We start from the raw sequence: 55,337 nt of genomic DNA on the forward strand, positions 1-55,337 counted from the left end.
AGCCGTCTGAAAGTTCACTCTGTAAATGTGATCACTGAGCGTGGTCAGACTGTATCTGTTCGTGAATTGACAAACATGAACATCCTGAACTCAGGGGTTACGGCGACTTCGGAAAACCTAAATCTGTCCGATAGAGTCAACGCAATTGAGATCGTGGGTGAGTCTTATTCAGCTGAAGCTGACATCCTTGTGACTGCTTTTAGCATGTATTCCAACCCTCAGTTGAATTACCGTCCAGTGGTGGTTGAAAATGGCAACGGGTCCAGCACAGGTTCCAGTTCAGCGGGAGTTTGTTCTGCCGGAACAAGTGGCGACGCTTTGATCAAGTCCCGTCTGGATGAAATCACGCTGTGGAGTCGTCGAATGGACTCCGCTCCCGGCGGAAGCACGCAAGAAAGTTTCGCGGCCAAGGAGTTGGATAGATATGTGAATGATGTCTTGTCCATTGTGCAGAACAACCACAACAACTTGTCTTTTGCTTATATGCAAGAGCTGTTTAAGTTCTATAACCAAAAATATAATGCAGCTTCGTCGGGCAGTCGTCCTGAGGCGATTTATTCGAAGCTGGCTCGCGCCTTCAGTGATGTCAGTGTGACCATCATGAATCGCGAAATTGATTGCACCATCAGCAGAATGAATGGCTCGTCCGAGCAGATCATGAACATGCTGACAGGTTACATCACAGCCTACAACAGAGCCTCATCGGGCAGCCGTGAAGAAGATAACTACCGCAAGCTTATTGTGGCCGCGAAGGCCAAGGTCATTCCGGCCTATAAAAAAGAGCTGGCAAGAAAGTACAACTTCCGCCAGATCATGACGGAGTTTGAAGGCTTCTTTGCCAAATACAATGCGGCTTCGTCCGGCAGTATCACAGAGGATTTGTATCGTCAGATGCTTATGGAGGCGCATCAGCGTGCTTTGGTTGTCCTGCAAAGTCAGGTGTCTTCGATGAATGCCGAACAGAAGTATTCTTTGATCGAGGAGTTTGAAGGTAAATACCGCCGAGCTTCATCCGGCAGCAAGGCGGAAAGCCTGGCTCGTGATGTTTTGAAGATTGTTAACAGATAAGAGGAATGGTCCAGATGAAAACAAAATTGATTCTTGGAATATTGATCGCGACAGCGACAGTACAAGCAAGTGTTCCAGCTTTGGCCCAGCAAGAAGGACGTCCAGGTCGTTACCCTCAGGCTCCCATGCCACCGCCGCCGCCGGGGCAGGGGTCTTATCTGCAGGAAGGCCGCGTTGAGATTCAGAGCGTGACCCGCAGTTCCGGTGGCGCCTGGTATCGTGTCAGTTTGCGCAGGGCTTTGCGTCTTGAGCGTGTTGAGGTGACGGTTTTGTCTCAGCGCCTGAAGCTGCATGAAGCGATTTTGCATACGGCCGATGGTCAGCGTATTTCTGTTCGTGAATTTCAGAACGTGAATGTATTGGGTGCCGGTTCCAGAGCCGTTTCTGAGATTCTGAATACTCGCTCTGGTATCGTGGCAATTGATCTGCGTGCTGAATCTTACGGGGGCTTTGCTGATATCAGTGTTTCTGCGTTGTCTTCTGAGGACCGACCACAATTGGTGGTAGGGGATTTGGCTCCACAAATGCCAAGTCAGCCGGGCAATGGTCACGGCGGCAACGGTTGTTACAACCGCAGCGATGTGACGCGCAGTTTAGAGCGTATGGGGCATGAGGTGGAAGACTGGGCTGCACGCCTGGCTCGCAGTACGTATAGTTCTGTGGAGTACAGCATGGCTAGTCGGCAGCTGCAGCAGATCTCTGCCCGCATGGTGTCCTTGGCACAAAGCCGCGAAGCGCAAGAGTCTTCTTTGACAAGGATGGAAGCTCTGGTCGAGGTCTTCCTGAAAAAGATCAACACATACACTTACGATTCTCTTCCGTATAACGCGTTCTCTCAGACTTCCACGGCGATGTTTAAGTCGATGGTGGCAGGTCTGAATAGTGCTACCCAGTGCGAAATTCGCACGACGGATGAGCTGCTAAGATTCGGCGAGAACTTCCTGGAGAAAATGGGGAAGTCCACTTATGCATCGACTTCCTACAATGGCTACAGCCTCCTGGCGCAGACCCTGTATAAAAAAGCTCCGGGGATGTATGAGCAGGAAAGCAATCGCAACGGCAAAGAGTTCCGTCAAATGGATCTGGATATGGAAATGTTCGGCAAAAAGATGAATACGTACCCATATACCTCGCTGGGATACAACTCTTACAGCGCGCTGGTGCAGAAGGCCGCTGGGATGTCTGAAGCTCAGTTCCGTCAAGTGGCTCGTCGTTTTAGTGCCGTCGAACGTTTCGAGTTGGTAAGATACTTTGAGACAAGACGTAGCGCTTACGCCTATACGTCGGCGATCTATAACCACTACGATAAGATGATGCAGATCGCAGCAGAGGTACGGTAGTTAATGAGCGAAGGGGATTTCTTTGGTCCCCTTTTGACACTGTTTTTCTTGGCACAAAGTTTGGATATAGGCTTCAACGGATTCACTAATCAGTCTTTAAGGAGACGTTTATGAAAAAGAACCTCGTTCTAGGATCACTTATTGTCGCTTCCCTTGTACAATATACAAGCCCGGCGTTCGCGGATAAAGAAACCATTGGTGGAATTATCGGTGGTATCATCGGTGGCGGTATTGGAACTCAAATCGGTAAAGGCAACGGCAATAAAGCAGCGATTATCATTGGTGCTATCGCTGGAACGATGATTGGCTCTAAAGTCGGCAAGGACTTGGATGAGGCTGATCGTCGTGCATTGGAAGAAGCGCAAAGACGTTCCCTGGAAAACCGTCTGGGCAGTCGCAGCGACTGGGATGGCCGTAACTATGGTTCCCGCACAGGTGCTCGCGGAAGCTTCACATCCACTCGTGAAGGTTACAACAACCGCACGGGCGAATACTGCCGTGAATACACAAGCGTGATCTACCTTCGTGACCGTACTGAAGAAACGCGTGGTATCGCGTGCTCTCGCAGAGACGGTTCTTGGTATGAAGTTCGTGAAACGGAAGTTCGCTTTGAAAACCGTGGTGGCTACGGTGGTGGCGGTCGCCATAACGATGGACCAGTAAGACCGACGTACCCATCTCATCCCTCTGAGCCAGTTCGTCCAACACCTCCGCCTCCTCCAGGTCAATCTGGTCGTGGCTATGAAGGTTCTGTTCAGATCAGCCAGATCACTCGTCGTTCGGGTGGTGAGTGGATTCGTGTGACTCTTCGTTACCCTGTGACTTTGGAGCGCATCGAGGTTCGTGCACTGTCTGCAGGCGTGAAAATCCATGAAGCCATGGTTTACACCGCTTCCAACCAGCCAGTTCGCATCAACTACCTGTCCAACACTCGCACAATCTATGCTGGACAATCCGAGGTTTCCGAGAATCTGAACATCCGTGAACGCATCCAGGTCATCGACCTTCGTGCGGAATCCATGGGTGGAAATGCTGATATCTTGGTGAACGCTATCTCTAACCAGGACCGTCCGTCCTTGTCTGTAGGTCGCTAGGAAGCTCATGAGGCCTGAAAACGGCCTAGGGGCCTGAAATTTTAAGGAAATTTCACTAAAAGCCAGTCTATGACAAATAGTGTCTAGACTGGCTTTTTAGCGTTCAAAAGCTGATATTGAGTGGGTTTAAAAAGGAGCTCACTCATGTCTAAGTTGCGTGTTGGTATCAACGGTTTTGGTCGTATTGGTCGTGTTCTTTTCCGCGCGGGTTTTGAAAAACTCGATATCGTCGGAATCAATTCTTTGGACAGCATCGAAGGTGATGCTCACTTGCTTAAATACGATTCTGCTCACGGTGTTTTCGGTGCTGATGTTTCCACCGAAGGCCATAACCTGATTGTGAACGATAAAAAAATCCACGTTTCTAAAACTCGCAACCCAGCTGAAGTTCCTTGGAAAGACTGGGGTGTGGATTTGGTTTTGGAGTGCACAGGCGCTTTCAAAGACAAAGCAGAATTCATGCAGCACGTTGCTGGCGGCGCAAAACGTGTTCTGGTTTCCGGCCCTGCTGAAAAAGGTGCGGATATCACGATGGTTTATGGCATTAACCACGAATCTTACGACCCTTCCAAACACATGGTTGTGTCCAACGCATCCTGCACAACAAACTGTCTGGCGCCTTTGGCGAAAGTTCTGAACGACACCTTTGGTGTTGAGCACGGAACGATGATGACAGTTCACTCTTACACAAACGATCAAAAAATTCTGGATGCTCCTCACAAAGATTTGCGTCGTGCGCGTGCGGCAGCAGTCAGCATGATCCCGACAACAACTGGCGCTGCGAAAAACGTGGGCTTGGTGTTGCCAGAGCTTAAAGGAAAAATCGACGGTATTTCTGTGCGTGTTCCGACTCCGAACGTGTCTTTGGTGGATTTCACATTCACTGCGAAAAAAGACGTGACGAAAGAATCTGTGAACGAAGCTTTGATCGCAGCTTCCAAAGGGGCTTTGAAAGGTATTTTGGCTGTTGAAGACAAAGAACTTGTCAGCGTTGATTTCAACGGCAACAAGCACTCTTCCATCGTGGATCTTGCTTCCACAATGGTTGTGGGACCTCGCATGGTGAAAGTTCTTGCCTGGTACGATAACGAAACGGGCTTCTCCAACCGCATGGTTGACGTTGCTTTGTACATGCAACAGAAAGGTCTTTAATTCATGGCTAACGGTCTTAAAGGCATCAAGACAGTTCGTGATTTCGAGTTGGAAGGAAAAGTTGTTTTCCTTCGCTTGGATTTGAACGTTCCTATGGAAGGCGGCAAGATCACGGATGAAAACCGTATCACGGCTTCCTTGCCAACCATCAAGTACTGCATGGAAAAAGGTGCGAAGCTGGTTCTGGCTTCTCACTTGGGTCGTCCTAAAACCAAAGACGACACTGAATTTTCTTTGGAGCCTGTGGCAAAACGTCTACAGGATCTTTTGGGTGCAGAAGTGATCCTGGTGGAAGAACCGGATTCAGATGCTCCAAAACACTTGCTGCAATCTTTGAAAAAGAATCAGATCATCCTTCTGGAAAACGTACGTTTTGAAGAAGGGGAGACAAAAGACTCTGTGGAGTTCGCGCAAAAGATCGCGAACTACACTGATATTTACATCAACGATGCGTTCGGAGCTTCTCACCGTGCTCACGCGACAATTCATGCTTTGCCTTCAGTGATGAAAGACAAAGGCATTGGTTTCTTGATCGAAAAAGAAATCACGATGCTGGATTCTCTTTTGCAAAATCCAAAACGTCCTTACTTCGCGGTGATGGGTGGTGCGAAGGTTTCTGACAAGATCGCGGTTATTGAACGCCTGATGGACGTTGTTGACGGTTTCATCGTGGGTGGCGCGATGGCGTACACTTTCTTGAAAGCACAAGGTCTGCCAGTAGGAAAGTCTTTGGTTGAAAACGATAAGTTGAAATACGCCAAAGAGATGATCGAGCGTATTGAAGCCCGCAACAAAACCATTTTATTGCCTGTGGATCACGTGGCGACCAAAGGCATCACAGACACAGCGCACGCGCATGTGACTAATGATGTGGCGATCGCAGAAGACGAACTGGGTGTGGACATCGGTCCTAAATCTATCAAAAACTTCTCTGCAGCTTTGCGTGAGGCCGGCACGATCTTCTGGAACGGTCCAATGGGCGTCTTTGAAAATCCAGCTTTTGCCAAAGGCACTTTCGGTGTGGCAGCCGCCATCGCTGAAAGCAACGCAGTTAAGATCGTGGGTGGCGGTGACTCTGCAGCCGCAGCGGAAGCTTCTGGCTTTGCAGACAAGATGACTCACATCTCAACGGGTGGTGGAGCTTCTTTGGAATACCTTCAAGGCGATAAATTGCCAGGTTTGGAAATCCTTAGAACAAGAGTTCGCTAAGGCCCAGCGCGTAGTGCGCTAGCCTCAAGTTTTTTGTTAAATTTGAAAGGTCCTTCGTTATGAAGGGCCTTTTTTCTTTTAAGGACCGAAACGATGAAAAAGATTTTTGCTGCTAACTGGAAGCTGTTCAAATCCCCTAAGGAAACGCGCGAGTTCTTTGCTCAGTTCAAAGAGCTGGCAGGCAAGACAACAGGGGAAGTGGTCTTTTTTCCTTCGGCGATTTCTTTGGAAGCAGCCAGTGAATCTTTGAAAGGTTCAACCATTAAGTTTGGTGCACAGAATGCTTACTTCCAGGCGCAAGGGGCTTTCACAGGTGAAAACTCGGCACAGGTGGTGAAAGATCTGGGCGGCAGCTACATCCTGATTGGTCACAGCGAAAGACGCAGTATCTTCGGTGAAGGGGATGCATGGGTGGCTGATAAAGTTGCCTTCGTACAAGGTTTGGGTTTGACGCCGATGTTGTGCATTGGCGAAACCTTGCAGGAACGCGAATCTGCTAAGACCTTCCGTGTTTTGGAAACGCAGTTGAATCTGGGGTTGGCGAAAGCCGACAAAACAAAACCTGTAGTTGTTGCTTACGAGCCGGTCTGGGCTATTGGAACGGGGAAAGTGGCGACACCGGAACAAGTGGCGGAAACGCACACTGATGTGTATTCAATTTTGAAAGCTTTGGGCTTTGAGTCTGCGCCGATCCTGTATGGTGGCAGTGTGAAGCCAGACAATGCTGCGGGTTTGATCAAGCAGCCGCATGTGAATGGTTTCCTTGTTGGGGGAGCTTCTTTGGAAGCAAAGTCCTTCAGCGAGATTGCTTCCGTTTAGCGGATTTTGGTTTCTTTCAGCCGTCGCCGATTTTTTTCTGGCGAGCGGCGTCTTTGACGGCACCTTCAACCAGTTTGGCGTCAGATGCAGGAAGCTTCTTGAGATTACTCAGGAAGCTTTTTTTATTTTTTTCATACAATGGCAGAATCACTTCACCTGCGTATTGAGTCGGGTCTTTTTTCAAAAGAACCACGGCCGCTTTGATGATTTCATCTTGCAGTTCTTCTGTGCCGGATTCTTTCGCGGCAGTCGCAACGGCCGCTTCCAAGGCTGCAAACGCCTTATCCTGCGCTTTCATGTCGTCTTCAGAAAGTTTGGTTTCTTCTGTTACTGTGATTAAAGATTCAACCTTGGCAGCCTGAAGTTTTTCGATAGCTTCACGCACATCATAAAAGGCCGCCATCGCCGGGGAGGCAAAGAAAGAACAAAGAATCAGAGTCATCATGTTTTTTTTCATTTTGCTCTCCTTCCTATGGTTTAATCATCACGCCGATCATTCGGTAAGGCTTTCCTTGGGCGGCATATCTGCGTGCTTTCGGAGAGCTTAAGAACGAATTTCCGGAATAGAAGTCGCTGACAAATCCGCCGTTACTGCCCCAATCAGTTTTGATCTGAACGTCGCCGGATTCTTTCGTATTATTATGATAGACGATGACAGCTCCTTTGGGAACGTCCGCAGGACTTTTGATCATGTCGCGGTACTTGGGATTGTCCATCAAATTGATCATACCCTGCGCTTTCAGGTCGCGAACGGCATCACGAGCATGGCCTCCGGGAGGGTAGCGGTCAATCATGTCACCACCCATTAGTGCGCGTTTGACAAAGCGATAGCAGTACTTGGTCGATCGAGGGCGTTTGTTTCTCATCCCATAGCTGATCGAGTTTTTGACTTCTTTTCCTTCGGAATAGCGCATGATCATCGGATCATCCGCCCATTTTCCAGCCGCCGCATTTTGAGGGATGGACGCATCAGAGGAGCGCTTGATTTCAGTTCCGACGTCTTTGATGTTCTGGATATTGCGCTCGGCTGAATCCGTGGTTTGTGACACGGAACAATTGATACAGATATCGCCCTCTGTTTTTTTAGGGTCCGTGTTTTTTGCTAAATTAGGATCGACAGAAGGCAGTGGCTTCTGAGTGGCTTTGACCAGCTCTTTTGTTGGCAAGGTCGGGTTGGTGACAGTTCCTTCAACGGGAAGTCCTTCTCCATCGCGGCGAGCGCGGGAGGTCAGAGCTTCTTCCGGGTCTTGGACCTCAGAGCCCTCTTTGTCTTTAAATTCCAACCAAGGATCTTTTTGCGAGAAGTACACCCAAACTTCGTCGCCCACTTTGGCCGAGTTCGTGCCTTTGGCTTCGCCCACCTTAGTAAGGCGCACTTTCAGACCGTAAGAGCCTGTGCGTTTCAACTGACGGGTTTCCAGAATAGTGGCTTCAGAATCTTTGGGGACAAGGGATTTGATGTTGCGGGCATTGGTCCGGAAGTCCACAGAGGAGCGACCGTTCAGGTCTCCGGAGAAAACCACGTCTTGAAGCTCCTGAGGAATGTCAGCTAAGGCAGAGCTTCCTACCAGAGTCAGTGCTACAAAGATGCGAAGAACGCGATTTATAGTGTTCAAAATTGATACTCCTCAAGGTCTTTTCGGACTGTTGAGGTAAATTATAAAGTGAATCATCTTTATTCAGGGCGAAGGTCCTGTTTTGTCTCAATGTGAGGTGAGTATTATGCGTGAACATCCTTTGTTTTTGGTTGGGTTTCGTCCGTTTTTCGTTTTAACCATTCTTTCCGGCGCGGCTTTGCCGTTGCTGTGGGCCCTGGCATTTGCAGGCAAGTTGAATTTGCATCTGACGGGGATTTCGGTTGTTCAATGGCATGTCCATGAGATGTTCTTTGGGTTTGGCTGGGCGATCCTTGGGGGATTCCTGCTTACGGCCAGTAAGAATTGGGTGAAAATTCGTGGCCTGCATGGCGGCTGGCTGGTCGTGGCAGTGCTCATGTGGTTGGTTGAGCGTCTGGGGATTTGGTTCTACGGTTCCCTTCCTGGGGGGCTGAGGCTTCTGGCGGTCAATGCCTTTATCTTCTATGTGGCTGCCTATATTCTCTGGTCTTTGCTTTATTACCGGAAGCAGGACAGCTTTCGTGACAACTACTTCTTTGTCATTGCGCTGCCCCTGTTTATTGTCGCGAAGAACTTGGTGCTGAGTCCGGAATACTATATTCAGGGCTGGATGATGACTTTAGGGCTTTTCCGTTTGGCGTTTGTGGTGATGTTTGAACGCACGATCACACAGTTTATGAAAAACTCTATGGAGGTCACACTGATTCGGAATCCTTATTTGGATTATGGGATCAAGTTTTTTGCGCTGATTTCAGTTTTTGCGGGCTTTATGCCAGAAGGTGTGGGGGCGGCGGTCTTGCTGATTGCCGGCTTATTGCTGGGGATTCGATTTGTACTGTGGAACCCCCATAAGGGCCTTAGTACTTTTGCCATTGGCTTGAGTTACTTCGGATATCTTGCGCTGACCGTGCATTTCTTCCTGGAATTTTTAAGAGTCCAGAATCAGCTTCCGTCGATAGGTGCCCTGTCTGTGCACGTCTTTACTTTCTTGTGTATGGGCGTTGTTATTCCGGCAATGATGATTCGCATTGCACAAGGACACACAGGCAGAAAATTATTGTTCACGGGAATGGATCGGGTGGCGATTGCTTGTATGGGAGCTGGTGCCTTCTTCCGCCTGGTCATGACCCAGATTCAGCCTCAAGGCTATTTTATGTGGATTGCATTGGCTGGAATTGGCTGGGCTCTTTGTTTTATTCTTCTTGGAATTCGTTTGATTCCGTTTCTGTGGCAACCGCGAATTGACGGGAAAGTACACTGAGGCTTGAAGAAGGCAGGGCGAAGGCGGGACAACAGAATGTTGTGGACCCGCCTGTGAACAGGGTTTTCTAGAACAAGGCGTTCTTTGGTGTTCTTGGGAACGGGATCACGTCACGGATGTTCCCCATGCCGGTGATGTACATCATCATGCGTTCAAAGCCCAGACCGTAACCTGCGTGCGGGAAGCTGCCATAGCGGCGCAGATCCGTATAGAAGGAATATTCTTCCGGATGCAAGCCGACTTGCTTCATGCGAGTTTCCAATTTTTCCAGATTGTCTTCACGCTGAGAGCCACCAATGATTTCCCCAATGCCCGGCGCCAAAAGATCCATTGCCCGAACAGTTTTTCCGTCCGCATTCATCTTCATATAGAAGGCTTTGATATCTTTCGGATAGTCGGTCACAAAGACTGGCTTTTTGAAGTGTTCTTCCGCCAGGAAACGTTCGTGTTCAGACTGCATGTCGATACCCCATTGAACAGGGTATTCGAATTTTTTGCCGGACTTTTGCAGAATCTCGATGGCCTCTGTATAGGTCACGCGTGCAAAGTCATTGTTCAGGAGATTATTCAATTTGTCGAACAGACCTTTTTCCACGAACTGGTTGAAGAACTCCATTTCTTCCGGACATTGCTCCATCACATAACGGATGATGTACTTGATCATGTCTTCCGCCAGTTCCATGTTGGCAGTCAGATCAGCAAAAGCGATCTCCGGTTCAATCATCCAGAACTCTGCCGCGTGGCGAGAGGTGTTGGAGTTTTCCGCACGGAAAGTGGGGCCAAATGTGTAGATGTTGCGGAAAGCCGCACAGAAAGTCTCACCGTTCAGTTGACCGCTCACAGTCAGGTTGGTTTCTTTGCCGAAGAAGTCCTGAGTAGTATCAATCGTTCCGTCTTCTTTGCGTGGTGGTTTATCCAGTTTCAGTGTTGTTACGCGGAACATTTCACCAGCACCTTCAGCGTCAGAGCCTGTGATGATCGGTGTGTTCACGTACACGAAGTTTTGATCGTGGAAGAACTTGTGAATCGCAAAAGCCAGAACCGAGCGCACACGGAAGACGGCCGAGAAAGTGTTCGTGCGCGGACGAAGATGGGCGATCTCGCGCAGGAATTCCATGCTGTGACGTTTGTTTTGCAGAGGATATTCCAGATCGGCTTTTTGCACGACTTCAATTTTCGAAGCCATCACTTCAAAATTCTGACCAGCGCCCTGGGACTTCACAACTTTACCTGTGACAAGGATAGAGCTGGAGATAGACAGTGCTGCGACTTCCGAGAAGTTGGAAAGACCGGTATCAAAGACAACTTGAACCCCTTTGAAGAAGGTTCCGTCATTCAATTCAATGAAGCCGAAGTTTTTTTGATCACGGATTTTGCGAACCCATCCGGTCAGATAGACATCCTTATCGAGGTGCTTTTCGGTTTCTCTAAATAGTGATTTTACCAATGTCGTTTCCATAAAGGCCCTTTCAGCAATCCAATTAACCTATCTCTCTTCGGGCTGGTGCGCAAGAATGCCCTGCGGTCTCGCTTCGAGGCGATTGCCCAAGATTCATTCGGGAAGCCTGTTTTCGGCCTCAAAATGTGTATAACGCGAAAAGTCATTAGTCGGCGATCTTCCTGATATCAATAACTTAAATTGAGACCGTGTCTTGCTGGGGTGGGAGGGGAGGCCTAAGATAAGTATGGCTTCAGGAAGGAGTCCTTATGGCAACCCGAACTCATTTTCGACTTTGTCATATCTGCGGAACTGTCAACTCGGCGGAAGCAGAGCTGGTGACGGCTTGTGAGTGCTGTGGAAAGCACCTTGCACCCTTTTACTTTTTCGACGAGAGTAGGGCCATGGGCATCACCGAATCGACTTTTTACTCCAGCATCAGTGGGGTGAAAGATACGGCGTCTGTCCTGCCTCATAAGGAGTACCCTCCGATACTGGGGTTAACTGTGTATTGGGAGCCCTGATCTAAAATGAAAGTCAGCTTTGCAGACATCCAGAAAGCCCGAGAGTTACTAAAAGACATCATTTGCCACACAGAGATGAGCCACTCTATCAGTGCCAGCAATCTTCTTAAGAGCGAAGTCTATTTTAAATTTGAAAATACTCAGCGTACCGGAAGCTTCAAGTTCCGGGGTGCCTACAATAAAATCTCCAATCTGACGGCAGAAGAAAAAGCCCGCGGTGTGGTGGCTAGCTCTGCAGGGAATCATGCCCAGGGCGTGGCGCTGTCAGCAAAGCTTGCAGGAGTGAAGTCCACGATTGTGATGCCGGAAAATGCCTCCATCAGCAAGGCATCAGCCACTCGGGAATATGGTGCGAATGTGGTGCTGAAGGGCGAGATTTATGATGAAGCCTTCGAACATGCGCAGAAGCTTGAGAAAGAACATGGTTTTACTTTCGTACATCCGTATCAGGACCCCTATGTGATTGCGGGTCAGGGGACCATCGGGATTGAAGTTCTGGAAAAAGTGCCGGACCTGGATTCGATCATCGTGCCTATTGGCGGTGGTGGTTTGATCAGTGGTGTGGCGTTGGCGATGAAGTCCATCAATCCCAAGGTGCGTGTGATCGGTGTGCAAAGCGATCGCTCGCCGGGTATGGCGCATCTGTTTAACAAGCAGCCATTGTCCCAGGCCAAACGGGCGGCGACCATTGCCGATGGTATTGCGATCAAAAACCCATCTCAGATGATGTTGGATAATTTCATTTCCAAGTACGTTGATGAAGTTGTGACTGTCAGTGATGACGAGATCGCAGAAGCGATCGTGTTCTTGATGGAAAGAGCCAAGGCCGTGGCGGAAGGCTCGGGTGCTGCAGCCATGGCCGCAGCCATGTCACGCAATCTGAATCTGGGCAAAAAGACCTGTGTGATTGTCAGCGGCGGGAATATCGATTTGAATATCGTTTCCAAGATCATTGACCGCGGGCAGATCCTGCGCGGACGCTTGTGTGAGCTGTCTGTGATTGTGGATGACCTGCCGGGCAACCTGAGTCGATTGACTCAGGCGATTGCTTCGCAAAAGGCCAACATCCTGGAAGTGCGCCACGACCGTGTTTCCAAAGGACTTTCGTTGCGTGAAACACGCATTGATTTCGTGTTAGAGACTTCGAGCATCGAGCATGTGGAGAAGATTAAGCGGGCTCTTGAGGAAACCGGAGCCAAGGTAATCCAAAGCACCTAAAGAGAAGCCCTGTTCCGGGGCCTCTTTCCAATCTTTCAAATTGTACTTCTCCAGAATTCGTTGCAGCTCTCCGCTGTGACGAAGTTCATCAATACCTCGATCTAACAGCTTGGCATATTCCTGCGACTTGGGATTGTTAGGTGAAAAAGCGATATACAGAGACGGGTCGCGACTTTCCACCCAGCCTGCCAGCTTTAAGTCTTCCAGGGCAAGGCGGGCGGTCACGGACATGTACTGCAGAACCACGGGATTTTCGATAAAACCATCCAGGCGGCCGGCCTGAATCATACGGATGATTTGCTCTAACGGGCGATCTCCGGAAAAAGGCACGAACGAGCGGTGGCGGGCGCGAATCAGGTTGTCGACGCTGTCACCATAGGCATAGCCATTGATCACGCCAAGGCGCAGCCCCTGTAAAGAGGGGCGACCGTTGTAAGACCACTTTGATTTCTTTGACACAAAATAGGCATTCTTCATCAGCCCCAAAGAGGTTTTGGGGAAAATAAAATCCGGTGCGTCCACAACACTGCAACCTATCAAGGCTTGGACTTTGTTGGAGCGGGTGTCTTTGATAGCACGAACCCAGTTGTTGAGTTTAATGTGAACTTTGTGACCCTGCTTTTCAAAGACGGCTTTGGCGATCTCAACCATATAGCCGGGATTTTCAGATTCCGGATTGCAGATATACGGACACCAGTAATCAGAGCGAAAAGAAATAGTGTCCGCAGAAGCGGGCGCCGCTATGAAGACAGTTGCTGACAGAATCAATGCGATCAATGCTTGTTGAATTCTCAGGTTCATAAGGCCCCTCTCCTTACTTACTCCTATGCAATACTGTGCTGTTCTGCAAGTTGCACGGATAAAAGGGGGACCTTTCTTAGATGTAACCTATATTACTTGAACTCAATCTTTCTTTCGAAATGACAGGTGTACCCACCGGGGTTCTTTTGTAAATAATCCTGATGATACTCTTCAGCACTCCAGAAGTCCGCAGCTTTTACGATCTGGGTGACGACAGGTTTTTTCCAGGCACCTGATTTTTCCACGCGAGCCCGCACAATTTCGGCGTCGTCTTTTTGTTGGTCTGACGTGTAGAAAATAACACTGCGATATTGCGTGCCGATATCATTGCCCTGGCGGTTGGTGGTGGTGGGATCATGAATTTTGAAGAAATAAAGCAGCAGATCCTGGTATTTTAGTTTTGTGGGATCAAAGGTGATCTTCACTGTTTCCGCATGATTGGTGGTGCCGGTTTTAACTATGTTGTAAGTGGCATTTTTGGTTTCTCCACCCATATAGCCAACTTCGGTTTGAAGGACGCCAGGCAGTTTGCGCAGCAGATCTTCCATCCCCCAAAAACATCCACCAGCCACATAGGCCACTTCTGAAGAGCTCACGCTGTTTCCTTTCTTGGTCTTGGTGGTCTGTGCAAGACAACTCAAGCTGATACCGAGTGCGATAATTAAAGTGATCAGTGCTTTCATGGAACTTATTTTAGCACTGCTGGGGCTGGCAGGCCAGTGCCTTGGGGGGATCGATGTGCCAATACACAAAGACCGGCACGGGGCCGGTCTTTGTGAGTGATCTTTATTGTTCAGAGCGGCCGTAACCACCGCCAGATCCCGAACACAATGTCAGGACGTCTTGTTTTGCGAATTTCTGTTGCCCCAGAACTGGCAGATGTTTGGCAGCGTCGCCATGTTCAACCAGAACCTCGCAAGGGTCTCCATGAGAACAGTTTTTCAACAGACGGGGACGGTGCAGAGTTAAATCTGTCAGCCAAGTGGCTTCCGCTTCCTCGCGCATTTGCAGTTTCAAAATCAAACCGCGACCGCCATTGAACTTGCCTTTGCCGCCAATGGATTGGCGTTGATCCACGCGCAGAACTTTTACCGGGAAATCCCGCTCCAACTGTTCCAAAGAAAACGGATTCAGAGTGGCGCAGGAACCATCGCGATCGGCTTGGGCCGCTTCGCCCCCTGGAAGACGCAGCAGATAGTGCTTGTCTCCCGAGCGCAGGTCAAAGTGCAAAGCACAGTGACTGCTCAAGGACGTTTCTTGTTTGTGATGGATCTGAGCCAAAGCCAGTTCAACCGCAGACTGCAAAGCTGCCACACCACAAGTCATGCCCTTGTAGATTGGTGCCGGATATTTTCCCACCAGCCAGCAGCCTGAGGGCTTGGTGATTTGCAGGATCGAGAACGATCCAGAGTTTGCCAAATCAGTAAATCCATAATGACGGCTGATCGCATGGAAGCACGTGCCGTAGGTCGCAGACTCAGTCAGGGATACGGTCTTAGCGGCGCTCGTGCCACTGAAATCCATGGATATTTTGCCGTCATGAATTTCTAAATTCAGGCGCAGTAATTCCCCGCTGTCCAGAACCACATCGACACGAGCCTCACCCGAGGCGCTTTCAGAGATTTTCTGAGTCGCTGCTTGTTTGCACAGTCCCAGATAGTCTTCGATCAGCTCGCCCGTGATAGTGAAACCTGTGAATTCAATGGCTTCGATAAGTTTCTGGGCACGCAGGCTTAAATCCTGCACTTGTTCTTTCAGCCATTCTACAAAATTTGGCGGACAAGCCGGGTGGGCCTGCATGGCGGTCAGAAACATTTCGTTGACCTGATTTTTTTGGCGTAAAGGCATGGGGGGAATACGCAGGCCTTCTTCTTCAACGGACTTCACCAAGGTGACTTTGGTATCCAGAGCACGGCGAGTGACCCAAAGAAGATCCTCGGACACCGCCATAACAAATGTCATTTCAGAAAGCAGACTGCCGCCACTGTAAGGATCATTCAAAAGGGCAATATCGCCTTCCTGCAGTTTCAAATATTTTGCGGCGGTGGTTGCTGCCGTGGTCAGGGTTCCGTAGGTCACAGGCATTTGCCCGCGCACCGCCAGAACATCCCCATCCAAAGTCATCAAAGAAGACTCGCCAACCAAAAAGTCATTCAGCAAAGAATGCAGAAGCTCAATTTGATAGTTCATTACAAGGCCCCTTTCAGGGCTTGAGCGCCCCACAATGCTGTGGATTCAGATTCGCAGAACTCCTGTTCGATGATGGTAGTGTGCGGATCTTTCTTGAAAATATTCGCAAACAAAGGAGCCAGCGGACCTGTGACTTTTAACTTCTTAGTCTGACGGCGCAGGCGGCTTTCCATCGCCAGTCGCTGCACGCTTAAGCTTTGCAGTTCTTTAGTGAGATGATGCAAATCGGTGTCGCGCAAAGAGCTGATTTTGGAAAGAGTCAAAAGTGCGTTTTTGAAGCGTTGAATACCTTGTGCGGAAACCCGGTCTTCAAGGCCAGATATCTTGGACAGCTTGTTGTTGTCGGACCAAAGATCCAGAAGGCTCATTTTCTGCCCGCGTCCCAGGAACATCGGTCCGGGCTCCCACGCTTCTTGCTGGTTTGAGAAATCAAAACGACCAAAGCTGTTGAGCTGAATGCCCAAGGTCGGTTGGATGCCCAAAGTGTGGGTTTTCAGGCGACGCACTTCAACGGGTCCCCAAGGGCTTTGCCAGGCAGATTCCCACTGGGATGGGGAGATCAGGGCAAATTGTTCCAGTCCCAGATAAAGAATATCAGCGTTATTTGAAGAATCGGCCAATCCCAGTGCCGATAGGGAAGCAAACAGACTGCCCACTTCGCGTTGAGTTTCGTCCTGGAAAAGATCCCCGGCGCTGTCCAGGAAGTGGATGTCCTTTTTGTCGATCGCGGATTCCAGTCCCGCATACAATTCGCTTTTAAGTTCTGCGAAGACGCCGGACAAAGTGGCGTTCAAAGCATTCTTGGTCCAGCGGCTGACTTCATGAGGATTGTCAGATTTTTCCGGGACAAAAACCTCCAGGCCTTTTTCCTGGAAGATTTTTTTTTGCCAGTTCCAGATGAACCGGATTCGTCGCGGAATGCAGGAAGTTCAAGCAGACTTTTTTACAATCCATCAATTGCACTTTGGCAGCGATGGCTTCAATTTCTTCCGTTTGCAGGGGCAGCTCAATTTGCCCGTCCGCCAGAATGCGTTCACGCACCGAGAATTGCAGGTCCTTATTGGTCAACGTGTGTTCCGGGGAACCACAGATATTCAACCAGTGTTCAACACCTTCAGTGCTGACATGGGCCACGGATCCGCTCAGGCGGTGATCCAGAAGTTTTTTTTGGCACACGCAGGCTGATAAAAGCCTTGGCAATTTGTTGATCTTTGCATGGGGCGACAAACTGGGTCAGTGACGCCTTAAGGTTCTCGCGAGAAAGATAAACTCTTTTCTGCGCAAGGGAATTGGAATCTGACAGGAGAGAGAATTCAGCGAAAGAATCACCGACACTCACTCCCAGCAAGAGGCTGTTTTGCATTTTAGAACGCTCTCTAATGAATTTACACTGGAATTAAGTTAGGCGATCAGGTATAGCAAAATATTCTCTCTAAGAAAAGGATTCTAAAGTGAAGATTTCTCCCGAAATTTTGAATCTGGTGCCGTATAAACCTGGTAAGCCGATTTCCGAGACGCAACGTGAGTACGGGCTCACGACCGTGTATAAGCTTGCAAGTAACGAGAATCCTTTGGGTACTAGCCCCAAAGCCATGGCGGCAGTGAAGACGGCTTTAGAGCATCAAAATCTGTATCCGGATCCTTCCCACTATGAGCTGTTGCAAACCCTGTCAAAAGAATGGGGCTTCCCGACAAAACAACTTGCTATTGGCAATGGCAGTGACGAACTGATTGATCTTCTTACCCGTATTTACTGTGAACCCAAAGACGGTGTTTTGACATCTGTGGCGGCTTTCAATGCCTATGAAGTCAGTGCTCCGGCTAATCGTGCTGTCATTCATAAAGTTCCGATGGCGGCAGGGTATCGCTTTGATCTTCCGGCCGTGGCGGATTATTTCCTGGCTCATCCGGAAAAAAACATTCGCCTGATTTTTGTCTCTAATCCCAACAATCCGACGGGCACTTATGCCACCAAGGCCGAGATCGAATCCTTCCTGGAAAAAGTCGGAAATCGCGACGATGTGATGGTGATTTTTGACGAGGCTTACAATGAGTTCGTGCGTGCGAAGGATTATGCTTCTGCACAAAATTATCTGGGCCAGTACAAGAACCTGATTGTTCTTCGCACTTTCTCCAAAATCTATGGTCTGGCGGGTTTCCGCGTCGGGGCGATGATTGCTCCAGCAGAGACTATTGAAGTTTTTAACCGGGTGCGCAAACCATTTAATGTCAACGATTTAGCGCAAGTGGCTGCAAATGCAGCTCTGCAAGATAAAGAATTTATTGAGCGTTCGCAGCAGATTTGCTGGAAAGGGCTTGATTACTTCTACAAGAAGTTAGAAGAATTAGGCCTGCCTTACATTCCATCTCAAGGGAACTTTGTCATGTTTGACACCCTCCGTGACGCCGCCAAGGTGAATGAAGCCTTGTTACGCCGCGGGATTATTATGAGACCCTTGTTAAACTACGGTTTCAAAACGCATTTGCGTTTGAGTGTAGGGCTCGAGCATGAAAACCAGGCCGCGATTAAAGCCCTGGCAGACGTGCTCAAAGAGATACCTGTGTTAGTATAGTGGAGAATTATGGGAATGGTTATTACGATTGATGGCCCTGCGGCCTCTGGTAAATCTTCAGTAAGTCGTGAGCTGGCTCGTCGTTTGGGCTGGAACTGGGTTTCTACAGGTGCCTTCTATCGTGGTTTGGCTTTTGCTGCTCTTCAACTGCAAATCGATCTTGATGATGTCAAAAATCTAGCAGATCTGACTCACAATCCAGTGTGGAGTGTGAGAATGAACGAGGACCGCACACGTGTCTTCTTCCAGGATCAAGATGTGACAGATCAAATTGCCCATGAAGATGTGGGAAATTTCGCCAGCAAAGTCAGTCATTATCCGGAAGTGCGTAAAGCCCTTTTGGATGCACAACGCGGTTGTTCTGAGGGCCCTCAAGGTTTGGTGGCTGAAGGCCGTGATTGCGGAACTGTGGTTTTCCCTCAAGCGGAAGCCAAGGTTTATCTGACTGCCAACAGTGAACACCGTGCTGCCCGTCGTGCGGCAGAGTTGGGCTTGGATCAAGAAGACATGGTCAAAGCACAGCAACAGCGCGACCTGCAGGATTCCACACGTAAAGTGGCGCCGATGGCGGTCCCAGAGGACGCATTGGTGGTGGACACGACGACTTTGAATCTGGAACAGGTCGTTGATAAAGTCGTCGATTACGTTAAAGGCAAAATCTAAATCACATTATGTAAGTTGCCAGCTGTCGGACCCGTGTTGGAAATCAGGTAGGGAGACCGCGCCGGGCGTTGTTATTATAGAGCGATGACGGCGCTGTGGATTGCAATCCTGATTTTTCTTCTGGGAGGCTCGGTTTCTGCGACTGAAAAAACGGACGCAGAAACCATTCAATGGGCGATGACGGATTTTCCTCCGTTTATTTTGCTTTCTTCTGATGGCGCCAATGTCGATATTCAAAAATCTCAGGGGCCTTTTGCCGAGATTTATCGTGAATTGGTGCGATCCCTGCCTCAGTACAAACACAAATTTGTCAGAGCTTCGTTTCTGCGCGCGGAAAGACTGTTTTTATCACGTCGGCATTTTTGCACACTGCTTTTGCAGGACACCCCCGAACGCGCCCGCTATTTGATTTTTGGAGCGGAGGTGGCGCGGGCTTTGCCCATTGGTCTTGTCATGTCCTCGGGCTCTTACAGTAAGTTTCAGCAGTACGAAACGCCACAGGGCATGGAGCTGGCCAAGCTGGTGCATGTGGGGGAGTTCAGGTTGGGCGTTGTGCAGGGGCGTTCCTATTCCAACAAAATTGATGAGGTGATTTTGAAGGCGAAAGACTCCTATCGCCATGTCAGCGATCAGGCGGTCGGTGGCTTGTTCGCAATGCTGGAAAAGAACCGCCTTGATGGAGTGCTGTCTTATTACCTTGAGGAATGGGATCATCGCAAAGGAAGGGACTCGACGTCGCTCAAGTATCTTCCGGTGAAAGAGGCCCCCGCCTATATCTCGGTTCGTGCCTCTTGCGAGAAGAGCACCTGGGGGGAGGCGACCATCAAAGAGATCTCCAAAGTGGTGGTTGAAAAGAATGTCAGGAACCGCATCTATGACTATTTTCAGAAATCCTTGCCCAAAGAGATGAGAGGAAAAGTCCGCGAGATCTATCGGGGGCTTTTGCCTTGAGACGACCCAGATCCAATAGGTTTGACCTGAGCTCTGTCAGGTCTAGGTTTTCACAAGGGGATGTGCTTGCGCATAATCCGGGAACTCTTAAATCGGCGCCAAGCCGCGTAAAACCTTTGACTTCCAGCCCCTTAGGTCGCTAAACCAGTGATTCGCCTTAAGTGCGAAGAAAGGTTACGGGTAGGGTCCATGAGATCTTACTACGTGGGAGGTTTACAAAACACGATATGACGAAACAATTAAACAAAGCCGAGTTGGAAAAACAGAAAGTTCTAGCTTTCTTGGATGCAGAGGACTCCAAAGTCCCAGCAAATCCTGGCATCTTGAATGCAAAATCTGAAAAAGGTGACTTCGACTCTCTATTCGAAGCATCCATGAAAGAGCAAGACTTCAAAGTCGGCGACGTTGTAACAGGTTCAGTAGTTGAAGTTCAATCTGACTATGTTCTAGTTGACATCAACTACAAGTCTGAAGGTTTGATCGCGATCAACGAATTCCGTATTGTTGACGGCGTTCGCGAAGTTAAAGCTGGAGACAAAGTAGAAGTTCTGATCGACCGTATCGAAAACGAAAACGGTATGATCGTTCTTTCTAAAGACAAAGCTGACATGCTTCGTGCATGGACTGATATCTCTAAAGCAGCTGAGAACGAAGAAGTTATCGAAGGTACTGTTGTTGCTAAAGTTAAAGGCGGCTTGAGCGTTGATATCGGCGTTAAAGCATTCTTGCCTGGATCTCAAATCGATCTTCGTCCAGTTCGCAACATGGACGTATACCTGGGCAAAAAGTTCAAATTCAAAGTTATCAAATTCAACAAGAAACGTGGCAACATCGTTCTTTCTCGCCGTGCGCTTCTTGAAGAAGAACGTGACAGTCTCCGTTCACAAACTTTGGACACTATGGCGGAAGGTTCAGTTGTTACTGGTGTTGTTAAAAACATCACTGACTACGGTGCGTTCATCGATCTTGGTGGCATGGACGGATTGTTGCACATCACAGATATGTCTTGGGGCCGCGTAAAACATCCTTCAGAAATGTTGAATGTTGGCGACGAAATCCAAGTTAAAGTTCTTAAGTATGACAAAGAAAAAGAACGCGTATCTTTGGGTATGAAACAGCTTCATGCAGATCCTTGGGAATCTGTTAAAGCTTCTTACCCTCCAGGCACTAAGCTTAAAGGCAAAGTTGTATCTTTGGCTGAATACGGTGCATTCGTTGAGCTTGGCGAAGGCATCGAAGGTTTGATCCACGTTTCCGAAATGTCTTGGACTAAGCGTGTAAAACACCCTTCTCAAATCGTAGCTGTTGATCAAGAAGTTGAAGTAGTGGTTCTTGAGGTAGACACTGAAAACCGCCGCATCAGCTTGGGCATGAAGCAGCTTCAAGCAAATCCTTGGGTTGAGATGAAAGAATCTTATCCTCCAGGAACAATCATCGAAGGCGAAGTGAAGTCTGTAACTGACTTCGGTATCTTCATCGGCATCGAAGAAGGCATCGACGGTCTAGTTCACATCTCTGACTTCTCTTGGACTAAACGCGTAAATCACCCAAGTGAAATGTTCGCTAAAGGTCAAAAAGTACGCGCGGTTGTTCTAGGTGTAGACATCGAGAACGAAAGATTCTCTTTGGGTATCAAACAACTTGAGTCTGATCCTTGGGCTAACATCGAATCTAAATACGCTATCGGTACACAACACGACGTTAAAGTAACTAAAACAGCTGATTTTGGTGCTTTCGTTGAGCTTGAGTCTGATATCGAAGGTTTGATCCACATTTCTGAACTTACAACTGAGAAAATCAACTCTGTTGAAGACTTCATCAAAGCGGGTCAATCTGTAAAAGCTGAAGTTATCTCTATCGACAAAGACGCTCGTAAGATCGGTTTGTCTGCAAAACTAGTTAAACTTCGCGAATCAAAAGCGGATGTTGACGATTACGTTAAAAAAGCGACTGCAACTTCCAAGTCCACTTTCGGTGACTTGTTTGCTGACCAGTTGAAAAACGTAAAAACTGACAAGCAGTAATTCGATCAAGACCAAAGGCTGACCCGCAAGGGTTCAGCCGGTCGAGGACGATTGACTGACAAGTCTTAAAAGGGGACCCTAGTAGGGTCCCTTTTTTTATTTGAAAAGGGACCTTTTTCATCCATCCGCTCGGGGGCCGATATGAAGGGCAGCTTTTTCAAAAAATTGGTAATTATCTTTTTGGTGTTTGTGGGCTTGGGCGCTTTGCTAAAAATGGGCGGCGACTTCTTCGGAAGCCCGGATAAAAAGGTCACTGCAAAAAACACCATTCTGCATCTGGAAATGAACGGCGTTATTCTTAACGGCAAAAAGTTCATCAAGAATCTTAAAAAATACCGTGATGATGACAAGGTTAAAGCGATCCTGATCAGTATCAATTCTCCGGGTGGCTCTGTTGGGCCTTCACAGGAAATCTTTGCGGAGATCAAGCGTGTTCGTGATGAAATCAAAAAGCCTGTGATCTGCGTTAGTACGGGGATTATGGCCAGCGGTGCTTATTACGCGGCAGTGGCTTGCGATAAGATCGTCGTGGCTCCGGGCTCCTTGGTGGGATCTATCGGGGTGATCATGGAATTTGCCAACCTTGAAAAACTTTATGACTGGGCGAAGATCTCTCGCTATTCCATCACGTCTGGTAAATTCAAAGACTCCGGTGCGGAATACCGCCCGATGCGTGAAGACGAAAGAACTTTGTTCCAAAGCATGATTGATGAAGTCTATGCCCAGTTCAAAGGAACTGTGGCGAAAGAACGTAAACTGCAGGAAGACGTTGTGGCAGAGTATGCCGATGGCCGTGTCTTTACGGGCGCGACGGCGGTGAAAGTGGGCTTTGCCGATCAGGAAGGCTACTATGAAGACGCCGTGAAGCTGGCGGCGGAAACTGCGAAGCTGGGTGATAATTACGAAGTCTTTGAAATTCCTAAAAAGAAAGTCAGCATCTTTGATTTGGGTGGTGGCGATACGGAAGATGACTTGAACAGCATGTCTGAGTTCGCCGATATCATGAAGGGTAAATCCTTTGGTGCGGACATGGAAGGTGCGATGAAGTACATCCTGCGTGCAAAATATTTGAACCAGCCATTGATGTTGATGCCAGGGTACTGGGAGTAGTCCATGAAAACTCTAGGGATCTTTTTGCTGACAGTGCTTTTTGCAGGTTTGGCCCAAGCCAATCCTCAGGACCCACGTCAGCCGCAACCCTGGTATGATATCCGTTGGAAGGGTTATTACTATCTGACTGCGGATCTGGAGCCGGCTCCGGGAGTGATCTTTAAGACCGGTCAGAAGTTCGAGTTTGTGGGAATCACTGGCGGAGGTGGTTATGTGCCTGTGACTGTGTTTGAGCTGAAACCCCTGGTGTGCGAGACACCGCAGCTTGAAACAGAGTTGGTTTTGTTGAATCCTGCGGGTGGAAACAAAACGGAGATCGGCTTTGAGATGCGTAAGAACTGTGTGATGGTTTTCTTTGTTGAAAATCGCCTGGTCGGTACCTCCAGCTATTTCACTGACAGCACGGAGTAAGCATGGCAGCCAAAAAGGCCCGCAAAAAAACATCCCCTAAAAAGAAGGCGCCGATCAAAAGACCGGCGGCTGCCCACGGGAAGATCCAGATCGGCAAGGATGTATGGCCGATGGAGAGGGATGTGCTTTTCCGTCCAGACCGCATGAAATACGTGCGCAAGCTGATCAAGCCGGAAGGGTGCGTGTTCTGTCGGGCTTCAGAAGAAAAAGTCAGCTTTGACACTCTTTGTGCGTTTAAAACCAAGCATTCCATGGTCGTTCTGAATAAGTTCCCTTACAACAGCGGGCACCTGCTGGTTTTACCCAAGCGCCACTGCGGGGATCTTTTAAAACTATCTGATGAAGAATACATGGATTTGCAAAACACCATCCGTTTGGTGATGAAAGCTTTGAATGAGCTATATCAACCAGGTGGCATCAACGTGGGGTTGAATCATGGGGCAGTCGCTGGGGCCGGAATCCCGGAGCACTTGCACTATCATGTCATTCCTCGCTGGACCGGGGATCTTAATTTCTTCCCTTTGATTGCTGAGACAAAGGTCTTGGTTGAAAGTCTTGAGCAGACCTACGAGAAGGTTTGGAGTATTTTAAGAAAATATGAATAGAGGCGTGACTTTTCAAACAGCCCCACTGACACCGGCGGTGAAGTGGTTGCTGATCATCAATGTAGCTATCTGGTTTGTCTTCCAAGTGATCCTGGAAGGCTTCCTGCGTATTCCTTTCACGTCGATCTTCGGTTTGTTCCCGGGGAAAGTTCTTTTTGATTTCCAGATCTGGCAACTGGGAACCTACATGTTCCTGCACTCGATGCAGGTCACACATATTTTGTTTAATATGCTGATGCTGTGGTTCTTCGGGGCCGAGCTGGAGCAGCGCTGGGGTTCGAAGTTCTTCCTGGTGTATTATTTTGTGTCCGGCATTGGCGCTGCAGTTTTGTACTGCCTGGGTGTGTGGATCTATGCTTTGACCACGGGTTCTCAAACCGGCCTGATCGTGCCGGTGGTTGGGGCCTCCGGAGCGGTCTTCGGTCTTTTGCTGGCGCAGGGGCTGATCTTTGGTGAACGTATTGTTTACTTCTTTATGCTCTTCCCGATGAAGACTAAGTTCTTCGTGGCCTTGATGGGTCTGGTGCAGTTGGCCTCTCTTATGACTTCCAGTGTCAGTGGTGGCGAAGTGGCTTATTTGGCCCATTTGGGTGGGATCGTGTCCGGCTTTATCTGCTTGAAAACCAAGGGTTGGCTGGATCGCAATGACCTTCGTAAGAAGTCCAAAAATAAAGGCCGTAACCTGCGTTTGGTCGTTAATAACGATAAAAACGAAAAGAACGATAGACCTCCCAAATATTGGAACTAGCTGGACGGGGCCCATTTTTTGAGCTATAAAAAAGGGCTCGATCGCAAAAGGGAGTTTTTATGTCTTTGGCTCAGGCTAATAAGAATTTGAAGTATGATAAGCGTATGACTGAAAACAAAATCAACGCAGGTGAAATGTCCAAAGAAGAATGGCAGAAACACCTTGAGCAGCTTCCTGATCTTTCTCACAACGTAGAAACGTTCACTATGGACGGTAAAAATACGAAGGATGAAGACTCTCACTAATTCCCGAGTGATCTGATCCGCCCCAACTGTAAACTTTCCGGGGACTAAAAAGCACAACCACTAAAATGGTTGTGCTTTTTTTATTTCCAAAAGATGGATTTTTCACTGCGGAAGGTAACAAGGATGCCCAGTGCTACTGAGTCTTATTGGAAGATGCAGTCATGGAGTTTTCACGAGCAATCGCGGCCGTGACTTCATTTTGGCTAAATGGCGCCCACTCTTCACGAATGATTTTGAAAGAGTCACCAGCCTTCACGGCATAGATCGTCTTCACACCATAATCGACGTGCTTGTCGGATTCGTAGCGCTGCAGAGTTTTGACCAAAAGCTGATCGTTGTGTTGAACGATATAAGGCTGGGACAAGTGAACCTTGATATAATCGTATTTGGATTTCAGGTTCTTTTTGTGATTCATCCAGGAATTGTAGTTAAAGCCCGGAGCTTTGAAACCGGCATCGTAATAGGACATGTATTTGTCGATGTCCTGATTTTCCCAAGCTTGTCTCCAGTTTTCAACGAAGCGACTTAGCTCTACACGGCGCTTGTCATGTTCATCTTTGCTGACATAGTTGACGTGATCGAAGATCAGAATCGGGGTTTCGCCCAGCTTGATATAGTCCGCCAGCTTTTTAATCACGTCATTGCGAACCACCACACAGCCGCGGGAGCCGCGGGTCAGAGGCACCGAGTCGGGAATCGCATGCAGCCAGATACCAGAACCAGTTTTGTTTTCGCGCTTGTCGAAAAGATTCGGGTAGTTCGTGGTGAAAGCCAAAGCGCCGTAAAGGCTGAATGGAATTTTAGGCTGGCTCAAACGCTCTTGCAGGAAGTAAATGCCTTCGGGTGTTTTATGATCATCACGTTTGGTTTTGTTGCCACCCATTTTGCCGATGTCGGCCGGGTATTCGATGATCTTTTGAATGAGTTCCCCATTACGTTCAAAAACAGAAAGCTTGCGCTGCTCTTTATCGACCAGAAAAACATAACGGGAAAACGCTTCGGTTTCTGAAATCTGCAACAAAGAAGCGGGCAGCAGTTCTTTCTCGTTTTGGGATTTGGGCGCGACAACAGGGTCCGCCATGGTCGGCAGACTCAGGAAAAGTAAAGCACAGCCCGTGAGGAAAAATCTCATGTTCTTATTATGCCTGAAAAGGTCTTATTCTTGTCAAGTGGCTGTCCTCAGGTGTCCAGAGGTTAGACGTTTTTCCAATAATATATTTGTAAATAATGAGGCCTAAGATCTTAAGACCTAAGCCTGTCTCACCGATAAAATCTATGACAAGAGGTTTATACATGGCTGAACAAAAAGAGCAATCGACCGCGAAACCACGCAATATGGCAATGATCTTTCAAGTGGCCTTTGCGGTATTGAATCTTGCCGTCATGGGAGGCGGGGCTTACATGGTTTATGCCTCGACCATGGGATGGGAAAGTCCCAAGTTGACGGAAGAGGATGCTGAGCGTGAATTGGCCTCCACGGCCAGTGAAGCCGATACGGCTCCTTTGGTCTATACCATGGATAAGTTCACCGTAAATCTGGGTGGGGAGCCAAAGCGCACCATCCGTCTTGAGATCAATTTGCAAATGCTGGGTAAAGAGGGTTTTGAAGAGGTCATGGAGCCTGAAAACCGTGCCAAAGCCCGCGATCGTATCGTCCGTCTGCTGAATGATAAACCTTTCGCGGATCTGGACAGCATTCAAGGCAAACTTTTCCTGAAAGACAAGATTGCAGGGGAAGTGAATGGCATTCTTCGTCGTGGTATCGTGAAGGATGTATTCTTCTCTGACTTCATTGTTCAATAAGAACATCTGCCAAAAGTCTTAAAAGTCCTGAAGTTCGTTGTCATCATAGCCCCACAGTTTCAAACTAGGTGCAGTGTCGTTCTGTATTAACCAACGAAAGAAGCACCTATGAAACGGATTTCAACTTTGCTTTTGGGGCTGAGTCTTGCTGTCTCTGCTCACGCCGTCGAACCGTCCCCAGCTCCTGCCAGTAAGGGCCAAGATGTTATCGGGGCCATCAAGGGATGGACTGAAAACAATCCTGATTTAAAGATCTCTTTGCCGGTAACCAAGTTTGTCCTGGATAACGGATTGACCGTGCTTCTGCTGGAAGATCATGCTGTGCCGATGGTCAGCTATCACACCTGGTACCGTGTTGGTTCCCGTGATGAATCCCCAGGGGTGACCGGGGCGGCACACATGCTTGAACACATGATGTTCAAGGGTGCTAAGAAGTATGATGGCAAGTCTTTCGACCGTATTTTCCATGAAAATGGAATCACCAACAATGCCTTCACCACGAACGACTACACGGGCTTTTATGAAAACCTGCCCAGCTCGAAGCTGGAGCTGGTGATGGACATGGAAGTGGACCGCATGAGTTCGCTTCTGATCAGCCCGGAAGATCTAAAAAGCGAAAAAGAAGTGGTGAAGGAAGAACGCCGCTGGCGTGTGGACAACAACCCGATGGGGTTGTTGCGAGAGTTGATGATGGGAACTTTGTTCAAAGTTCACCCTTACAAATGGCCGGTGATCGGCTATATGAAAGATATTGAAGCTTATGATTCCGACAAGCTTCGTTATTTCTACAACACCTTCTATGTGCCGAATAATGCCGTTTTGGTTGTGGTGGGGGATTTCAAAACATCCACAGTTAAAAGCCTGATCGAAAAGTATTATGGCAAGCTGCCATCGCGTCCTTTGCCGGAAAGAAAATATCCGACCGAACCGTTGCAGAAAGTGCAGCAGAATGCGACTTTGCGCAAAGACGTTCAAAACACGTCGTTTGTTGTGGCCTATCAAAGTCCAAAGCAGGGGGACCCGGATATGTATGCCCTGGATCTGGCCGCCAATATTCTGGGTAACGGCAGTTCCAGTCGTTTGCATAAACGCCTGGTTTATCAAAAGCAGGTGGCGACCTCCGCTTATTCCTACAACTACTCTATGAAAGATCAGGGTATGTTCGCAGTGGGCGTGAATATGAAGCCGGGCTTGGGGTCCGCAGAGGCGCTGGATCTGGTTTACAATGAGATTTGGAAATTGCGCAATCAGAAGGTGACTCCACAGGAGCTTGAAAAAGCCAAAACTCAGGTCATGAAGGATCTGGTGGACAGCCTGAAAACGATGGACGGCAAGGCGCGTGCTTTGGCCGTCAATGAAATCGTGAATGGCACTTATGAAACCCTTTTCACCGATTTGGAAAAATACCAGGCGGTGACTGCTGATGACATCAAACGCGTGGCGGATAAATTCACACAGCAGACCCAAAGATCCATTGTCACTCTTGAACCCAAAGTGAAGAAGGAACAATAGTCATGAGAATATTTACCGCAGCTTTGACACTTCCTCTTGTATGTTCTGCGCTGGTGGCTTGTTCCAGCACATCTCACAAATCCACGGTGAAACCACCGACGGATGGCTATGTGACCAAAGGCAATGGCTCATTCAAGTTGCAGCCTTATAAAGAAGTCACTTTGGAAAATGGACTGAAAATTTACTTTATCCATGATGCAACCTTGCCGCGGGTCAGTCTGACTTTGATGATCAAGACCGGCAGTATGCAGGAAGGCTCTGCGAAGCCTGGACTGAATGCCCTGACATCCTATCTTTTGGAGCAGGGGACTCAGTCCCGGGATGCCATGAAGCTTGCCGATGAATTCGGGCAATTGGGCTCTGGGGTTGATATCAGCCCTAGTGCTGATGCCACAACGGTGTATGCGGATTCTTTGACAACGGGGGCGCAAACGCTGTTGGATCTGTTTGCAGATGTGACTATGAATCCGGCGTTTAAGGACGCTGAAATTGCCCGTATTCGTTCACAGATGCTGGCGGGTTTGCAAAAGAAGGTCGATAATCCGTCCTCTTTTGCAGATGAAAAGATGGATCAATTTGTTTTTGGCAACCACCCTTACGGGCGTGACACCAACGGGACTCCGGAAGGGCTAAAAGCCATTGGCAAGCAAGATGTGATCAAACATTACCTGACCTTCTTCCGTCCGAACAATTCCATGCTGGCGGTGGTGGGAAGCTATGATGCGGCCTATGAAAATCGCGTGAGAGAAGTCTTTGGTAAGTGGACCAAGCGCACAATCCCGGAAGTTCAGGTGGAAGCGCCTCCGGTCAGTGAAAACTTGCAAGTGAAGCTGATTGTGAAAAAGGGTCTGCAGCAGACTCAGATTCGCATCGGGCAAGTGGGTATCAGTCGCGCGGATCAGGACTATTTGCGCCTGCGCTTGGCCAATGAAACCGTCGGCGGCAGTTTTGCCAGCCGTCTGAATCAGAAGGTTCGCGATGATCTGGGGCTGACCTATTCTGTCTATTCTTACTTTGATGTTCGTAAAGAGCGCGGCAGCTATGACATTGTGACCTTTACGAAGAACGAGACTGCTGGGAAAACCTTGGACGAGGCCTTGAAGGTGCTGAATGATTTTGTCGGTAACGGAGCCACTGAAGCCGAGGTGAGTGCGGGCCGCAATCAGCTGATCGGTCAGTTCCCAAGAGCTATCGAAACCGCGGATCGCCTGGCCTACAATCTTCTGGCTTTGGAGTTCTATGGAATTCCGGTGGACTACTTGACGGACTTTAATAAAAACGTCGGAGCCATCAAGCCAAAGGATGCCAACGCGGCCTTTAAGAAAGCGGTGGACCCGGCGAAATTCAAGGTTCTGGTTTACGGTGATGAAAAAATCATTCCTCAGTTTGAAAAGTACAAACCAGTCATTGAGCGAATGAAGTAAAAGACAGGCTCGGGACAAATAAAAAACCCACAACTTATCAGGTTGTGGGTTTTTTGTTTTAAGCGAAAGATCTGATTTTTATCTGCGTTTCTTACGGGCCTTCAGGAAGATGTAAGCACCCAGTGCTGCCAGCAAGATGGCCCCGGCCAGCAGAAGGGTCTTGTTATTGCCTTTGCCGCCGTCCTCTTCACCTTGCAGCATATCGGCTGGCATGGCAGAGCTGATTGGGGCCCCCAGGGTTTCCGAACCTGGACGGATCGGACCCAGTTCCGGTTTGGCAAGCAGGTTCTTGGAGGCAATCACGCGCAAGCTCATCACGGCTTTGAAGAAGTCCTGGCTGTATTTGGTGTAGTACTGTTTGTGCGCACTGAAGGTGATCAGGATCGCGATTTTATCTTTGATCGTGGCCAGATAGCGCGTGAAGTAGTTGGGAACTTCAGACCCCAAATGCAATGAGTCCACCCATGTCTGGTCGTTGATCTGCACACTTTTGGATTTGTAAACGATTTTAGACTCAGAGGCGCCGCCGCCTTTTAGCGCGACCGAGATAGGGGTGTTCAGATGAGATTCATACAGCGCGAAGGTGTCAGTCGGGCCAACTTCTTTGGCAGTCAGAATGATGATGGCCTCTTTGGCTTCCTTGGTTTGTTCACTTCGGCAGACCCATTCGGTTTGTTCCAGGTTGCACTTCCAGGTCTCTGGCATTTCAAATGCGATGTAAGCATTACGAAAGACTTTTGCATGGGCGCTAAAACTGAGTAGAATAACTGCGAGTGATGCTAACAAACGATACTTCATGCAGACCTCGGCTGGTGTGGCTGATTTTGCACTCCGGAGCACCGGAGTAAACATTGAAGTAAGTATAATAACAATTTCCTCTGGGATCAAAGAGCAAAAGGGAGATTTCTTGTGAAGAACCTTTATCAGCTGACCACATTCGTGACAGTCATCAGTGAGGGCAGTATGACTGCAGCGGCAGACAAGCTCTATTTGACTCAGCCAGCAGTGTCCCAGCAAATTCGCAACCTGGAGGAAGATCTAGGTGTGGAGCTGCTGGTAAGGGGCGTACGTTCGATTAAAGCCACCCCTCAAGGGGAGGTTCTGTACGAGTATGCCAAGAAGATCATCCATCTGACTCAGCAGGCGGAAATCGCCATCAAATCCATCGGTAATCAAATGAAGGGGCAGTTGCGAATCGGGACGCTGAACTCTTTGGGATTGCACGTGATGAGTCCCATTGTGGGACGCCTGATGCGCCATAATCCGGAACTGACCCTGAAGATTGAATATGACCGCGGGGATGAGTTGATCAAAGGATATAAGAAAGGTCAGTACGATGTGTTGATCCTTCCGGATACCAAAACCGAGTTTGCCGCCGAGCTGGAAGGCAGCGAGCAGCGCTTTCTTTTGAAAGAGGAAATGTGGCTGGTGGGTTCGAGCAAAGATGAAAAAATGCCTCAGCAGATTATGGTGAAGGATATGGGGGCTTTTCCCTTGGTGGACTTCACTGAAGAGTTCCCGGCATTTTACAGTGAACTTCATGGCAAGATCCAATCCCAAGGTGCCAAGATCAGTTCGATCTTTGAATCCTCCAATGTGGGGACATTAAAGCGGGTGATTGAGGCCGGATTGGGCTGGGGCTTTCTGCCGGCGCATTCCATTAAAAAACAAGTGCGCTCAGGTCGCTTGAATCGGGTGTACGTCAAAGACATGCACTATGAAATTGATCTGATGTTCTATTATAAAAAGAATTCCGACAGCAAGGCCTTGGTCGAGGTCTTCTATCAAACTCTGGCTCAACAGGAAAAAGGTTAGACCTTTGTAGTATTCATTTTAGGACTTTTTCTTCCGAAGAAAGACTCAGATTCTTTTCGGGAGAAAGTCTTAAATGAAGAAAAAATATTCTATACAGGTCAAGTTGGCGGTTCCTATTATTCTAATTGCCTTACTTGTTTTGGGAACGATGACCTTTTTGATGGCTCGCAATGGCCATGAAACTGCAAAGCAAGCGGCGACCGACAAGACGGTGGCGACGGCTCGAGCTTATGCGGCAGAGATGCGTTTGGAAGTCGAGCGCGGCTTGGATATCGCGCGCAATACAGCGCATATTTTGGAGTCATTTAAGAAGCGCAACAACACTGGTCGTTCGCAAGTCGCAGAAGCTTTGCGTGAAGTTCTGGAAAAAAATAAATTCCTGATTGGTACCTGGACAGGTTGGGAGCCCAATGCCTGGGATGGCAAGGACTCTGACTATGTATCGGTTCAAGGACACGATGCCACAGGTCGATTCGTGCCATATCTGAACTGGGAAGGTGGCAAGTCCTCTCTGACTCCACTTGTGGGTTATGCCAAGGCTGGAGAAGGGGACTACTATCTGGTTCCTCAGGCCCGCGGTAAAGAAACCATGGTTGAACCGTATCTTTACCCCATTGACGGCGTTCAGGTGTTGATGACATCTGCGGTTGTTCCTATCTTTGTGGATGGCAAGTTTGTTGGAAACTCGGGCGTGGATTTGCCCTTGAAGGATATTCAGAGCAAAGCCAACGGCGTAAAGCCATTTGAAACTTCTGAAGCTTATCTGGTGACGGCTCATGGTAACTATGTGTCGCATCCGGATGAAAAAATGATCACAAAGGCCGCGGAGTATCCTTTTGAATCTGAAAAGTTCAAAGCGGCCATCAGCAAAGGCGAAGAGCTGACTATTTCAGGTGTTGATCCGAAGGATCACCAGGAATATCTGTATGTGGTTTCCCCTATGAATCTTGGTAACACACAAGAACCCTGGGCTTTGATTGTCCGAACTCCCACTAAGACGGTTCTGGCTGAGGCCAATGCCATGGTGTGGACTCAGATCGTGATTGCTCTTTCCGGCATCTTTGTATTGCTGGTGGCGGTGATGGTGATTGCCCGCATGATCTCCCAATCTGTCAGTGGTTTGGCAAATAAGCTGCAAGACTCCGGTGATCTGGTGTCCTCCGCAATTCATCAGTTGTCCATTGCTGGCCAATCTTTATCTGAATCGTCCAGCTCGTCTGCGGCTTCTTTGGAAGAAACTGTGGCGGCTTTGGAAGAAATGACTTCCATGGTGAAGATGAATTCCGACAATGCAAAACAGGCGGCTGCTTTGTCTGCGCAGTCTTCTGAAACAGCGGTGCAGGGCGAAAAAGAGATGGGTGAGCTGTTGTCTTCCATGAATGAAATCTCTTCTTCATCCAAACAAATCGAAGAGATCATCAATGTGATCGACGATATCGCTTTCCAGACAAACCTGTTGGCGTTGAATGCCTCTGTTGAAGCGGCTCGTGCGGGTGAGCACGGTAAGGGCTTCGCAGTCGTGGCTGAAGCTGTGCGAACACTGGCACAGCGTTCTGCAAGTGCGGCAAAAGACATCACAGGTTTGATCAAGGAATCTGTTGAGAAGATTGATCGTGGTACACATAAGGCCGACAAGTCCGGTGAGATGTTAAAGAACATTGTGACGTCCGTGAAGAAAGTAGCGGATCTTAACAATGAGATCTCCATGGCCAGTGAAGAACAGTCCACCGGTATTCAGCAGATTTCCAAAGCGATGAATCAACTGGATCAATCTGTGCAGTCCAATGCGGCGTCCTCTGAGGAAATCGCAGGCACAGCTCAGGAGATCAATTCTCAGGCCGCTATCATGAAGAATGTGGTGGATGAGCTGAACACGGTTGTTTATGGTGACGGAAAAGAGTCAGCTCCGGGCAACGCTCCGGTGGCAAAAGCTCCAGAGGCTCCGGAAATGGACGAAGAAGGCTGGAAAGCGGCCTAATAAAATCAATTCTCCACCAGGTGGATGGATTTTCATAACTCGCAGAGTTAAGCATGACCTTGGTCATGCTTAATTTTTTTCGTCTGGGGATAGAGTGCAATCAACCCCAAGCACGGGTTCCCTGTCGATGAACGGCAGAGTTCAAGGAGTCACTATGAAAATCGTTTCTTTGATAATGGCAGCGTTGTTGAGTGTTGGTTCTGTAGCAATGGCATCACAGGAACAGGGTGTGGCCAAGGATGTACAAATTGGCATTAGCGGAGTTTATGTTCCAGGTGGATTTGACTCTGCGTCAGATGTCTATGTTGTTGTAAACGGAATCTTCCAAAATGGATGTTATAAATGGAAGAGTGCCGACATTGAGCACAAAGACACTTATTATCATAATATCAAATCCATCGCGACCGTCAGCCCGGGCATGTGTTTGATGGTTCTTATTCCTTTCCAGAAGGAAGTTCGTCTGGGTCGATTTGCCCCAGGAAAACACACTTTGCACTTTGAAAATGGGGATGGCACTTACATCGAAAAATCTGTGATGATCGAGTAAGAAATTTGCACCCAAAAGAGGGCTTGATAGAGCCCTCTTTGTTTTTGAAGGGATGCTGATATGAAAAAGATCCTGCCTTTGATGTTCCTTCTAAGTTCTGCAGCCTGTACCAAGTCCGCTTATCATGTCTATGAATGGAAAGACGGCGACAAAGAAAAAGTTGCCAGTGAACTTGCCGCCTATGAGTTCGCGGCCGCGGCCAAGAATCTTTCGCGCGGAGAATGGGTTCACTTGCAACCCCAGTCCTATAAGGGACTGTCGGTGGAGTCCTCTTATCGAAAAGAGATTCTTGCCAAAGATGGCACTTCCAAGCGTCTGCGCGCGGGGGTTGTAAATCCTGAAATTGCCTTTGCGCATTTGGATGTCGAAGCTGTGATTCAGCAAGTTCCACATATACGCCGTAAGATTCAGTCCGCTTTTCCAATTTTTCGTAAACGTCCCCCGCAAAGTATCAGTCCGGTGATCACCCAACGGGGTGGCTTTTATGAAATTGTCTGGCAAGTGGATTATGCTGATGAAAAAGGCCGGATGTGGACATTAAAGCTTAATAAAAATCTGGAAGTTCGCTCGATTCGACCGGCGGGATCTCAGTTTATAGATACCAGTGCCTGGGTTTATCCGCGGGGACCGCTGTGGGGAGTCGTTCAGGAAGTGCCTTTGAAAGGCCTTTATCTGGAACCCGCTTTGGCCAATCACTGGGTTTACGTTAGTTCCCAGGCTGAAAATAGAATTGATAAAATTGCAGGTCCTTTGAAGTTTTCGATGGAAGACACTCGTTTTGATCAAACGCAGGCTTTTGTGTATTTGAACGAATCCTTCAGTTGGTTTCAAAGTCGTCTGGGTTTCAAAATGCCGCTCCAAGTGCAGGCAGAGGTTTTTGTCGGCTATCCCGAAAAGACCAACTCAGCTTTTTACTATCAAGGCAAGATCCGTCTGGGCCAAGGGGATGGCGAGTTCTATCAGCATATTCCCCGTGATCCTTCGATCGTAATTCATGAAAGCGTTCATGCGGTTATTGATGTTCTGGCCGGGCTTCCCTATGAAGGTGAAGGCGGGTCCCTGAATGAGGGCTTTGCAGATTACTTTACCGCCATGCAGTTGGGCAGTCCCCGTATGGGGGAGGTCTCTTACAAAAAAGCTCCTTATCGCCGAACTGTCTTAAATTCGCTGGTCTTAGGTGATCGCAATGGGGGTCTTTATCATGACTCTGGCATTGTCAGCGGTACTTTGTGGGAACTGTCAGATCAACTAGGGCCTGGTAAAGGCCTGGATGTGGCGATGAGTGTTTTGAATCGTCTGGTTCCTGGCAGTGACTTTGCGGACTTTGCCAAGACGCTGAAGGAAGTCTGCCTTGAGAAGCTCACTGCCGAAGAGGCGCGTGGGGCGTTGGCAATCCTGGGGAAAAGGGGCTTGTTATGAGCTTGCTCGGGATATGGGTTTTTGTGGGACTGCTGTATCAGGATCGAGAGCTGCCACCGCCGAATCCGGCTTTGAATATTGTCTATCAATTCAATTCCGAACATGAAAATGTTCTGCGCTATTGGCGTGACGGCGAAGTGGGGTTTTGTGAAAGACGGGCTCGATATACCTGGCAAGGTGAAGAGCTTTACCAGAAGGTGATTGAAACTCATCCAGAGAACGCGTCGTGGTGTTCCCAGGATCCGGATATGCGTTTGGGTTTTGAGAGCTGGACAACTCTTCGTCTTAAGCAAGAGCGTTTGTATTTGAAGGTCCTGATGGGCGAAGAAAATCTGGATTTTATCTGGGAACGACAAACCGACTGAAACAGGCTTGCTTCAGTAAATAAGCTTCCCGCCATGTGTCCGTGCTGCGCAAGGCACCTTTCAGGTACCAGTAAATACGCACTTGTTCCACATAAGACAGGTCACAGAATCCAGTATCGACATAACAGCTGACGTGGCTGTCCATGGCCATGGTGTGCATATTGCTGCAACTTGCTCCTTCGGCCATATGCTGAATACGTTCCTGCAGGCAATATCGAACATCCTGAAGCCATATTTGGGATTGAGGTGAAAACCGGGCTTCATCTTTCAGGAACTTTTGGCAGTATGGATAACCGAAATTTTGCCAATAACCTTTTTTGCCGCAGGAGTGTTCGCGTTCTTTACAGGCATAGAAGTCACAGGATTGATCGCTGGGCACACAGGACGAAGCCGCCGCAGTTAAAGACACAAGAATAGTAAAAATAGCGAGAATAAGGCGAGACATAGAGGATGAAATTTAAAAGTGGAAGGGGCTGGTGTCCAGCCCCTTTGCTTTTGCGGGCAAAACTTGCAGGAGTGTCTAAATTAGTGACGCTCACTTGGATCATTTGGCTTGGGAATCTTGCTGCAGATATAGCCACAATGCTCAAAGCAGTGGGACGATTTGCTCCAGCAGTACTTCTTGGCGACAACATACCCCTTGGGACATGACGGGCGCTCGAACTGGGAATTCCAGAGGGGTTCCACAGAGGCACTTTCTGGAAGATCTTGCGCTGAGCTATAGGTCTCCATGGCCCCGGCTGTGCCGGCAATTGCAAACGAAGTAAGAATCAATAAAAACATTTTTTTCATTGGTGTCTCCTTGGTGATTTTGTGAAAGAGTATCGGGGATCACAGATGCCGATCCATCGCTTTTGAGTGAGGATGCGGGAATACAGGCGAAGCCTTGCAAGGGCATTACGCCAACCCAAAAATAGTGGGTAATTCCTGAGAGGCGAGCGCAATCTGACACACGGAGGATTTTATGAAAAAAGGAATTTTGTTTTTGGTAAGCATGTTGGCTGGTGCACAAGCTTTCGCAGCCGCGGATTCAGTGGCGGTTTTTCATCGCGCTGAAAAAGTCGGTGTTCTGTTGAACGAGCGCGCGGCTTATGGTCGTATTCACCAGTTTATGGATGCCGTAGGGGCGGACAGTCGCTTCCGTTGGTTGACGGCAGACGAAAGTGTGAAGATCGAATGTGCCCGTGAAGATGTCAGAGCAACCTGCACCCTTCGTTTTTTGCCTTCAGAGATCGTGGCCATCAAGGGCCGCAGTGTGAAGGCTTTGGTGGCTACTTCAGACTTCCCGCAGCCTTTTGAGATGACTTTTGAAAGCTCCATGGAAGATCGCTTTATTTTGCAGATGGGTCCGGAAGGGCTGTCCCTGTGGGCCGGAAAACGTGGCGAGCAGCCATAGACACGATACCAAAGTCTAAATATCTTCAGAACCTTTTGAAGGATTAGATAAAGCAGAAAGGCCATTGGATAATGAATCCATGGCCTTTTTATTTGTCCTTCTCTTATCGTGGAACGTCAGTGCTGGAGAGCCCGACAACTTTTCGGCGCGCAGGGATGCGAAAGCCGTCGTTGCCAATGAAGAGATCAATAAAGCAATCAATGCAGTCTTGGATATGAACCTGGAGGGGTTTCCTGCCAAGTTCGGCTGTGATCGAAAAAAGTTTTTGGATTTTGTGCAGGACGATCTGGATCGTAATTTGCCGCAAGTTTATAAGGCGGTTTACGTCAATGCACCGATTGCGGGGCCACGTCTGGCCCGTGATGTGCCGTATCGGGCAGGACGGCCATATACGGATCTTTATTTCTCTCAATCCTATAAAGTGCAAGCCCAGGGACAGACGTTTTATGTGGGCCTGGATAAAATTGATCACTTCTTTGCGCATGGGGCGACCTATTGGGATATGATTGGCCGGGACCCGACGCTTCCCAAGGACAAGGTCAGAAAAGCTCTGGAAGTCGGAGTCATGCAGGAACAAGCCACGTGGGGCCTGCAGCGCCCGGGTGTGAAGTCCTATGGCGATTTGTCCGCCAATTATCAGGGGCTTTATTTCTGGCGCGATCTTTTTGATGGCAAGCCGCCAATTGCCGCCTGTAAAAATGGACGTTTTGTAAAAAACCGTGAATTCAAACTGGAAGACTATTTTGTGCCTTCCATGGATGAAACCATCAACTGCAACAGCTACGCCGATCAAGAGATCTATCAGGCAATTAAAAAAGTCACGGACCAGTGGGGGCAGAAGTGCCCGGCGGTGGAAGGCCTTTGCGAGGAAATGAAATCCAAGAACGGTGAGTTTGCTTCTTTGCTGCTGCATCCACGCTGTTTGGGAACGGGAACTTCTCAGGTGGAAAAAGCATCGGCGATGACCACCAAGGACGTGCTCGACACCGCTCAGGCCGTCATGGGCGGGGGCGCCAACTATCTGCTCTTTAAGTTGTTCGGCGAAAAGAAAGGCCAAGGTGTGCGATGAAGATGCTCCCGGTGATCGCGGTTCTGGCGATGAGCCTTGGTGCTGCTTCTGCTGAAGCCTCGTTGGATGACGCCAATAAGGTCTGGAAAGATTTCCGTGCTTGCGCCAAACGAACACCGCAGGATGTATTCGTATCTTGTGCTCGGGGGTATCTGGCCTCGACACTGGTGGCTCCGGAACAAAATAAGATGATACAGTTTCTGGATATCGGCTATGAGTTCACCGGATTGCAGGACTGCACAGGGCAGAATAAAATCCAGCCGAAAAAAAAGAAGTCCGATTTTTACTGCATGGAACTGAAAGGCAAAAAGAAAAACGGAGAGGGCTATGTGGCCTTCGTCAAAGAATCTGAAGGCCTGAAGATTGAAACGATCAAGTTCAAATACTAGGGGAGTCGGAGACTACCATCCGCCATCGGAAGGATCGTATTCCAGATCGTACAGACTGATATCGAAGTAATAGACACGGCCGTGGGCGCGATAGGCAAAGCAACCATTTTTATTTGCACTCAGATTAAAGCCAGCCCCCCACCAGAAATATCCACTGACCTCACTGACAGTATTTGCGGCACTTGCAGGGTTTTGCACAAGGGACATTTCCGCTTTGCTGTGGTTTTCTCCCACTAGATTTCGGGTTCTATGGCGGTGCTGGATTTTTGGGTCGGGAAGAACCTGATTATTTTCATCGAGCATCTTTAGCTGCTCTGCTGTGTGATACAGAAACTTGATCTGACTGTCGCGGAAAACCTCCTCATAGAACCGGGACATCTCCTGCACAGGGAAACGGTCGTATTTTTCCTGCATTAACTTCTCGGGAATCAAAAGATGGGAGTGTCCCATGTCCGGGAAGAAAATAGCATCAACCACATCCAACTGAAGACCTTTTTCTATGTGGCGCGCCACTGTTTGCACAAAGGATTCGTCCACCACGACAGCTCCGCCTCTGTCAGCATAATAGGGCAGGCGAATTGTTTGTGTCGATGAATCGAAATAGGCGTTCTTGGAAAGTCTTTTCGGAGACTCATACATTTCTGTAAATTTGAGCAGCATTTCCGGCAGCTCATAGCCCCACTTGAAGTCTTTGGTGTAAATGGGGTTTACACTGGGGGTGCAACGAGCGGCAATCGCCGCCCGCGTATTGAATTCTGCACTCTGTGCCAGAGCCTGAAGTGTCCCAAAAAGAGACAGAACTACGAATGAGATTATCTTTTTCACTTCATCCTCCTGCCTTGCCGGAGCATTCTCTCCGCAGGTCAACTTATTGGCAGCAAGAAGTACGCCATTCCTAGAAAATCACACTGTCGGGCAGCCCCAGGCGAGCGGCGATAATGCGCACGATCTCGCTGGCAGTTTCCTCCAGTGCACGTTCGGTGACGTTGAACACGGGCCAGCGACGATTCACTTTAAAGATCTTTTCCGCGTATTCGATCTCTTTGGCGATGTGAGACATCGAAGCGTAAGATCCACCAGGGTCCTGGCCGAATTTTTCCAGACGGCTTTTGCGGATTCTTTGCAGGGAATCCATGTCAATGATCAGGCCTACGATACGGCGCTGATCAATTTTGAACAGTTCTTCCGGCAGGGGTGTATCCAGAACCAACGGGACGTTGGCCACCTTCCAGCCTTTGTGGCTCAGGAAGATCGAAAGCGGAGTCTTGCTGGTGCGGGAAATACCCACCAACACGATGTCGGCTTTATCCAGTTCCGCAAAAGTTTTCCCGTCGTCATGTTTGACGGTGTATTCGATGGCTTCAATGCGTTTGAAGTAGCGCTCATCCACCGCGCGCAATGCGCCCACGGCATCTTCGGAATGCTGACCGAAGAAAGTGTCCAGGGTGGAAAGCAAAGGTCCCAGAAGATCAAAGTAAGGAATGCCTTTGCCGGACGCCATTTCGCGAATCTTGGCACGCAGGCCTTGGCTGGCCACGGTGTAAGCCAGCATGCCCCGGCGCTCGAAGCATTCTTCGATGACGGCTTCAGCCTGGGCTTCGGTGCGCACATTTTTACAGCGGATGATGTTGACGTCTTTGGTGGTGTATTGAACCAAGGCCGCGCGAATCATGGTGGCAGCGGTTTCGCCAGTACTGTCTGAAAGAATATAGATCGTGTAGGTTTGAGAGTCCGTCATTAGTCAGCAAGTCCGTTGATAAGGGCCGTGCGAACATTCTCGATATGCTCTTTCAACCAAAGATCGGCCATGCCCGAAAACAGCAGGAAGGCAAAATCAGGGCTGGCCTTGATCAGCAGGCAGGATGTTTTGTTTTCAGGATCCAGATACTGTAATTGCAGTTTGCCGAGCATTTGTTCAGAGCTGGTAGTCAGCACGGACAACATGTTCATGGGTGGCAAACGCAGAACGGACTTGGAATTGTTCTTCAAAAGCTGAGTCGCACCTTTGTGAAAATACGCTTGAGCTTTCCATTGAGCATCGTTGTTTTCCAGCAGAACCCCCGCATCGAATAGCAGTGCCAGGCGAGAGAAAACAACGATCGCGCGATCAATATGGTCTTCAGGAAGTCCCAGGGAAAGGCCACGTACCAGGGAAAGATCGCGGGAAGGTTCAAAGTGCGCCGTGCGTTCGCTGGCTTCCACTTTGGCTTCAAAATCATTATCCAGAACGGATTCCAAACGCTTTTGCAGGTTTGTGATTTTTGACACGATTGATTGCGATAGCTTTTCCATGAACGTTCTCCCACGCTGATCATTTTATTCTGGGGAGAAACACGCACTTAATCAAGTACGACAGTGAATTCCTGCACGGGGTGGTGAGCTTGCCAGGCAATTTGCAGGTTCCCGGTACTTTGTCCAGGTGGCAGGAAAATACGCAGGGTGGGCTCTTTCAGATTTTTCCAGATGCCAAACACTTCTGCCGTCCATGCCGTCAGATCACTATTCCAGGGAAGAACCACGACCCATTTATTGGGTAGCAGTTTTTCAGAAGCGATCATCAGAGGGCCTGATGCCGTTGCCGGTTTAAAAGGGGACTCCAGTTCCGCCTCCTGCACCACAGTTTCCACAAACGTGGGCATAGCCGGGGTGTTATGGCGTGAGGATTTGCAAACTTGGAAATTCAGATACCAGTCGAGTTTGGCAGTCCACTGAGACTTTTCCAGATCAGGCACGATCCACAGGTCGGAACCTGGATTGAGTGCGCTGGCCTGGGAAAGTACGCTGAGAGCCATTAATGAGCCTTACCGACTTGATCTAGAAGTCCGTTAACGAAGCTGCCGGAGTCAGATGTGCCGTACTTCTTGGCGATTTCCACGGCTTCATTGATAGCAATGTTTTCTTTGATAGGATCTGCAGCAAAACGCATTTCGTAAACGGCAATGCGCAGGATGTTGCGGTCGATGGTCGCCATGCGTTCCACTTTCCAGTGGGCGCTGGAGGCTTGAATCTTGGAATCAATCGCTTCTTTGTTGGATTTCACACCGGTCACGAGAAGATCAGCATATGTGATCACTTCGGGGTCAAGACTCTGCTCAAACACTTCAAGGAATGTTTGGTAGCTGATCTGCGGAGCAAACTCAGTTTGAAAGAGGACCTGGAGGGCGAGTTCGCGGGCTTGGCGTCTTGCTGTCAGTTTCATGGTTCGTACTTTTCTCGCTTTCAACAAATGTCATAGCGGTGAGGCTTAATTGTGGATTACTTGCGTCGACAAAATCAAGAAGTTCAGCGTCTTCCAGAGTCTCCACAAATTCCTGAACGTCTTTGAAGGTTCTGTATACACTTGCAAAGCGAATATAGGCAACGTCATCCAGTTGTTTTAGTTCAGCCATGACCTTTTTCCCGATCAGACGGGAAGAGATCTCGGATTCACCGCGGTTGATAACCCAAGCAGAGATCTTTTCTACCACGGCATCAATCTGCGCCAGGCTGACTGGACGCTTTTGACAGGAAGCCTGAAGGCCTTTAAGGATTTTTTCTTTGCTGAACGGTTCGCGGCGTCCGTCTTTTTTGATGATGAACGGGAACGCCAGCATGATGGTTTCTACTGTTGAGAAACGGGCTTTGCACTCGAGGCACTCACGACGGCGGCGGATGCTGCCATCTTTCTGCACTCGGGTATCCAAAACTCTGTCATCAGCATGTCCGCAAAATGGGCATTTCATAGTCTTTAGTCCCGTCTCAAAAGCTAGCCGGAGATTAGGGAGCCGACCGTCATGAGTCAACGGGTCCAGTGACTTTGTCTGCATGCGTTATGGACCTTCCGTGGCAGGCTAAAAGCTGGATAGAATAGAGGGCAGAAATTGAGGTGCGTGTGAAGACTTTTCTATCGTTGATTTTGCCCTTGTTTATAGCTTCTGTGGCCACAGCTCAAGATTCCCAACCGGTGGTGGGGCGTGATGCGGCTGCCAAATACTTCCAACCCCGTGATCCGGCACAGTCTTACAATGACTCCGTTCGAGCGGCTTCAGATCATTACCTGGCTTTGCACTTTGGCCGTTATATGGCTTCGCAGTCCTATGACTGGGGTAAGAACGGGCAGGAAGACGATGCAGGGAAAAGTCAGTTCGGTGTCACCTATCGTGTTGGTGAATGGTACAACTCGATGGATTTGGCTTTGCGTTTGGATTATTCCGAATTTGATCTGGCAGATGAAAATCCAACGAAGCTGTCATTCATGCCTTTGATCACCTTCCCTGATGCGTCCTCACGTTTCCCGCTGTATTTCGGGGCGGGGCTGGGTTTGGGGGTGTTCTTTAAGCAGGCCTCTGGAAAATCTGCACTGTCTTTAGACTATCAGTTGATCGCAGGCGCTCGTTTCTTTGATATCTTTGAAAATACTGGCTTCTTCATCGAAGCTGGTTTAAAAAACCACCTTCTTATTCTGTCCTCCGGGCAGTTCAATGGAACCTTTTTGGCCACTGGCCTGGTATTTACATTTTGAAAATTCATAAACACCTCGTATCTGAAATCGTTACTGCGCTTGATGAAGTCTTTGAACAGGGCTTCTATGCAGACAAAGTCATTCAACGTCACTTGAAGGCCAACACTCGTTGGGGGGCCCGTGACCGTCGTTTCTTTGCGGAATCCGTCTATGAGATCGTGCGCTGGGAACGTCTGCTGAGTCACATGGCTGATGACAACGATCTTTGGAAGGTCTGGGGTGCTTATTGGATTCGTCAGGGGAATGAACTGCCAGACTGGGAAGAACTTGAGGGCTTGAACCCAGCCGAAGTGATCGCACGCGAGAAAAATGTTTCTTCGTTCGCCATTGCCCAGTCTATCCCGGATTGGATGCATGCTCGTGGACAGCAGGAATTAGGTGACGATTGGAAGGACGCCATGCGCGCCCTGAATAAGCCAGCGGAAGTTTTCCTGCGCACCAACACTTTGAAAACCACTCCGGATGAACTGATTAAAACTTTGGAAGAAGCCGGTATTAACGCCACAAAAGTTTCCCCGGATCTGCCGAATGCTTTGCGTTTGGTTGAACGCAAGAATGTGTTCATCACCGAGCCATTCAAAAAAGGTCTGTTCGAGGTTCAGGATGCGGCTTCTCAGATGGTGGCACCATTGTTGGGTGTAGAACCTGGTCACCGTGTGATTGATGCCTGTGCCGGGGCCGGTGGGAAAAGCTTGCACCTGGCTTCGATGATGAAGAACAAGGGGAAGATTATCTCTTTGGACATTCACGAATGGAAGCTGCAGGAGTTGAAAGTGCGTGCGCGCCGTGACGGGGTGGACGTGATTGAAACGCGTTTGATTGACTCCAACAAAGTCATCAAACGCCTGTACGATACGGCCGATCGTTTGCTGCTGGATGTGCCTTGTTCGGGAATGGGTGTTTTACGCCGCAACCCTGACAGTAAATGGAAGCTGAGCAATGAGGAAATCGATCGTCTGCACGGTTTGCAGTACGAGATCCTGACGGGTTATTGCAAGATGACCAAAAAAGGCGGGCAGATGGTCTATGCGACCTGCAGTCTGTTCCCAAGCGAAAATGAAAAGCAGATTGAAAAATTCATGAGTGAGCACGGCTCCGACTGGACTTTGCTCAAGCAGATTCATGTGCGCCCGGATAAAGAGGGCTATGACGGCTTCTATGCCGCCCTTCTTCAGCGCAATAATTAACCGGACCTCGCTGGACCCTGACTGGCCTTGGGGTCCTAATCACTTCATCCGATAAAAAAGCTGTGAAAAAACTTTTGCCACTGCTTATTTTGATCGTATCAAGCTCCGCCCATGCCGGCTTTTTGCTGGAAGTGGGGGGGACGTACATGGCTGACACTCTTTCCACGACTGAAACTCAGACCTCCACGAAGTATTTCTATAACTTAGGTGGCCTGTTCAGTCTGAAAAAAAATATCTGGGGAGGCTGGAACTATTCCGGCGTTTCTCATACGGATAAGGATACGGCGACGACCACGTACAGCTCCGTTGATACGGGACCTTACTTAAAGTGGCAGTTCGGGCGAAACGAGCTTTACAGCCTCAGTATGGCCTATAATATTCTTAGCAAAGGCAAATTTTCCGACGGTTCTGTCACGGAAGAGTGGACGGGGACCAGCATGTGGTTCCAGTTCGGCGTGATGCCCGAAGTGCGCGAGGGCTTCCACTTGGGGGCTTCGCTGAATTACTATCTAGCCACCTATTCCAAGAAGACTGTTTCTGGGGTTGAGTCGAACGCTTCGAACTCAAAATCCTGGATTTTCCCTATGCTTACGCTCACTAAGCAGTGGTGATGCGGCGCAAAAGGTTAAATAGTTAGCACATGGGCTTTTTCATTTGAAAGCTCGTATTTGCCTTGATATGACCCCTGCCAACGAAACAAGGGGGTCCAAATGATTCGTTCTCTAATCGCAGCGGCGTTGACACTGGGTATGGCGTCTTCCGCTTTTGCTACTGATAAAGCTTACTTCGAAATCAAAAAAGTCACAGTTCGTGACGTCACTGAGCAGTATCCGCAAATGGATACGTTTGCAAAAGGTGCAAACGGTTTGTCTCAGGACTGCAACTCTCAACGTCCATTGCGCGTGAAATTCACTGGCGAAAGCGAAATCGCTAACGAAGTGAATCCATTGAATGCAATCGAGTTGATCGTGGATCAAATCATCAACATCGGTAAAAAAATCTTCGCGGTTATCAACGCCGGTAAATCTGTTGTTAACTTGAAAATGGACACTGCAAATGCTCTTCCTGCTGGTTTGACTTGCTGGTCTGACCTTCACGGCTGGAACATTCCTCAGTCTAAAGTTTACAACGTAGTTTATGAGAACGGTTTCGGCATGGCTGTTGTCGATTTCTCTTACCGTGTGACTTACACTGCGGGTGGTTCTGCTGATGGCGTTGGTAAATACATCACTAACGCGACATTCATGCCTGCGAACCTTTCTGTTGCTTGGGGCTTCAACTTCGACGCAACTGCGGTTATCCCTTCTGTATTCAACACAGGAACAAAACGTGATCCTGTAGCTGGTATGCAAATGAACATGGAGTGGAAAGCCACTTCTCCAATGGCGTACGAGCAGGCGACTGAGTCTTACTTCGTAAGCGGCGAAAACAAATTGATCCAGTTGGATTAATAAAAAAAGGGCCCCCTAAGGGCCCTTTCGTCTTCTTAGAAGAAGATCTTGATTCCTGACCTGATCCCTGTGCGATCGGTGACTGTGTCATCCGTTGCAGCAGGGATTTTTGTTTTCTGGCTCTCCTTAAACCAGCTTCCGAAGATCCGAACGGCTTTAAAGTCTATGAAAAGCCCGGCCTCGGCACGATTTCCTTCGACATCCCCCAAATTATCCGTGGAGGTGGGAAGGAAATAACGATATTTTCCGTCGATTCCGAAATACTTGGTTAAATAAACTTGCAGGGAAACTTGTCCAAACTGCTGGGACAGGCGCTCTCCGGAGCCCTCGCGTGTGCGCAGACCATAGTGAATGGTGAAAGCGGTGTTCTGAATTGAATTTCCCAGCAGGCGGATATTGAGCATGCCGCCAAGGTCGTTGAAGTCCTCTTCGGTGTTGTTTTCATATTCCGCCGTCAGTCCGACAAACTGGGCATAGGCGGAAACTTCACCACTGTAAGAGACATGAGATTCGCTCGTGCCCGAACCTTCCACTTCCGTTTTGAAAGAGTTGTAGGTGCCTCCCAGCGCGAACTCATAGGGCGAAGGGGAGTTGACCGACAGCCACATATCCATCATGCGGTTGCGATTTTTGGTCTCCATCCATTCAGACAGGGACCAGCGGCCTTTTTCCCGGGCGGCAGCGCGCTTGGTGAAATCAATCCCGCTGCCCCAGCGACTGGCACTTTGTGCCTCGGCCAGGGACGCGGCCAAAATAATGCAGAGTAGAAGCACAGATGAAAACCTAGACATACCCCTATTTTCTCGCTTTTATGGTCCCAGGTCCATAGAGCGTCTCAAATCGGGCAGGTCACGATGTCGTGAGTGCATCACTTTGCGACGTGGGCTACGAATTAATTTTACAAAAAAAAAGGATATCCCGTGGTTCATGATTTCGATCCCTTTGCATTAAGAATTTCCGGCGACTTTGGTGTTCGTTGGTATGGTTTATCTTACATGATGGGCTTTATCTGCGCCTATCTGCTGATCACTTGGTTGGTGCGCAGACAGCGTGCAGGCATGACCGCGCAAATGGTTGGCGACTTTATCACGTATGCCGCCATCGGAACTTTGGTGGGTGGTCGTTTGGGTTATGTGTTGTTCTATGGCCCGGATCTTTTCCTGAAATTCAAGGCGACGTTCCCGTACTGGGGTGTGTTGGCAGTGAATGAAGGCGGTATGGCCAGTCACGGTGGTATGATCGGTATCGTGATCGCGTGCTGGTTGTATGCGCGCAAGTATTCTGTGAACACGCTTTATCTTCTTGATCTGGTTGCGGTCAGCGGACCTGTGGGTGTGTTCTTCGGTCGTATCGCCAACTTTATCAACGGCGAGTTGGTTGGCCGTCCCTGTGACCCGACCTATCCATTGGCGGTGAAGTTCCCTCAAGACATCACAAGCTGGCCTTCTCAGGAAGCTGGCAAGCTTTCCGAACTGGTTCCTGTTGTGGAAAAAGTCGGCGTGGGCCGCGAGCAGTGGTTGGAGCTGGTGGATAAATTCCGCTTCGATATGGGCGCGCGTGATCAGCTTTATTCCATTCTGAACAAAGTGATCGAGTCCATTCAAGATGGCAATACGGCTGCCAAAGAAGCGATTGCACCGTTGTTGACTCCGCGATATCCGTCTCAGTTGTTTGCAGCGGTGGGTGAGGGTCTGGTGATTTTCCTGTTCTTGTTCTTCTTATGGAGAAAACCACGCAAGCCGGGCTTTATTGCCGCCTGCTTTATCCTGATCTACGCAGTTGTGCGAGTGATTGACGAACATTTCCGTATGCCTGATGCCCATATTGGTTTGCAGGCGATGGGTTTGAGCCGTGGGCAGTGGTTGAGTGTGGCGATGTTCGTGGTGGGCTTGGTCATGATGTTTGTCTGGACAAGAGCAAGTTCTTTGAAAATCTCCGGTTGGAGCAAAGGACACTCGATCAAGTTGAATCGTAAGTAGTTTTGAAAAGCCACCTTCGGGTGGCTTTTTTGTATTTCAGAGAGGTATGTCTTGAAACCCGTAATGACAGAAAAAAAGGATATTAAAATTGTCGGTATCGAAGTCCGCACGAGCAATCGGGCGGAAATGAACGGTGCTGGCAAAATCGGTGCTCATTGGCAAAAATTCTTTCAGGAAAATGTAGCCGGACAGATCTCCAATTCTGTTTCAGATGACGTTTTTGCGATATATATGGACTATGAAAGTGATGTGAGCGGCGAGTATTCATTTGTGCTTGGCAAGCAGGTGGACTCTTTCGCGGTTGTTCCGGCGGGATTGGTGGCAAAGGTTCTGCCAGCTTCCAAGTATTCTGTGTTCACCACTCCAAAGGGTCCCATGCCGAATGTGGTGATCGAGGCTTGGCAGCATATCTGGAGTTTGTCAGCGGCGCAGTTGGGTGCAGAACGTGCTTACCGCGCAGACTTTGAAGTGTATGACCACAGAAGTGCTGACCCGGGCAACACGCAGATTGAGATCTTTATTTCCGTAAAATAGATAAACAGAGTCTTTTCACGCCCGGCCTTTCGCGGTAGCCTTTTTAATAAGGAGAAATCACCATGATCATCAGACTTGTCATGTCCGTATTGATATTGGGCTGCCTTTCGATGGGGCCATCAAAGGCTTGGGCTTTGGATTTTGACAAAGACGAGGGAATGTCGCGTGAAACCCTTGTGACTTCTTTAAAAAAGAACACCCGTCTTAATCAAGAGCAGATCGATCAGTTGGTTTTGACCTTGCAGCAGCAGTTCAATGTCGATCCCGGTCAGAAAATTCCCATCAAAGGATATCTGTATGCCCACGGAATGAATGGGGCCCTTTTGATGGATCATGATGTGTGGGCTTTTGATGCGGCTTTCCTGGTGCCGGGCACGGATGAAGTCGTGCGTATTCCGGAAATGTATCTTTGTGATTTCAAAAATGGGGGATTGAAGTTTGAGATCGCCTACAAATGGATGTTCAGTTTTATCCCGAGTGGCGTAAATATTAGCGAGCTTAATGGCGCAGTTTATGGCCGGGGTGTGGGTGTGGTCGCGGAAGCTTTTCTGGGGCTGGAGGGTTCCTGGCTGCCGGCGCAGAACCGAGTGAACGATCTGTTCCATGTCGCGGTTAAGCTGGGTTTCGGGGGGTGGAATCGTCTTCCCGAAAATGGAATTCAAGCTGCGAAATATCAAGTAGGAAAGAGTAAAAAAAAACCCGCTTCGAAAAGCGGGTTTTTCTTTTTAAGGCTTAAATTGAAAACGGGAAAGTTTTGAGTTCTTCGCGAGAGATTTCTTTTTGTTCCCCGGTCATGAAGTTCTTCACCGTCACAGTTTTATTCGTGACTTCGTTGCCTCCCAGAATCAGAGCGTACTGGGCTCCGGCCTTATTGGCTTTTTGCATTTTTTTGCCCATTTTTCCAGACAGGAAGTTTTCAGCTTTCAGACCACGACTGCGGATTTCATGAGCGACTTTCACACTTTCGTCTTCGCCCTGATCATCGGCTCCGATAACGGCCACCAGAACTTCCGGTTTGATTGCCAGGTCTTTTGGAACCAGATCGGCCAGGCGGTCAATGCCTGCAGCCCAACCCACACCCGGAGTTTTCGGGCCACCCATGGTTTCAATCAGACCGTCATAACGTCCACCGGCCAAAACAGTTCCCTGTGCACCCAGTTTGGAAGTCGTGAATTCAAAAACGGTGTGGCAGTAATAGTCCAGACCGCGTACAAGATGGTTGTTAACTTTGTAGGGGATGCCGAGCTTTTCGATGCCTGCGAGAACTTTTTTGAAGAAGTCCTGGGAAGACTGATTCAAGGATTGTTCAAGTTTTGGCGCATGGGCATTCAACTTTTTGTCGCCTTCATCTTTTGAATCCAAAATACGCAGCGGATTTTTCTCCAGACGCATTTTGCTGTCTTCAGAAAGTTGTTCTTTGTGTGCTGTAAAGTATTGAACAAGAGTGTCGCGATAAGCGGCGCGACTTTCGGCATCACCCAAAGTGTTGATTTCCAAAGTGCAGTCTGCAGAAATGCCGATTTGTTTCAGCAGATCCCAAGCCAGGGAAATGCACTCCACATCGGCCAAAGGGGACTCATAACCTAAACACTCTGCGCCCAATTGGTAAAATTGACGATATCGTCCTTTTTGTGGTCGCTCATAACGAAACATCGGGCCGGAATAATAAAACTTCAGAGGAAGATTCTGCATCATGCCTTCTGAAATAAAAGAGCGAGCCACACCCGCCGTACCTTCGGGACGCAGGGTCAATTTCTCTCCGCCACGATCTGTAAAATCATAAGTCTCTTTATTCACAACATCGGAAGTTTCGCCCAAAGTGCGATGAAAAACGTCAGAAAACTCGAAAATGGGGGTTTCGATCTCGCCATAGCCGTACAGAAGTGCCTTTTTATAGGCGGATTCTTCGACAAAACGGAAAAGAAGATTGTCTTCAGGAAGAAGATCACGAGTGCCACGGACGCTTTGAATTTTGCTGCTCATAGAATTGGCCCTTTTCTGACTAACAAGTCTTCGTTATAGCAGAGGCTCGGGCGGTGCGCAAAGCTATTGCATTTAAGAGGGGCAGAGTCTTTAATGGATATATGAAGAAGTGGGTTTTAGCAGGCATTTTCATTTTGGTGGCCGTGACGGCAGCGGTTGTTTATCAGCTGGCTGGCTCGGGTGGGGCATCCCTGAACGGAGTCGAAGTCGATTGGCGCTTGCTGGGTGAGATGGATTACATCACCGGAAAATCCTCTTCGGAACTCAAAGCCCTGGATGGCAAGACCGTGAAGATCCCCGGATTCATGGTTCCTTTGGAAGACAACCAGAAAGAAGTGGTTGAGTTTTTGCTGGTGCCCAGTCCACAGGCCTGTATTCACGTACCACCGCCACCACCGAATCAGATGGTTTATGTGAAAATGAAAAAAGGAACCGATGCGGCGATTGGTCCGATCTGGGTTCACGGAACTTTAAATCTTGTCACTAAGAAATCTATGTACGGGGATGCGTCTTTCGAACTTATCGGAGAGGCCATCGAACCGTATAAATAATCTCTCAAGGAGGTCTTTGTGTTAAAAGTTCTTCTCTTGTCATTGATGGCATTGGCGCACACCGAGCATACAGCTCATGTTCACGGTGCGGGCAAAGTCAGTCTTGCCTTCGATGGAAAAAAAGGAAAGTTGGAGTTCCATGCTCCAGCCGAAGCGGTTTACGGTTTTGAGCATTCTGCCAAAAGCAAAAAAGACAAACAGAAAAAAGATGAAGGTCTGAACAAGCTGGATAGCATGGCTGAAATGATTGTCTTTGATCCGGCGCTGAAATGCGAAGTGAAGAAAGAGATCTTCGAAGTCATCGAGCAAAAGAGCCACTCGGATGTTGAGGCGGAGTTCATAGTAAACTGTGAGGCGCCGGTGGCGGGCAGCACTGTGACTTTCAACTTCCAGAAAGTTTATCCGCGTTTGAAGAAGGTCCAAGTCGAAGTCTTGGCCGACCAGGTACAAAAGTCCCTGGAGGTCAGGAAGAATGGAGAAAGTCTTGAGCTCAAGTAGCGAGTTGATCACCCTGCGAGATCTGTCTTATACATACAGTGGACAGACTTCTCCTACATTGCACGTTTCTGAGTTCCGGGTGAGCAAAGGCGAAGAGCTGTTTTTGTACGGCCCGAGCGGAAGTGGTAAAACGACCTTGCTGGAGATTCTGGCAGGGGTTCTGCGTCCGACCTCTGGTACGGTAGAGATTCTGGGACAAGATCTGACCAAAATGTCCGATGCCCAGCGCGATGCCTTCCGTGCAGAGCACATGGGTTATGTTTTCCAAAGTTTCAATTTGATTCCTTATCTTTCCGTTCGGGAAAACATTGAACTTCCACTGCATCTAAGTGCGTCCCGGAAGGCCCGTCTGGGCACGGTGGACACTGAGATGGTGATTCGTGCCCTGTGTGGCAATCTGGGGATTGCCGATCTTCTGGAAAAGAAAGTCACTGAACTGAGTGTTGGTCAGCAGCAGCGTGTGGCGGTGGCCCGGGCTTTGTTGGGAAAGCCGGATCTGCTTTTAGCAGATGAACCCACTTCAGCTTTGGATGCCGATCATCGTGAAAAATTCCTGAAGCTGATGTTTGAGCTTTCCGAGCTCTACGGCACAACGGTGATTTTCGTGTCGCATGACCGCAGCATTGAAAAGTTGTTCAGTCGTTCTCTTTCTTTAGAATCCATTAACAAGGTTGTGTGATGGTCTTTTTGAAGTTGGCAATCAAGTCTTTGCAGAATCGGGCCTTTGCAACAACACTCACGGTGATTTCGATTGCCCTAAGTGTGGCCTTGCTACTGACCGTCGAGCGTGCCAAGCGGGCCGCGGAAGAAGGTTTCACCCAGACAATCAGCAAGACTGATTTAATTGTCGGGGCTCGCAGTGGTCCGTTGCAGTTGATTCTTTATACCGTTTTCAATATGGGAAATGCGACCCATAATATTTCCTACGAGACCTACGAAAAAGTTCGTGCGAATCCAGCGATTGAATGGACGATTCCGTATTCCCTGGGGGACGGGCATCGTGGTTTCCGCGTTGTGGGGACCAATCAGGATTTCTTTAAGTACTATCACTATCGTGGTGATCGCAAGATCACTCTGGCCGAGGGGCAGGAGTTCGCTGACCTTTGGGATGTGGTGGTTGGTGCCGAGGTGGCTCGCAAGCTGGGTTATAAACTGGGCGACCGTGTGGTGGTGACCCACGGTGTGACGAAGGGTGAAGGCATTCTTCAGCACGATGATCGTCCATTTAGAATTTCCGGAATTTTGGAAGCGACCGGCACGCCTTTGGATCGGGCTGTATATATGTCCTTGCAAGGGATGGAAGCTTTGCACATTGACTGGCAGGATGGTTCTGCTCCGTCGCCGGATAAAACTGTTCCCCACAATCAACTGAGCAAAGAGACCTTGCCGGTACATACGATCACGGCATTCTTTGTGGGGGCAAAATCCCGCATTGAAACTTTGAAGCTTCAGCGCGAAATAAATACATACAAAGAAGAGCCTTTGCTGGCGATCATTCCCGGTGCGACTTTGAGTGAGCTGTGGAATGGCCTGTCTTATGTTGAAGGCGTTTTGCGCATGATCTCCTGGATGGTGGTGGCTGTCGGATTTATGGCGATGTTGATTGCGCTTACGACGACCTTGAACGAACGCCGCCGTGAAATGGCGATCTTGCGTGCAGTGGGTGCCAAATCCACACAGATTGTCGGTCTGCTGGTGTTTGAATCGGCTCTTTTGACAGCTGTCGGGGTTTTGTCAGGTGTGGTGGTCTCCGTCGGTCTGGTGGCGGCCTTGAAGCCTTGGATTGAAACAGAATTTGGTCTGTATTTGGTGGGGCCGTGGTTTACTCGCTCTGAGTTGATCTATCTTGTTATCACTCTTGTTGGCGGAACTGTGATCGGTTTGATCCCTGCTTTGCGCGCTCAGAAGTTGGCTTTGAAAGACGGCTTGAGCGTTCGTACTTAATAGAAAAGCCACCGCTTTTGAGGGCGGTGGCCTTTTGTCTCTTAGGTTTTGGAATCATCTAAACTATTGACCAATCTGTGCGAGCTGGACACCTCCCTTTGGCGATTGGACACGGGAAGGGTCCACATTTTCTAGAATCACATCTGTTTTAGCTTTGAAGAAGATATCCACGATCATACGGAATTCCGCTGTCTGGCCATCTTTCTTTTTACCAGTCGCCAGGCGAGTCAGAATTTCATCGTCCGAAACACCTTCGGTTTGTTCGGCAGAAGCCAGAACTTCGCCTTGTTCCAATATCATGAACGGGGCACGCAATTCAGTGCTGTTGCCATACTGGTCTTTTTCGTTGGCATAGACCACATGGCAGGCATTGATCGCAGCTACGCGGGCTTCAGCCAAAGAGATCACTTCAGATTCATCTGCGATACCGTTGCGGTTTTTATCCACCCAAACTTTGATTTTTTGACTGTACAATTCACCATCCCAAGGGCCCAGATAGTGCTTTTTGGGATCTTCGGACTGACAGTCTTTATTAGCCAATGCCACCAGGGTTTCAAAACCGTTGGCGAAAGTTTTTTCTTCTTCACCAACTTTGACTTTCATCTCGGAACCAAAAAGATTCTTGGCGCTTGTGATGCTGCCGTCGGCATTCGGGACAACCAGGAAACCGTCTTCAATTTCTCGTTTGAACACAGTTTTGTTCACAGAGTTCTCGGATTCTTTGGAAACCAGCTTGCCGCCCAGCCAAGCGGTCAGGTGACTGACTTTTTGACCGCCGTCCAGATCGTTGTCGCTGCCATCCACTTTTAAGTTCGCCAGATTGAAGAAGCTGCCGCCTTCAATGCTGGAGGTTTGAACGTTTTTTTCGCCCAGGTCCAAAACCAGGGGCGTGTACTTGGTGGACATTGCAGTTCCATCCACGCCAGAGTGAACCATCCACTGAATTAACTGGGGAACGGCTTCATAAGCTGAATAGCAAAGATCACTGGCTGTGCATGAGCCCATGGAGATAGTTGCCCCCGTGCCCGGTTTGATGGATCTTTTCGTGGACAGAACTTCCGTGATGAAATCTCTTTGGGACCAGACCGTGCGCAGGTCAAAGATCTGCTTGAAAGTCAAAGTCACTTCATCACCACGAGTCAGACCTTTGCTGAGTTTGATAAATTCAGGAGTCAGAATCGTGAAGGCTTTTTGATTGGTGTCATTGATGTTTTCACGCAGGTCCGCCAAATAGAGGTTTACGATATTCGGGGAACCGTCGCCCAGTTTTTTGAAAAGACGGGGACTTCCGGAATTCACATTATCTGCATAGGACTCACCATAGTAAAGATTGCGCAGGGAATGGTTTTGCAGAGCCACCACATCCGGGACTGTTTGGCTTTGATCACCAAAGATGGTCATCACACCCGTGTTTTCGACACTTGCGATAGTGCGAACAGTGCTGAAGAAGCATTTTTTTCCGCTGATGAATTCACTGCGTGCAGCAGTGTGATCCGCCAGATAGTGGAAGTGATTGGTGATGGTTGCTTTTGCTGTGCAGTTTGTGGACCATTTGCAGGCATCGGTGTCTTTCTTGGCGGCACCGACATAGACAGGTGTAACTCCGTCTGTATCTTTTCTAAGGATAGATCTTTGATGCGACCAATGGGCAATTGTATCCACCGCACTGCCCGCAGAAACGGAGAAGCGCACCGGGATCAAAGAAGTATCTTCTTTGGCAGCCAGCAAAGCGGCCTGGCGCTCTTCCTCATAACGATCGGAACCGTCAGGGCGGATGCGTTCGCAGTTGGAAACAGGCTTGCCGTTGACAGCCTCGTCGGTCGCCAGATTTGGTGTCATGGAGTCGTCACCATTGGCAACGTCTGTCATATGTTTGTACGGATTGAATGGATCTACCTTTGGTACTTCAACTTCCGGAATTGCCGGATTGGT

At 48.9% G+C, this 55,337-nt stretch carries 60 protein-coding genes (2 of these 60 cut by a window edge); 39 read left to right on the plus strand and 21 right to left on the minus strand.

Annotated elements, in window-relative coordinates:
* From ACES2G_RS04510 to tpiA, 6 genes are all read left to right on the plus strand, one after another.
* A protein-coding gene (locus ACES2G_RS04510; RefSeq protein WP_347357283.1) for a beta-sandwich domain-containing protein crosses the window boundary here: on the plus strand, positions 1-1,068 show its 3' portion. It extends 312 nt beyond the left edge of the window; the window shows 1,068 of its 1,380 coding nt (coding positions 313-1,380); its start codon lies off the left edge, out of view; it ends in the stop codon at positions 1,066-1,068.
* Between the two features lie 14 nt (positions 1,069-1,082).
* Entirely contained in the window at positions 1,083-2,408 is a 1,326-nt protein-coding gene (locus tag ACES2G_RS04515; protein ID WP_374001422.1) for a beta-sandwich domain-containing protein, read from the plus strand.
* Positions 2,409-2,518: 110 nt separating this feature from the next.
* A complete protein-coding gene (locus tag ACES2G_RS04520) occupies positions 2,519-3,502 on the plus strand; it encodes a beta-sandwich domain-containing protein (RefSeq protein WP_347357281.1) in 984 nt (327 codons plus the stop codon).
* A gap of 144 nt (positions 3,503-3,646) precedes the next feature.
* Entirely contained in the window at positions 3,647-4,654 is a 1,008-nt protein-coding gene (gene gap / locus ACES2G_RS04525) for a type I glyceraldehyde-3-phosphate dehydrogenase (RefSeq protein WP_374001423.1), read from the plus strand.
* 3 nt (positions 4,655-4,657) lie between these two features.
* Positions 4,658-5,863: a phosphoglycerate kinase gene (pgk, locus tag ACES2G_RS04530; protein ID WP_374001424.1), complete on the plus strand. Its 1,206-nt coding sequence runs from the start codon at positions 4,658-4,660 to the stop codon at positions 5,861-5,863.
* 93 nt (positions 5,864-5,956) lie between these two features.
* On the plus strand, positions 5,957-6,682 hold the full coding sequence (gene tpiA, locus ACES2G_RS04535) for a triose-phosphate isomerase (protein WP_374001425.1): 726 nt from the start codon (positions 5,957-5,959) through the stop codon (positions 6,680-6,682).
* A gap of 16 nt (positions 6,683-6,698) precedes the next feature.
* Here tpiA and ACES2G_RS04540 read toward each other — a convergent pair whose 3' ends face one another.
* Together ACES2G_RS04540 and ACES2G_RS04545 are read right to left on the minus strand one after the other, a co-directional pair.
* A complete protein-coding gene (locus tag ACES2G_RS04540; protein ID WP_374001426.1) occupies positions 6,699-7,139 on the minus strand; it encodes a phosphoenolpyruvate carboxylase in 441 nt (146 codons plus the stop codon).
* Between the two features lie 13 nt (positions 7,140-7,152).
* Positions 7,153-8,298, minus strand: a complete 1,146-nt coding sequence (locus ACES2G_RS04545) for a hypothetical protein (protein ID WP_374001427.1) — start codon at positions 8,296-8,298, stop codon at positions 7,153-7,155.
* Between the two features lie 106 nt (positions 8,299-8,404).
* Between ACES2G_RS04545 and ACES2G_RS04550 the strand changes: the two genes are divergently transcribed.
* On the plus strand, positions 8,405-9,559 hold the full coding sequence (locus ACES2G_RS04550; protein WP_374001428.1) for an NnrS family protein: 1,155 nt from the start codon (positions 8,405-8,407) through the stop codon (positions 9,557-9,559).
* Positions 9,560-9,626: 67 nt separating this feature from the next.
* Here the strand turns inward: ACES2G_RS04550 and asnS are convergent, their stop codons facing one another.
* On the minus strand, positions 9,627-11,018 hold the full coding sequence (gene asnS / locus ACES2G_RS04555) for an asparagine--tRNA ligase (protein ID WP_347357274.1): 1,392 nt from the start codon (positions 11,016-11,018) through the stop codon (positions 9,627-9,629).
* A 509-nt stretch (positions 11,019-11,527) separates the two neighbouring features.
* Here asnS and ilvA point away from each other — a divergent pair.
* Positions 11,528-12,739, plus strand: coding sequence for a threonine ammonia-lyase (gene ilvA / locus ACES2G_RS04560; RefSeq protein ID WP_347357273.1), 1,212 nt, complete (start codon positions 11,528-11,530; stop codon positions 12,737-12,739).
* Here ilvA and ACES2G_RS04565 read toward each other — a convergent pair.
* The 5 genes from ACES2G_RS04565 to ACES2G_RS04585 all read right to left on the minus strand — a co-directional run bounded on the left by ACES2G_RS04565 (position 12,656) and on the right by ACES2G_RS04585 (position 16,930).
* Complete coding sequence (locus ACES2G_RS04565; RefSeq protein ID WP_347357272.1) at positions 12,656-13,540, minus strand: transporter substrate-binding domain-containing protein; 885 nt, start codon at positions 13,538-13,540, stop codon at positions 12,656-12,658. The two genes, ilvA and ACES2G_RS04565, sit on opposite strands and share 84 nt — an antisense overlap.
* A gap of 92 nt (positions 13,541-13,632) precedes the next feature.
* Positions 13,633-14,223, minus strand: a complete 591-nt coding sequence (gene msrA, locus ACES2G_RS04570) for a peptide-methionine (S)-S-oxide reductase MsrA (protein ID WP_347357271.1) — start codon at positions 14,221-14,223, stop codon at positions 13,633-13,635.
* Positions 14,224-14,326: 103 nt separating this feature from the next.
* Positions 14,327-15,730: a hydantoinase B/oxoprolinase family protein gene (locus ACES2G_RS04575; protein WP_374001429.1), complete on the minus strand. Its 1,404-nt coding sequence runs from the start codon at positions 15,728-15,730 to the stop codon at positions 14,327-14,329.
* On the minus strand, positions 15,730-16,524 hold the full coding sequence (locus tag ACES2G_RS04580) for a hypothetical protein (protein ID WP_374001430.1): 795 nt from the start codon (positions 16,522-16,524) through the stop codon (positions 15,730-15,732). The genes ACES2G_RS04575 and ACES2G_RS04580 overlap by 1 nt, the downstream gene beginning before the upstream one ends.
* Positions 16,525-16,561: 37 nt before the next feature.
* Complete coding sequence (locus ACES2G_RS04585) at positions 16,562-16,930, minus strand: hydantoinase/oxoprolinase N-terminal domain-containing protein (protein ID WP_374001431.1); 369 nt, start codon at positions 16,928-16,930, stop codon at positions 16,562-16,564.
* Positions 16,931-17,181: 251 nt separating this feature from the next.
* Here ACES2G_RS04585 and hisC point away from each other — a divergent pair, with 251 nt between their 5' ends.
* The 9 genes from hisC to ACES2G_RS04630 all read left to right on the plus strand — a co-directional run bounded on the left by hisC (position 17,182) and on the right by ACES2G_RS04630 (position 25,060).
* Entirely contained in the window at positions 17,182-18,303 is a 1,122-nt protein-coding gene (gene hisC / locus ACES2G_RS04590) for a histidinol-phosphate transaminase (RefSeq protein WP_374001432.1), read from the plus strand.
* A gap of 9 nt (positions 18,304-18,312) precedes the next feature.
* Positions 18,313-18,966: a (d)CMP kinase gene (cmk, locus tag ACES2G_RS04595; protein WP_374001433.1), complete on the plus strand. Its 654-nt coding sequence runs from the start codon at positions 18,313-18,315 to the stop codon at positions 18,964-18,966.
* 84 nt (positions 18,967-19,050) lie between these two features.
* Positions 19,051-19,917, plus strand: coding sequence for a TIGR02285 family protein (locus ACES2G_RS04600; protein ID WP_347357266.1), 867 nt, complete (start codon positions 19,051-19,053; stop codon positions 19,915-19,917).
* A gap of 227 nt (positions 19,918-20,144) precedes the next feature.
* A complete protein-coding gene (locus ACES2G_RS04605) occupies positions 20,145-21,941 on the plus strand; it encodes a 30S ribosomal protein S1 (protein ID WP_374001434.1) in 1,797 nt (598 codons plus the stop codon).
* A 141-nt stretch (positions 21,942-22,082) separates the two neighbouring features.
* On the plus strand, positions 22,083-23,051 hold the full coding sequence (sppA, locus tag ACES2G_RS04610) for a signal peptide peptidase SppA (protein WP_347357264.1): 969 nt from the start codon (positions 22,083-22,085) through the stop codon (positions 23,049-23,051).
* A gap of 3 nt (positions 23,052-23,054) precedes the next feature.
* Entirely contained in the window at positions 23,055-23,462 is a 408-nt protein-coding gene (locus ACES2G_RS04615) for a hypothetical protein (protein WP_347357263.1), read from the plus strand.
* A 2-nt stretch (positions 23,463-23,464) separates the two neighbouring features.
* Entirely contained in the window at positions 23,465-24,067 is a 603-nt protein-coding gene (locus ACES2G_RS04620) for an HIT domain-containing protein (RefSeq protein ID WP_347357261.1), read from the plus strand.
* Positions 24,060-24,815, plus strand: a complete 756-nt coding sequence (locus ACES2G_RS04625; RefSeq protein WP_347357260.1) for a rhomboid family intramembrane serine protease — start codon at positions 24,060-24,062, stop codon at positions 24,813-24,815. Before ACES2G_RS04620 ends, ACES2G_RS04625 begins: the two co-directional genes overlap by 8 nt.
* Positions 24,816-24,874: 59 nt before the next feature.
* On the plus strand, positions 24,875-25,060 hold the full coding sequence (locus ACES2G_RS04630) for a hypothetical protein (RefSeq protein ID WP_347357259.1): 186 nt from the start codon (positions 24,875-24,877) through the stop codon (positions 25,058-25,060).
* Positions 25,061-25,193: 133 nt separating this feature from the next.
* On the opposite strand, the gene ACES2G_RS04635 is transcribed toward ACES2G_RS04630, so the two are convergent.
* Positions 25,194-26,192, minus strand: coding sequence for a L,D-transpeptidase family protein (locus ACES2G_RS04635; protein ID WP_347357258.1), 999 nt, complete (start codon positions 26,190-26,192; stop codon positions 25,194-25,196).
* Positions 26,193-26,353: 161 nt separating this feature from the next.
* Here ACES2G_RS04635 and fliL point away from each other — a divergent pair, with 161 nt between their 5' ends.
* The 3 genes from fliL to ACES2G_RS04650 all read left to right on the plus strand — a co-directional run bounded on the left by fliL (position 26,354) and on the right by ACES2G_RS04650 (position 29,799).
* Positions 26,354-26,863 (plus strand): flagellar basal body-associated FliL family protein, encoded by a 510-nt coding sequence (fliL, locus tag ACES2G_RS04640; protein ID WP_347357257.1) that lies wholly within the window; start codon positions 26,354-26,356, stop codon positions 26,861-26,863.
* A 108-nt stretch (positions 26,864-26,971) separates the two neighbouring features.
* A complete protein-coding gene (locus tag ACES2G_RS04645; protein ID WP_347357255.1) occupies positions 26,972-28,375 on the plus strand; it encodes a pitrilysin family protein in 1,404 nt (467 codons plus the stop codon).
* Positions 28,376-28,377: 2 nt separating this feature from the next.
* Positions 28,378-29,799: a pitrilysin family protein gene (locus ACES2G_RS04650; protein ID WP_347357254.1), complete on the plus strand. Its 1,422-nt coding sequence runs from the start codon at positions 28,378-28,380 to the stop codon at positions 29,797-29,799.
* Positions 29,800-29,877: 78 nt separating this feature from the next.
* Here ACES2G_RS04650 and ACES2G_RS04655 read toward each other — a convergent pair whose 3' ends face one another.
* The gene (locus tag ACES2G_RS04655) at positions 29,878-30,597 is read right to left on the minus strand and encodes a hypothetical protein (protein ID WP_347357253.1); all 720 of its coding nucleotides are present in this window, start codon (positions 30,595-30,597) and stop codon (positions 29,878-29,880) included.
* 111 nt (positions 30,598-30,708) lie between these two features.
* Between ACES2G_RS04655 and ACES2G_RS04660 the strand changes: the two genes are divergently transcribed.
* The 5 genes from ACES2G_RS04660 to ACES2G_RS04680 all read left to right on the plus strand — a co-directional run bounded on the left by ACES2G_RS04660 (position 30,709) and on the right by ACES2G_RS04680 (position 35,923).
* The gene (locus ACES2G_RS04660; protein WP_347357252.1) at positions 30,709-31,614 is read left to right on the plus strand and encodes a LysR family transcriptional regulator; all 906 of its coding nucleotides are present in this window, start codon (positions 30,709-30,711) and stop codon (positions 31,612-31,614) included.
* 73 nt (positions 31,615-31,687) lie between these two features.
* Positions 31,688-33,592, plus strand: a complete 1,905-nt coding sequence (locus ACES2G_RS04665) for a methyl-accepting chemotaxis protein (protein ID WP_374001435.1) — start codon at positions 31,688-31,690, stop codon at positions 33,590-33,592.
* Between the two features lie 154 nt (positions 33,593-33,746).
* Positions 33,747-34,139 carry a hypothetical protein gene (locus ACES2G_RS04670; protein WP_347357250.1) on the plus strand — a complete coding sequence of 131 codons (393 nt, stop codon included), beginning with the start codon at positions 33,747-33,749 and terminating at the stop codon, positions 34,137-34,139.
* Between the two features lie 60 nt (positions 34,140-34,199).
* The gene (locus ACES2G_RS04675) at positions 34,200-35,558 is read left to right on the plus strand and encodes a hypothetical protein (protein ID WP_374001436.1); all 1,359 of its coding nucleotides are present in this window, start codon (positions 34,200-34,202) and stop codon (positions 35,556-35,558) included.
* Positions 35,555-35,923: a hypothetical protein gene (locus ACES2G_RS04680; protein ID WP_347357246.1), complete on the plus strand. Its 369-nt coding sequence runs from the start codon at positions 35,555-35,557 to the stop codon at positions 35,921-35,923. The genes ACES2G_RS04675 and ACES2G_RS04680 overlap by 4 nt, the downstream gene beginning before the upstream one ends.
* On the opposite strand, the gene ACES2G_RS04685 is transcribed toward ACES2G_RS04680, so the two are convergent.
* Complete coding sequence (locus ACES2G_RS04685; RefSeq protein ID WP_374001437.1) at positions 35,898-36,368, minus strand: hypothetical protein; 471 nt, start codon at positions 36,366-36,368, stop codon at positions 35,898-35,900. The genes ACES2G_RS04680 and ACES2G_RS04685 overlap by 26 nt on opposite strands.
* A gap of 80 nt (positions 36,369-36,448) precedes the next feature.
* Positions 36,449-36,715 (minus strand): hypothetical protein, encoded by a 267-nt coding sequence (locus ACES2G_RS04690; RefSeq protein ID WP_347357243.1) that lies wholly within the window; start codon positions 36,713-36,715, stop codon positions 36,449-36,451.
* Between the two features lie 172 nt (positions 36,716-36,887).
* Between ACES2G_RS04690 and ACES2G_RS04695 the strand changes: the two genes are divergently transcribed.
* The 3 genes from ACES2G_RS04695 to ACES2G_RS04705 all read left to right on the plus strand — a co-directional run bounded on the left by ACES2G_RS04695 (position 36,888) and on the right by ACES2G_RS04705 (position 38,777).
* Positions 36,888-37,319 (plus strand): hypothetical protein, encoded by a 432-nt coding sequence (locus ACES2G_RS04695; protein WP_347357242.1) that lies wholly within the window; start codon positions 36,888-36,890, stop codon positions 37,317-37,319.
* Between the two features lie 79 nt (positions 37,320-37,398).
* Positions 37,399-38,388 carry a hypothetical protein gene (locus tag ACES2G_RS04700; protein ID WP_347357241.1) on the plus strand — a complete coding sequence of 330 codons (990 nt, stop codon included), beginning with the start codon at positions 37,399-37,401 and terminating at the stop codon, positions 38,386-38,388.
* Complete coding sequence (locus ACES2G_RS04705) at positions 38,385-38,777, plus strand: hypothetical protein (RefSeq protein WP_347357239.1); 393 nt, start codon at positions 38,385-38,387, stop codon at positions 38,775-38,777. Before ACES2G_RS04700 ends, ACES2G_RS04705 begins: the two co-directional genes overlap by 4 nt.
* A 12-nt stretch (positions 38,778-38,789) precedes the next feature.
* Here ACES2G_RS04705 and ACES2G_RS04710 read toward each other — a convergent pair whose 3' ends face one another.
* The 6 genes from ACES2G_RS04710 to nrdR all read right to left on the minus strand — a co-directional run bounded on the left by ACES2G_RS04710 (position 38,790) and on the right by nrdR (position 42,499).
* On the minus strand, positions 38,790-39,602 hold the full coding sequence (locus tag ACES2G_RS04710) for a hypothetical protein (protein ID WP_374001438.1): 813 nt from the start codon (positions 39,600-39,602) through the stop codon (positions 38,790-38,792).
* Positions 39,603-39,672: 70 nt separating this feature from the next.
* On the minus strand, positions 39,673-40,515 hold the full coding sequence (locus ACES2G_RS04715; RefSeq protein ID WP_347357236.1) for a pyruvate, water dikinase regulatory protein: 843 nt from the start codon (positions 40,513-40,515) through the stop codon (positions 39,673-39,675).
* Positions 40,515-41,069, minus strand: coding sequence for a GTP cyclohydrolase (locus ACES2G_RS04720; protein ID WP_347357235.1), 555 nt, complete (start codon positions 41,067-41,069; stop codon positions 40,515-40,517). Before ACES2G_RS04720 ends, ACES2G_RS04715 begins: the two co-directional genes overlap by 1 nt.
* Before the next feature lie 47 nt (positions 41,070-41,116).
* The gene (locus tag ACES2G_RS04725; RefSeq protein WP_347357234.1) at positions 41,117-41,569 is read right to left on the minus strand and encodes a hypothetical protein; all 453 of its coding nucleotides are present in this window, start codon (positions 41,567-41,569) and stop codon (positions 41,117-41,119) included.
* Complete coding sequence (gene nusB / locus ACES2G_RS04730; RefSeq protein WP_038451055.1) at positions 41,569-41,976, minus strand: transcription antitermination factor NusB; 408 nt, start codon at positions 41,974-41,976, stop codon at positions 41,569-41,571. Before nusB ends, ACES2G_RS04725 begins: the two co-directional genes overlap by 1 nt.
* Positions 41,915-42,499, minus strand: a complete 585-nt coding sequence (nrdR, locus tag ACES2G_RS04735; protein ID WP_011163623.1) for a transcriptional regulator NrdR — start codon at positions 42,497-42,499, stop codon at positions 41,915-41,917. Before nrdR ends, nusB begins: the two co-directional genes overlap by 62 nt.
* 149 nt (positions 42,500-42,648) lie before the next feature.
* On the opposite strand from nrdR, the gene ACES2G_RS04740 reads away from it, so the two are divergent.
* From ACES2G_RS04740 to ACES2G_RS04755, 4 genes are all read left to right on the plus strand, one after another.
* The gene (locus tag ACES2G_RS04740) at positions 42,649-43,278 is read left to right on the plus strand and encodes a hypothetical protein (protein ID WP_347357233.1); all 630 of its coding nucleotides are present in this window, start codon (positions 42,649-42,651) and stop codon (positions 43,276-43,278) included.
* Positions 43,275-44,465, plus strand: coding sequence for an RsmB/NOP family class I SAM-dependent RNA methyltransferase (locus ACES2G_RS04745; protein ID WP_374001439.1), 1,191 nt, complete (start codon positions 43,275-43,277; stop codon positions 44,463-44,465). Before ACES2G_RS04740 ends, ACES2G_RS04745 begins: the two co-directional genes overlap by 4 nt.
* Positions 44,466-44,527: 62 nt before the next feature.
* The gene (locus tag ACES2G_RS04750) at positions 44,528-45,076 is read left to right on the plus strand and encodes a hypothetical protein (RefSeq protein WP_374001440.1); all 549 of its coding nucleotides are present in this window, start codon (positions 44,528-44,530) and stop codon (positions 45,074-45,076) included.
* A 99-nt stretch (positions 45,077-45,175) separates the two neighbouring features.
* Positions 45,176-45,916 carry a hypothetical protein gene (locus ACES2G_RS04755; protein WP_347357230.1) on the plus strand — a complete coding sequence of 247 codons (741 nt, stop codon included), beginning with the start codon at positions 45,176-45,178 and terminating at the stop codon, positions 45,914-45,916.
* Between the two features lie 35 nt (positions 45,917-45,951).
* Here the strand turns inward: ACES2G_RS04755 and ACES2G_RS04760 are convergent, their stop codons facing one another.
* A complete protein-coding gene (locus ACES2G_RS04760) occupies positions 45,952-46,707 on the minus strand; it encodes a hypothetical protein (protein ID WP_347357228.1) in 756 nt (251 codons plus the stop codon).
* Between the two features lie 129 nt (positions 46,708-46,836).
* Between ACES2G_RS04760 and lgt the strand changes: the two genes are divergently transcribed.
* The 3 genes from lgt to ACES2G_RS04775 all read left to right on the plus strand — a co-directional run bounded on the left by lgt (position 46,837) and on the right by ACES2G_RS04775 (position 49,187).
* Positions 46,837-47,895 carry a prolipoprotein diacylglyceryl transferase gene (lgt, locus tag ACES2G_RS04765; protein ID WP_347357226.1) on the plus strand — a complete coding sequence of 353 codons (1,059 nt, stop codon included), beginning with the start codon at positions 46,837-46,839 and terminating at the stop codon, positions 47,893-47,895.
* Positions 47,896-47,958: 63 nt separating this feature from the next.
* Entirely contained in the window at positions 47,959-48,429 is a 471-nt protein-coding gene (locus ACES2G_RS04770; protein ID WP_347357225.1) for a GyrI-like domain-containing protein, read from the plus strand.
* Between the two features lie 62 nt (positions 48,430-48,491).
* Positions 48,492-49,187 carry a hypothetical protein gene (locus ACES2G_RS04775; RefSeq protein ID WP_374001441.1) on the plus strand — a complete coding sequence of 232 codons (696 nt, stop codon included), beginning with the start codon at positions 48,492-48,494 and terminating at the stop codon, positions 49,185-49,187.
* Here the strand turns inward: ACES2G_RS04775 and hisS are convergent.
* The gene (gene hisS, locus ACES2G_RS04780; protein ID WP_374001442.1) at positions 49,162-50,412 is read right to left on the minus strand and encodes a histidine--tRNA ligase; all 1,251 of its coding nucleotides are present in this window, start codon (positions 50,410-50,412) and stop codon (positions 49,162-49,164) included. The genes ACES2G_RS04775 and hisS overlap by 26 nt on opposite strands.
* Positions 50,413-50,513: 101 nt before the next feature.
* Here hisS and ACES2G_RS04785 point away from each other — a divergent pair, with 101 nt between their 5' ends.
* From ACES2G_RS04785 to ACES2G_RS04800, 4 genes are read left to right on the plus strand one after another with little or no spacing between them, the layout of a single operon-like run.
* A complete protein-coding gene (locus ACES2G_RS04785) occupies positions 50,514-50,963 on the plus strand; it encodes a DUF3299 domain-containing protein (RefSeq protein WP_374001443.1) in 450 nt (149 codons plus the stop codon).
* An 18-nt stretch (positions 50,964-50,981) separates the two neighbouring features.
* Positions 50,982-51,461, plus strand: a complete 480-nt coding sequence (locus ACES2G_RS04790; RefSeq protein WP_347357220.1) for a DUF2796 domain-containing protein — start codon at positions 50,982-50,984, stop codon at positions 51,459-51,461.
* The gene (locus ACES2G_RS04795; protein WP_347357219.1) at positions 51,448-52,140 is read left to right on the plus strand and encodes an ABC transporter ATP-binding protein; all 693 of its coding nucleotides are present in this window, start codon (positions 51,448-51,450) and stop codon (positions 52,138-52,140) included. Before ACES2G_RS04790 ends, ACES2G_RS04795 begins: the two co-directional genes overlap by 14 nt.
* Entirely contained in the window at positions 52,140-53,405 is a 1,266-nt protein-coding gene (locus ACES2G_RS04800; protein WP_347357289.1) for an ABC transporter permease, read from the plus strand. Before ACES2G_RS04795 ends, ACES2G_RS04800 begins: the two co-directional genes overlap by 1 nt.
* A gap of 63 nt (positions 53,406-53,468) precedes the next feature.
* On the opposite strand, the gene ACES2G_RS04805 is transcribed toward ACES2G_RS04800, so the two are convergent.
* A protein-coding gene (locus ACES2G_RS04805; RefSeq protein ID WP_347357218.1) for an iron-regulated protein frpA crosses the window boundary here: on the minus strand, positions 53,469-55,337 show its 3' portion. 135 nt of this gene lie beyond the right edge of the window; only the last 1,869 of its 2,004 coding nucleotides appear in the window; its start codon lies beyond the right edge, outside the window; its stop codon occupies positions 53,469-53,471.

It is taken from the genome of Bdellovibrio bacteriovorus, from assembly GCF_041888015.1.
Taxonomy (GTDB): Bacteria; Bdellovibrionota; Bdellovibrionia; order Bdellovibrionales; family Bdellovibrionaceae; genus Bdellovibrio.

Bases quoted from the DNA above. Each gene is read 5' to 3' on its own strand.
- ACES2G_RS04695 (WP_347357242.1), top strand. From the start codon at position 36,888: ATGAAAAAAGGAATTTTGTTTTTGGTAAGCATGTTGGCTGGTGCACAA.
- fliL (WP_347357257.1), top strand. From the start codon at position 26,354: ATGGCTGAACAAAAAGAGCAATCGACCGCGAAACCACGCAATATGGCA.
- ilvA (WP_347357273.1), top strand. From the start codon at position 11,528: ATGAAAGTCAGCTTTGCAGACATCCAGAAAGCCCGAGAGTTACTAAAA.
- msrA (WP_347357271.1), bottom strand. From the start codon at position 14,223: ATGAAAGCACTGATCACTTTAATTATCGCACTCGGTATCAGCTTGAGT.
- ACES2G_RS04575 (WP_374001429.1), bottom strand. From the start codon at position 15,730: ATGAACTATCAAATTGAGCTTCTGCATTCTTTGCTGAATGACTTTTTG.
- ACES2G_RS04775 (WP_374001441.1), top strand. From the start codon at position 48,492: ATGATCATCAGACTTGTCATGTCCGTATTGATATTGGGCTGCCTTTCG.
- ACES2G_RS04515 (WP_374001422.1), top strand. From the start codon at position 1,083: ATGAAAACAAAATTGATTCTTGGAATATTGATCGCGACAGCGACAGTA.
- ACES2G_RS04715 (WP_347357236.1), bottom strand. From the start codon at position 40,515: ATGACGGACTCTCAAACCTACACGATCTATATTCTTTCAGACAGTACT.
- ACES2G_RS04725 (WP_347357234.1), bottom strand. From the start codon at position 41,569: ATGGCTCTCAGCGTACTTTCCCAGGCCAGCGCACTCAATCCAGGTTCC.
- ACES2G_RS04770 (WP_347357225.1), top strand. From the start codon at position 47,959: ATGACAGAAAAAAAGGATATTAAAATTGTCGGTATCGAAGTCCGCACG.
- ACES2G_RS04755 (WP_347357230.1), top strand. From the start codon at position 45,176: ATGATTCGTTCTCTAATCGCAGCGGCGTTGACACTGGGTATGGCGTCT.
- ACES2G_RS04720 (WP_347357235.1), bottom strand. From the start codon at position 41,069: ATGGAAAAGCTATCGCAATCAATCGTGTCAAAAATCACAAACCTGCAA.
- ACES2G_RS04650 (WP_347357254.1), top strand. From the start codon at position 28,378: ATGAGAATATTTACCGCAGCTTTGACACTTCCTCTTGTATGTTCTGCG.
- ACES2G_RS04625 (WP_347357260.1), top strand. From the start codon at position 24,060: ATGAATAGAGGCGTGACTTTTCAAACAGCCCCACTGACACCGGCGGTG.
- ACES2G_RS04520 (WP_347357281.1), top strand. From the start codon at position 2,519: ATGAAAAAGAACCTCGTTCTAGGATCACTTATTGTCGCTTCCCTTGTA.
- ACES2G_RS04685 (WP_374001437.1), bottom strand. From the start codon at position 36,368: ATGTCTCGCCTTATTCTCGCTATTTTTACTATTCTTGTGTCTTTAACT.
- ACES2G_RS04700 (WP_347357241.1), top strand. From the start codon at position 37,399: ATGGCCTTTTTATTTGTCCTTCTCTTATCGTGGAACGTCAGTGCTGGA.
- ACES2G_RS04665 (WP_374001435.1), top strand. From the start codon at position 31,688: ATGAAGAAAAAATATTCTATACAGGTCAAGTTGGCGGTTCCTATTATT.
- sppA (WP_347357264.1), top strand. From the start codon at position 22,083: ATGAAGGGCAGCTTTTTCAAAAAATTGGTAATTATCTTTTTGGTGTTT.
- asnS (WP_347357274.1), bottom strand. From the start codon at position 11,018: ATGGAAACGACATTGGTAAAATCACTATTTAGAGAAACCGAAAAGCAC.
- pgk (WP_374001424.1), top strand. From the start codon at position 4,658: ATGGCTAACGGTCTTAAAGGCATCAAGACAGTTCGTGATTTCGAGTTG.
- ACES2G_RS04705 (WP_347357239.1), top strand. From the start codon at position 38,385: ATGAAGATGCTCCCGGTGATCGCGGTTCTGGCGATGAGCCTTGGTGCT.
- ACES2G_RS04635 (WP_347357258.1), bottom strand. From the start codon at position 26,192: ATGAGATTTTTCCTCACGGGCTGTGCTTTACTTTTCCTGAGTCTGCCG.
- ACES2G_RS04785 (WP_374001443.1), top strand. From the start codon at position 50,514: ATGAAGAAGTGGGTTTTAGCAGGCATTTTCATTTTGGTGGCCGTGACG.
- hisS (WP_374001442.1), bottom strand. From the start codon at position 50,412: ATGAGCAGCAAAATTCAAAGCGTCCGTGGCACTCGTGATCTTCTTCCT.
- ACES2G_RS04600 (WP_347357266.1), top strand. From the start codon at position 19,051: ATGACGGCGCTGTGGATTGCAATCCTGATTTTTCTTCTGGGAGGCTCG.
- ACES2G_RS04550 (WP_374001428.1), top strand. From the start codon at position 8,405: ATGCGTGAACATCCTTTGTTTTTGGTTGGGTTTCGTCCGTTTTTCGTT.
- ACES2G_RS04680 (WP_347357246.1), top strand. From the start codon at position 35,555: ATGAGCTTGCTCGGGATATGGGTTTTTGTGGGACTGCTGTATCAGGAT.
- ACES2G_RS04675 (WP_374001436.1), top strand. From the start codon at position 34,200: ATGAAAAAGATCCTGCCTTTGATGTTCCTTCTAAGTTCTGCAGCCTGT.
- ACES2G_RS04615 (WP_347357263.1), top strand. From the start codon at position 23,055: ATGAAAACTCTAGGGATCTTTTTGCTGACAGTGCTTTTTGCAGGTTTG.
- ACES2G_RS04630 (WP_347357259.1), top strand. From the start codon at position 24,875: ATGTCTTTGGCTCAGGCTAATAAGAATTTGAAGTATGATAAGCGTATG.
- ACES2G_RS04670 (WP_347357250.1), top strand. From the start codon at position 33,747: ATGAAAATCGTTTCTTTGATAATGGCAGCGTTGTTGAGTGTTGGTTCT.
- tpiA (WP_374001425.1), top strand. From the start codon at position 5,957: ATGAAAAAGATTTTTGCTGCTAACTGGAAGCTGTTCAAATCCCCTAAG.
- ACES2G_RS04540 (WP_374001426.1), bottom strand. From the start codon at position 7,139: ATGAAAAAAAACATGATGACTCTGATTCTTTGTTCTTTCTTTGCCTCC.
- gap (WP_374001423.1), top strand. From the start codon at position 3,647: ATGTCTAAGTTGCGTGTTGGTATCAACGGTTTTGGTCGTATTGGTCGT.
- ACES2G_RS04645 (WP_347357255.1), top strand. From the start codon at position 26,972: ATGAAACGGATTTCAACTTTGCTTTTGGGGCTGAGTCTTGCTGTCTCT.
- ACES2G_RS04655 (WP_347357253.1), bottom strand. From the start codon at position 30,597: ATGAAGTATCGTTTGTTAGCATCACTCGCAGTTATTCTACTCAGTTTT.
- ACES2G_RS04565 (WP_347357272.1), bottom strand. From the start codon at position 13,540: ATGAACCTGAGAATTCAACAAGCATTGATCGCATTGATTCTGTCAGCA.
- ACES2G_RS04620 (WP_347357261.1), top strand. From the start codon at position 23,465: ATGGCAGCCAAAAAGGCCCGCAAAAAAACATCCCCTAAAAAGAAGGCG.
- nusB (WP_038451055.1), bottom strand. From the start codon at position 41,976: ATGAAACTGACAGCAAGACGCCAAGCCCGCGAACTCGCCCTCCAGGTC.
- ACES2G_RS04605 (WP_374001434.1), top strand. From the start codon at position 20,145: ATGACGAAACAATTAAACAAAGCCGAGTTGGAAAAACAGAAAGTTCTA.
- ACES2G_RS04690 (WP_347357243.1), bottom strand. From the start codon at position 36,715: ATGAAAAAAATGTTTTTATTGATTCTTACTTCGTTTGCAATTGCCGGC.
- cmk (WP_374001433.1), top strand. From the start codon at position 18,313: ATGGGAATGGTTATTACGATTGATGGCCCTGCGGCCTCTGGTAAATCT.
- ACES2G_RS04760 (WP_347357228.1), bottom strand. From the start codon at position 46,707: ATGTCTAGGTTTTCATCTGTGCTTCTACTCTGCATTATTTTGGCCGCG.
- ACES2G_RS04800 (WP_347357289.1), top strand. From the start codon at position 52,140: ATGGTCTTTTTGAAGTTGGCAATCAAGTCTTTGCAGAATCGGGCCTTT.
- nrdR (WP_011163623.1), bottom strand. From the start codon at position 42,499: ATGAAATGCCCATTTTGCGGACATGCTGATGACAGAGTTTTGGATACC.